This is a genomic window from Metabacillus bambusae (assembly GCF_017497975.1).
In the GTDB taxonomy this organism is placed as follows: Bacteria; Bacillota; Bacilli; order Bacillales; family Bacillaceae; genus Metabacillus; species Metabacillus bambusae.
Map to the genome: position 1 here is coordinate 173,014 of NZ_JAGDEL010000001.1, position 57,671 is coordinate 230,684.

50 protein-coding genes, 1 pseudogene and 1 riboswitch (2 of these 52 only partly in view) are annotated in these 57,671 nt (G+C 34.1%); of the genes and pseudogenes, 11 read left to right on the top strand and 40 right to left on the bottom strand.

Going from position 1 to position 57,671, the window contains the following annotated elements:
* Both I7822_RS00765 and I7822_RS00770 read right to left on the bottom strand, forming a co-directional pair.
* A protein-coding gene (locus I7822_RS00765) for an MFS transporter (RefSeq protein ID WP_207974898.1) crosses the window boundary here: on the bottom strand, positions 1 to 739 show its 5' portion. The gene continues 554 nt to the left of window position 1, outside the view; the window shows 739 of its 1,293 coding nt (coding positions 1-739); its start codon is at positions 737 to 739; the stop codon falls past the left edge of the window.
* 101 nt (positions 740 to 840) lie between these two features.
* Entirely contained in the window at positions 841 to 2,229 is a 1,389-nt protein-coding gene (locus I7822_RS00770) for an aminotransferase-like domain-containing protein (protein WP_207974899.1), read from the bottom strand.
* A gap of 247 nt (positions 2,230 to 2,476) precedes the next feature.
* Here I7822_RS00770 and I7822_RS00775 point away from each other — a divergent pair, with 247 nt between their 5' ends.
* Complete coding sequence (locus tag I7822_RS00775) at positions 2,477 to 3,160, top strand: DUF3298 and DUF4163 domain-containing protein (protein ID WP_243459183.1); 684 nt, start codon at positions 2,477 to 2,479, stop codon at positions 3,158 to 3,160.
* Between the two features lie 93 nt (positions 3,161 to 3,253).
* Here the strand turns inward: I7822_RS00775 and I7822_RS00780 are convergent.
* Both I7822_RS00780 and I7822_RS00785 read right to left on the bottom strand, forming a co-directional pair.
* A pseudogene (locus I7822_RS00780) lies at positions 3,254 to 4,610 on the bottom strand (IS3 family transposase).
* Between the two features lie 123 nt (positions 4,611 to 4,733).
* Positions 4,734 to 7,016, bottom strand: a complete 2,283-nt coding sequence (locus tag I7822_RS00785) for a beta-L-arabinofuranosidase domain-containing protein (protein WP_207974900.1) — start codon at positions 7,014 to 7,016, stop codon at positions 4,734 to 4,736.
* A 152-nt stretch (positions 7,017 to 7,168) separates the two neighbouring features.
* On the opposite strand from I7822_RS00785, the gene I7822_RS00790 reads away from it, so the two are divergent.
* On the top strand, positions 7,169 to 8,041 hold the full coding sequence (locus I7822_RS00790) for a helix-turn-helix domain-containing protein (RefSeq protein WP_207974901.1): 873 nt from the start codon (positions 7,169 to 7,171) through the stop codon (positions 8,039 to 8,041).
* Positions 8,042 to 8,127: 86 nt separating this feature from the next.
* Here the strand turns inward: I7822_RS00790 and I7822_RS00795 are convergent, their stop codons facing one another.
* On the bottom strand, positions 8,128 to 8,832 hold the full coding sequence (locus I7822_RS00795) for a methyl-accepting chemotaxis protein (RefSeq protein ID WP_207974902.1): 705 nt from the start codon (positions 8,830 to 8,832) through the stop codon (positions 8,128 to 8,130).
* A 134-nt stretch (positions 8,833 to 8,966) separates the two neighbouring features.
* Here I7822_RS00795 and I7822_RS00800 point away from each other — a divergent pair, with 134 nt between their 5' ends.
* On the top strand, positions 8,967 to 9,272 hold the full coding sequence (locus tag I7822_RS00800; protein ID WP_307847664.1) for a HAMP domain-containing protein: 306 nt from the start codon (positions 8,967 to 8,969) through the stop codon (positions 9,270 to 9,272).
* Positions 9,273 to 9,409: 137 nt separating this feature from the next.
* Here I7822_RS00800 and I7822_RS00805 read toward each other — a convergent pair whose 3' ends face one another.
* Positions 9,410 to 9,790 carry a YbaN family protein gene (locus I7822_RS00805; RefSeq protein WP_207974904.1) on the bottom strand — a complete coding sequence of 127 codons (381 nt, stop codon included), beginning with the start codon at positions 9,788 to 9,790 and terminating at the stop codon, positions 9,410 to 9,412.
* Between the two features lie 171 nt (positions 9,791 to 9,961).
* Here I7822_RS00805 and I7822_RS00810 point away from each other — a divergent pair, with 171 nt between their 5' ends.
* The 3 genes from I7822_RS00810 (at position 9,962) to brnQ (ending at position 12,413) form a co-directional block, all read left to right on the top strand.
* Complete coding sequence (locus tag I7822_RS00810; RefSeq protein ID WP_207974905.1) at positions 9,962 to 10,312, top strand: ASCH domain-containing protein; 351 nt, start codon at positions 9,962 to 9,964, stop codon at positions 10,310 to 10,312.
* Positions 10,313 to 10,333: 21 nt separating this feature from the next.
* A complete protein-coding gene (locus tag I7822_RS00815; protein WP_207975222.1) occupies positions 10,334 to 10,768 on the top strand; it encodes a hypothetical protein in 435 nt (144 codons plus the stop codon).
* A gap of 325 nt (positions 10,769 to 11,093) precedes the next feature.
* Positions 11,094 to 12,413, top strand: a complete 1,320-nt coding sequence (gene brnQ / locus I7822_RS00820) for a branched-chain amino acid transport system II carrier protein (protein WP_207974906.1) — start codon at positions 11,094 to 11,096, stop codon at positions 12,411 to 12,413.
* A gap of 122 nt (positions 12,414 to 12,535) precedes the next feature.
* On the opposite strand, the gene I7822_RS00825 is transcribed toward brnQ, so the two are convergent.
* From I7822_RS00825 to I7822_RS00915, 19 genes are all read right to left on the bottom strand, one after another.
* The gene (locus I7822_RS00825) at positions 12,536 to 13,450 is read right to left on the bottom strand and encodes an HD-GYP domain-containing protein (RefSeq protein WP_207974907.1); all 915 of its coding nucleotides are present in this window, start codon (positions 13,448 to 13,450) and stop codon (positions 12,536 to 12,538) included.
* 52 nt (positions 13,451 to 13,502) lie between these two features.
* Entirely contained in the window at positions 13,503 to 16,304 is a 2,802-nt protein-coding gene (locus I7822_RS00830) for a sensor domain-containing protein (RefSeq protein WP_243459213.1), read from the bottom strand.
* Positions 16,305 to 16,464: 160 nt separating this feature from the next.
* Positions 16,465 to 16,665 carry an aspartyl-phosphate phosphatase Spo0E family protein gene (locus tag I7822_RS00835; RefSeq protein ID WP_207974909.1) on the bottom strand — a complete coding sequence of 67 codons (201 nt, stop codon included), beginning with the start codon at positions 16,663 to 16,665 and terminating at the stop codon, positions 16,465 to 16,467.
* 298 nt (positions 16,666 to 16,963) lie between these two features.
* A complete protein-coding gene (locus I7822_RS00840) occupies positions 16,964 to 17,806 on the bottom strand; it encodes a CheR family methyltransferase (RefSeq protein ID WP_207974910.1) in 843 nt (280 codons plus the stop codon).
* 33 nt (positions 17,807 to 17,839) lie between these two features.
* Entirely contained in the window at positions 17,840 to 21,100 is a 3,261-nt protein-coding gene (locus I7822_RS00845) for a response regulator (protein ID WP_207974911.1), read from the bottom strand.
* A 68-nt stretch (positions 21,101 to 21,168) separates the two neighbouring features.
* Positions 21,169 to 23,712 carry an EAL domain-containing protein gene (locus tag I7822_RS00850; protein WP_207974912.1) on the bottom strand — a complete coding sequence of 848 codons (2,544 nt, stop codon included), beginning with the start codon at positions 23,710 to 23,712 and terminating at the stop codon, positions 21,169 to 21,171.
* A 153-nt stretch (positions 23,713 to 23,865) separates the two neighbouring features.
* Positions 23,866 to 23,952, bottom strand: a riboswitch (cyclic di-GMP riboswitch).
* 273 nt (positions 23,953 to 24,225) lie between these two features.
* The gene (locus tag I7822_RS00855; RefSeq protein WP_207974913.1) at positions 24,226 to 25,020 is read right to left on the bottom strand and encodes an endonuclease/exonuclease/phosphatase family protein; all 795 of its coding nucleotides are present in this window, start codon (positions 25,018 to 25,020) and stop codon (positions 24,226 to 24,228) included.
* A 3-nt stretch (positions 25,021 to 25,023) separates the two neighbouring features.
* Complete coding sequence (locus I7822_RS00860) at positions 25,024 to 26,676, bottom strand: PTS transporter subunit IIBC (protein WP_207974914.1); 1,653 nt, start codon at positions 26,674 to 26,676, stop codon at positions 25,024 to 25,026.
* A 171-nt stretch (positions 26,677 to 26,847) separates the two neighbouring features.
* The gene (locus I7822_RS00865) at positions 26,848 to 26,985 is read right to left on the bottom strand and encodes a hypothetical protein (protein WP_207974915.1); all 138 of its coding nucleotides are present in this window, start codon (positions 26,983 to 26,985) and stop codon (positions 26,848 to 26,850) included.
* A 129-nt stretch (positions 26,986 to 27,114) separates the two neighbouring features.
* Entirely contained in the window at positions 27,115 to 27,606 is a 492-nt protein-coding gene (locus I7822_RS00870) for a DUF3995 domain-containing protein (protein WP_207974916.1), read from the bottom strand.
* A gap of 58 nt (positions 27,607 to 27,664) precedes the next feature.
* Complete coding sequence (locus I7822_RS00875; RefSeq protein WP_207974917.1) at positions 27,665 to 29,005, bottom strand: HAMP domain-containing sensor histidine kinase; 1,341 nt, start codon at positions 29,003 to 29,005, stop codon at positions 27,665 to 27,667.
* Entirely contained in the window at positions 29,002 to 29,676 is a 675-nt protein-coding gene (locus I7822_RS00880) for a response regulator transcription factor (protein WP_207974918.1), read from the bottom strand. The genes I7822_RS00875 and I7822_RS00880 overlap by 4 nt, the downstream gene beginning before the upstream one ends.
* 364 nt (positions 29,677 to 30,040) lie before the next feature.
* Positions 30,041 to 31,339 (bottom strand): TRAP transporter large permease, encoded by a 1,299-nt coding sequence (locus tag I7822_RS00885; RefSeq protein ID WP_207974919.1) that lies wholly within the window; start codon positions 31,337 to 31,339, stop codon positions 30,041 to 30,043.
* Positions 31,340 to 31,387: 48 nt separating this feature from the next.
* Complete coding sequence (locus tag I7822_RS00890; RefSeq protein ID WP_207974920.1) at positions 31,388 to 31,894, bottom strand: TRAP transporter small permease; 507 nt, start codon at positions 31,892 to 31,894, stop codon at positions 31,388 to 31,390.
* Between the two features lie 14 nt (positions 31,895 to 31,908).
* Positions 31,909 to 32,904, bottom strand: coding sequence for a TRAP transporter substrate-binding protein (locus I7822_RS00895; RefSeq protein WP_207974921.1), 996 nt, complete (start codon positions 32,902 to 32,904; stop codon positions 31,909 to 31,911).
* Between the two features lie 130 nt (positions 32,905 to 33,034).
* Positions 33,035 to 34,138, bottom strand: a complete 1,104-nt coding sequence (gene bglB, locus I7822_RS00900; protein ID WP_207974922.1) for a beta-galactosidase BglB — start codon at positions 34,136 to 34,138, stop codon at positions 33,035 to 33,037.
* 410 nt (positions 34,139 to 34,548) lie between these two features.
* Complete coding sequence (locus I7822_RS00905; RefSeq protein ID WP_207974923.1) at positions 34,549 to 35,718, bottom strand: serine hydrolase domain-containing protein; 1,170 nt, start codon at positions 35,716 to 35,718, stop codon at positions 34,549 to 34,551.
* Positions 35,719 to 35,889: 171 nt separating this feature from the next.
* Positions 35,890 to 37,167, bottom strand: coding sequence for a glycoside hydrolase family 27 protein (locus tag I7822_RS00910; protein ID WP_207974924.1), 1,278 nt, complete (start codon positions 37,165 to 37,167; stop codon positions 35,890 to 35,892).
* 226 nt (positions 37,168 to 37,393) lie between these two features.
* Positions 37,394 to 38,278 (bottom strand): AraC family transcriptional regulator, encoded by an 885-nt coding sequence (locus I7822_RS00915; protein WP_207974925.1) that lies wholly within the window; start codon positions 38,276 to 38,278, stop codon positions 37,394 to 37,396.
* Positions 38,279 to 38,813: 535 nt separating this feature from the next.
* Between I7822_RS00915 and I7822_RS00920 the strand changes: the two genes are divergently transcribed.
* From I7822_RS00920 to I7822_RS00940, 5 genes are all read left to right on the top strand, one after another.
* Positions 38,814 to 40,130, top strand: a complete 1,317-nt coding sequence (locus I7822_RS00920) for an ABC transporter substrate-binding protein (protein WP_243459186.1) — start codon at positions 38,814 to 38,816, stop codon at positions 40,128 to 40,130.
* 73 nt (positions 40,131 to 40,203) lie between these two features.
* Positions 40,204 to 41,076: a carbohydrate ABC transporter permease gene (locus tag I7822_RS00925; RefSeq protein WP_207974926.1), complete on the top strand. Its 873-nt coding sequence runs from the start codon at positions 40,204 to 40,206 to the stop codon at positions 41,074 to 41,076.
* Entirely contained in the window at positions 41,066 to 41,962 is an 897-nt protein-coding gene (locus I7822_RS00930; RefSeq protein WP_207974927.1) for a carbohydrate ABC transporter permease, read from the top strand. Before I7822_RS00925 ends, I7822_RS00930 begins: the two co-directional genes overlap by 11 nt.
* A gap of 179 nt (positions 41,963 to 42,141) precedes the next feature.
* On the top strand, positions 42,142 to 42,315 hold the full coding sequence (locus I7822_RS00935; RefSeq protein WP_207974928.1) for a Fur-regulated basic protein FbpA: 174 nt from the start codon (positions 42,142 to 42,144) through the stop codon (positions 42,313 to 42,315).
* A 175-nt stretch (positions 42,316 to 42,490) separates the two neighbouring features.
* Positions 42,491 to 42,661 (top strand): hypothetical protein, encoded by a 171-nt coding sequence (locus I7822_RS00940; RefSeq protein ID WP_207974929.1) that lies wholly within the window; start codon positions 42,491 to 42,493, stop codon positions 42,659 to 42,661.
* A 108-nt stretch (positions 42,662 to 42,769) separates the two neighbouring features.
* Here the strand turns inward: I7822_RS00940 and I7822_RS00945 are convergent, their stop codons facing one another.
* From I7822_RS00945 to I7822_RS01010, 15 genes are all read right to left on the bottom strand, one after another.
* Complete coding sequence (locus I7822_RS00945) at positions 42,770 to 43,798, bottom strand: phosphotransferase (protein ID WP_207974930.1); 1,029 nt, start codon at positions 43,796 to 43,798, stop codon at positions 42,770 to 42,772.
* A gap of 25 nt (positions 43,799 to 43,823) precedes the next feature.
* Positions 43,824 to 44,801, bottom strand: a complete 978-nt coding sequence (locus I7822_RS00950) for an aldo/keto reductase (RefSeq protein ID WP_207975224.1) — start codon at positions 44,799 to 44,801, stop codon at positions 43,824 to 43,826.
* 163 nt (positions 44,802 to 44,964) lie between these two features.
* The gene (locus tag I7822_RS00955; protein ID WP_207974931.1) at positions 44,965 to 45,135 is read right to left on the bottom strand and encodes a hypothetical protein; all 171 of its coding nucleotides are present in this window, start codon (positions 45,133 to 45,135) and stop codon (positions 44,965 to 44,967) included.
* A 336-nt stretch (positions 45,136 to 45,471) separates the two neighbouring features.
* Positions 45,472 to 46,638 carry a glycosyl hydrolase family 18 protein gene (locus tag I7822_RS00960; RefSeq protein WP_207974932.1) on the bottom strand — a complete coding sequence of 389 codons (1,167 nt, stop codon included), beginning with the start codon at positions 46,636 to 46,638 and terminating at the stop codon, positions 45,472 to 45,474.
* A 413-nt stretch (positions 46,639 to 47,051) separates the two neighbouring features.
* Positions 47,052 to 48,200, bottom strand: a complete 1,149-nt coding sequence (locus tag I7822_RS00965; RefSeq protein ID WP_207974933.1) for a GGDEF domain-containing protein — start codon at positions 48,198 to 48,200, stop codon at positions 47,052 to 47,054.
* Between the two features lie 190 nt (positions 48,201 to 48,390).
* Positions 48,391 to 49,521, bottom strand: a complete 1,131-nt coding sequence (locus tag I7822_RS00970) for a hypothetical protein (RefSeq protein ID WP_207974934.1) — start codon at positions 49,519 to 49,521, stop codon at positions 48,391 to 48,393.
* Positions 49,505 to 50,848, bottom strand: coding sequence for a F390 synthetase-related protein (locus tag I7822_RS00975; protein WP_207974935.1), 1,344 nt, complete (start codon positions 50,846 to 50,848; stop codon positions 49,505 to 49,507). Before I7822_RS00975 ends, I7822_RS00970 begins: the two co-directional genes overlap by 17 nt.
* Positions 50,841 to 51,689, bottom strand: coding sequence for an MBL fold metallo-hydrolase (locus I7822_RS00980; protein WP_207974936.1), 849 nt, complete (start codon positions 51,687 to 51,689; stop codon positions 50,841 to 50,843). Before I7822_RS00980 ends, I7822_RS00975 begins: the two co-directional genes overlap by 8 nt.
* Entirely contained in the window at positions 51,679 to 52,671 is a 993-nt protein-coding gene (locus I7822_RS00985) for an NAD-dependent epimerase/dehydratase family protein (RefSeq protein WP_207974937.1), read from the bottom strand. The genes I7822_RS00980 and I7822_RS00985 overlap by 11 nt, the downstream gene beginning before the upstream one ends.
* Positions 52,668 to 53,492, bottom strand: a complete 825-nt coding sequence (locus tag I7822_RS00990; protein WP_243459214.1) for an ATP-grasp domain-containing protein — start codon at positions 53,490 to 53,492, stop codon at positions 52,668 to 52,670. Before I7822_RS00990 ends, I7822_RS00985 begins: the two co-directional genes overlap by 4 nt.
* On the bottom strand, positions 53,473 to 53,826 hold the full coding sequence (locus tag I7822_RS29685) for an ATP-grasp domain-containing protein (RefSeq protein ID WP_243459188.1): 354 nt from the start codon (positions 53,824 to 53,826) through the stop codon (positions 53,473 to 53,475). The genes I7822_RS00990 and I7822_RS29685 overlap by 20 nt, the downstream gene beginning before the upstream one ends.
* Positions 53,816 to 54,805 (bottom strand): beta-ketoacyl-ACP synthase III, encoded by a 990-nt coding sequence (locus I7822_RS00995; protein WP_207974938.1) that lies wholly within the window; start codon positions 54,803 to 54,805, stop codon positions 53,816 to 53,818. The genes I7822_RS29685 and I7822_RS00995 overlap by 11 nt, the downstream gene beginning before the upstream one ends.
* Positions 54,806 to 55,070: 265 nt before the next feature.
* Positions 55,071 to 56,447, bottom strand: a complete 1,377-nt coding sequence (locus I7822_RS01000; protein WP_207974939.1) for a Mur ligase family protein — start codon at positions 56,445 to 56,447, stop codon at positions 55,071 to 55,073.
* A 105-nt stretch (positions 56,448 to 56,552) separates the two neighbouring features.
* The gene (locus I7822_RS01005) at positions 56,553 to 57,011 is read right to left on the bottom strand and encodes a CotY/CotZ family spore coat protein (RefSeq protein ID WP_207974940.1); all 459 of its coding nucleotides are present in this window, start codon (positions 57,009 to 57,011) and stop codon (positions 56,553 to 56,555) included.
* 94 nt (positions 57,012 to 57,105) lie between these two features.
* Positions 57,106 to 57,671: the 3' portion of a YheC/YheD family protein gene (locus I7822_RS01010; RefSeq protein ID WP_207974941.1), read on the bottom strand. The gene runs 442 nt beyond the window's last position; only the last 566 of its 1,008 coding nucleotides appear in the window; its start codon lies beyond the right edge, outside the window; the stop codon is at positions 57,106 to 57,108.

Consider the following 57,671-nt stretch of genomic DNA (forward strand, 5'->3'; position numbering starts at 1 on the left):
GCTTGTTTATAGTATTTTCCTCTATAAATAATTTACTGCTGGTTGTTCTTTGAGTGTCTGATATTGCTTTTGCAACAATAAAGGGATCAGGACGTAATAAAATGAATAGAACTAAACCAGCCAGGATATACGCTACAGCAGCTAAGATAAAAGGACCAGCTAAAGCAGGAATTCCTATAGATTTAGCAACTTCCCCCATTACACCTACCAGATTCGGACCTGCAACAGCTCCAAATGTAGTAAAAACCATGGCCATACTAACAGCCTTTGCCCTTTGCGTTGAGTTCGCTAGGTCAGTTCCTGCGTAGCGTGCTTGTAAGTTTGTAGCCGTTCCAGCTCCGTAGATAAATAGTGAAATAAATAAAAGTAGAATGCTATTCATTAATGCTGAAATGACAACACCAATGGCACCGATACCCCCAGCCAAAAAACCGACCGCAAGTCCAGTACGACGGCCAAATCGCTGAGAAAGTCGTCCCACAAGTAGTGCAGCCCCTGCTGATCCTAAAGTAAATAACGCCGTCGGAATACCTGCTACACTATCTGTACCTAACATGTCTTGCGCTAGAAGTGCACCTACTGTTACTCCTGCTGCAAGTCCTGCCCCTCCAAAAATTTGTGATATCACAACAACAAATAAGGTCCTTTTATATAATTGTTGTTGTTTGTCTGAAGAACTAATATAGCTTTGTAACCAGTCTGATTGAGCATCTAACTCTTTTACACTATCTTGTAACATATATTTAACCTTCCTTTCTAAACTAGTCGACAAACTAGATTTGAATCATCGTAACACGCACAAAAAAACCATACAATATTAAAATTGTATGGCGAACAATGTTAGGTAAGATTGTCTAGTATTCGTTTAATGATCAGCAATCCTTTTTCAAGATCGTCGAGAGTTTCTGGTGCACAGACAGAAACCCTTACAGCTCGCTCAGGACAACTATTTCCAACTACAAAACGTTCAGCTGCATACACTTGTACCCCCTGCTGTGCAGCCAACTCTTCAAATTCAGCACCTGTAATCTTGCCTGGTAACTGCAACCAACGAAAGATACCTGTTACAGCACCTAAACATGTATAATCTGACAAATAACGATCTAGGACTTGGTTTCTCCGAATGGCTTGTTCCCGATGACCCTCTATTAAAATTTCAAATTGATTCGATACAATTGTACGTGCTGACAGTTCTGCTAATAACGGCGAAACCGATATATTTAAATTATAAAGCGCCTTTGAAATCGGCTCCTTGTATTCACTCGGAACGGCTACATAGGCTAGTCGTAACCCTGGTGCTATTGATTTCGATAAACTCGCAATATAGATAACCTGTTCTGGTGCAAATGATGCTATTGCTGGCAGTGGTTTTTCGTTAAGGAGATGGTACGACGCATCTTCAATAATAAACTGATTATACTTTTTGGCAATTGCTGCGATCATTTTTCGATTCTCGACAGACATAAAGCTAGCTGTCGGATTGTGGTAATCTGGGATCAAGTAAATTCCTTTAATATTCTCATTTTTACACGCATATTCAAGTGCAGTTGGACTCATTTCATAGTTCTCTGATTTTATTGGTACTAATTGAACACTAAGCATCTTTGCAACAGTTTTTAAACCAGGGTAAGTATGATGATCAACACCAATGCGATCTCCAGGCTGACAAAGACTCGCCAGTGTGGCAGCAATCGCATTTTGACCCCCATTAGCAAATAAAATGTGATCAACTGATGTTTCAAATCCACCTCTTTGGATTAGCTTGATAGCTGCATCTTTTTGCCACCGGCTTTCTCCAGCACGACCATAACCAAACCATTTTTCATAATCTGTGTCTTGCAGCATACTTTTCAGTTGAAGTAGAAGTGGCTCGTATGAAGCATTATCGGGTAGTGTTGCTCCCATTTCAATTAAATGCTTCGGCTTTGTATCTTCAAGTAAATACGCATTTGATAACGCATCATACGATACAAATGTCCCACTTCCAACAGATGCACTTATCAAGCCCTTTAACTCACAAAGTTTAAAGGCTTTAGAAATAGTACTCAAATTCAAATCTAAATAATCGGCCAGCTCTCGCTGCGGGGGAAGTTTTGTACCTGGTAAAAGTACTCCGTTTAAAATGTCCTGTTGTAACTGTCCTGCGAGTACTTGATAAATGGGCTTTTTGGTTTTATCAATGGATGGCTTCCAGCTCATCGGATAATTTTCAAAAGAATTAATCGGCATGTTACGCATCCTTTTTCATCCAATTATATTATTATACCGTTTATAAAACTATTATAATTACTCCTTAATATAATGTTCTTTCCACAGGTCCTTCTGTTACTTTAATATGTCATTCTAATCCAGAAGTTAAGGCTGGATTAGATAAGTTCGAAGAACCAATATACGCCGTACTAAAATCCGTTTCTCTTTTTTAATTACTATTTTATATTTTAACATGTATTGGTAACAGATTATATAAAGAGTCAATATGCAACAAATGCCTAAATTTGAATACGATAAACCATCATTCATGAAAAAGGATTTGATGACAATGCTACAATATCGTTTACCAATACCTATTCAAACATATGATGATTCAGCTCATAAGCTTTCCATTTATTATCCTCAACTTTTACTAGTAAACAAAGCCCATCAACAAACGATTAATCAAGCAATTTATCGAAAAGTATATACTTTGTTCTCTAATATAAATGAACAAGGTTACTATCAACCTGGTATAACCGAGATGATTGGTAATTATGAAGTTAAAAATAATCAACGCGGGATTGTCAGTATCACATTAAGTAATTTTGCCAATATGCCAACTCTTGCACATCCTGTCACCTATTTGGATTCTCTCACAACGGATGTTCGCACTGGGGAAATATATCAGTTAAAAGATCTGTTTAAAGAAAACAGTCCTTATAGAGAACGAATTAACAAATTGATCGACATACAAATAAAAGAACGTGACATCCCACTTTTAAACTCCTATACAGGCATTCGCCCTAATCAAAAATACTATATTGCTGACAAAGCCCTCATTATTTATTTTGATATGTATGAGATCACACCAGGTTATGTTGGATTTCCAATGTTTCCTATAGGGAGTTATCAACTACAAGATATCATTGAAGACACAAGTCCACTTGGTATATTGCTTCCCGATTGATCAATCGTCGTTACAAAAATGAAAATAATTCCAAACATAACAAATAAAAAACGCTGAAATTGTGAACTGAACCCAAAAAGTTAGACAAAAATTTCAAGCAGCTATCAAGGATTGGATCCTGTATTCTACAGGGCTCAATCCTTTTAGTTTTTCCTTAATTCGTTTATGATAGTAATACTCAATGTATTTTTCCAATTCCTGTATAAAATGTTCTATGCTTTCAAACTCTTGTAAATAAAGTAATTCAGACTTTAATAAGCCAAAGAAGTTTTCTATGACTGCGTTATCTAAACAATTTCCTTTACGAGACATACTCTGCGTAATTTGATGCTTCTTTAAGGCGTGCTGGTATTGTTTCATTTGATAATGCCAACCTTGATCTGAGTGGAGTATTGGTGTATCTCCTTCATTTAAAAGTATAAAGACCTTATCTAACATCTTTGTAACGAGAGGGAATACAGGACGTTTTTCAATTTGATAAGCTATGATTTCGTCGTTAAATAAATCGAGAATTGGAGAAAAATAGAGCTTTTCCCCGAATATATTAAATTCTGTTACATTCGTAACCCATTTCTCATTTGGCTTGGATTGGATGCCTTGAAATCACGTTGTAGGATATTTGGCGCAATCCTTCCGACTTTCCCACGGTACGAGCGAAATTTCTTTATACGTTCAAGGCATTTTAAACCTAATTCATTCATTAAACGGCGTACAGTTTTGTGATTAATTAAATAGCCTCGATTTCGTAACTCCAACGTAATTCGTCGAAAGCCATATCTTCCTCGATGCTCATTAAAAACCTGTTGGATAACTTCTTTTATTTCACTATATTTATCTAATCTATTCATTTTCTTTACCCAGTAATAATATGTACTTCGTGGTATCCCAGCTACTTTTACTAAGTTAATTACTTTAAATTCATGCCTTAATTCATAAATTATTTCCGCTTTGTCCTGTTCTGTGACTTTTCCTTTTCTTGAATTAAGGCCTGTAACTTTTTTAAATTAGCATTCTCCATTCGTAATCGCTCATTTTCAGCTTCTAACGCTTCTTTTGATCCTTTTATTAGTTCATTTTTCTTCGGTTCTTTTTTCATAGCTGGACGCCCCTTTTTCTTTGATTTAAGGGCGTCAATTCCTTTAGATTCGAATTGTATTCTCCATTTTCGAATTAAAGCAGGAGAAGAGATGTTAAAAATCACAGCTGTTTCATTAGGAGACGTCCCATTACCATTCATATAATTAAGTACGTCTAGTTTAAACTGTGCTGAGTAACTTGTATAGGATTTTCTTAATAACACTTCTGCACCATATTGCTCGTATTGCAATACCCAATTTCTTATAACACTGTCTGATGTCCCAATGGACCTCGCAACCGTACTATAACTCTCCACACTAGCTAAATAACGTTGAACAATCACTAGCTTATCTTCCCCAGTAAATTTAGCCATACAAAAACTGCACCTCCCATTGTTAGATTGTGTCCAACAATTTGGGTGCAGTTCAATTGTCTCAGCGTTTTTGTTATTTCAAAGAAACTTCACTTTTTAGAATTTTAATCTATACTAATAACTCTACCAACCTTTCTTGTCTTTAATAACCCTAACCCCATATACTCCTCCAGCAACTTTACCTTCCTCTGAAGCAAACTTCACTTCTACTTTTTCCTTCCCATTCGTAAGTGTTAATGGAATGTCATAACAAATTTCAAATAGTTTACCTGGATTGTTCGCATGTAGTGTTTGATGGGCTACCTGTGAACCATCTATTAAAATATCAAATTCACGTGGATGTGCTTTCCCATCTTCGTGTAGTGATGCATCGTTTCCACTGTACGTAACTAGTAGATACACCGGTTTGTCAGGTAATACCGCCATTTCATAACTAAAAAATCCCTCATTAATGCTGTCCCTCCATCCGCGATTGAAAAGGTTTAAGAAACCCGATCTTGAGTTTTTCTTTTTAATTGAGTGGTCTACCTCTGGTTGTTGTTCATTCGGATTTACGACATCAACAGTAATGGCTCTTAGTCGATCAGCATCTTCCTTTTCTTTGTCAACGAACGTTTGATACGCTATTTCATCCATTATGTTCCAATACAAAGTATACCGCTGATGATGTAGCTTATAAAATGGTATAAGTGTGACACTTCTATTTCCTGGTTGCCCAACAGCAGCTGTTTTAAATACTAACGGTTCTCCTTCAATAGGTTTAATCCACTTTGATAAATCCTTTTCTCCAGTAATAAGGTCTGGTACTTCTATTAATGGATGATTGTTCAGTTTTAGATGGTCAGCTAATATATCTGTTTCAGGAAAATTCTCTGTTCCTAATGCTCCTGCCAATACGATCGGCCCATATAGAATTGCAGCTTTCTTTGGATCATTTTTAATTTTTGATAGGTGTAAATCCATTGGTAGCTGAATATCGATCCGATCTCCTACATTCCATTGGCCCTTAATGGTTATATATCCATTTTTAGTGCAAGTGTAGCTCTCTTGTTCATTTACAGTAGCAATAACAGGACCTGATACCCAGTTTGGTACTCTTATATGAATGGTTAAGCTTTCATTTGTAGCACTTTCAAAAATAAGCTTCGTTTTATCTGACTCTGGAAAAGTCGTATCTTGTCTAAGTTTTACATTGTTATCTTCCAAGTGAATTTCTGAGGCAATAAATAAATTAATATATACTTCATCATGATCTTGATAATAAATATTCCTCGTATATCTTGCCGGGTTTTCCATTCCTGTGCCTGTACAGCACCAAAAGGATTCATCAGGTGTGCAGTAAACTTTAAAATGCCCTGGCTGTGTTGAGACAAAATACGTTTTCATCCCAGAATCAGGATCCTGTGATGCAAGAATATGGTTATAGAGAGCTTTTTCATAGTAATCGATATATTCGCTTCTTTGAGACCAATGAAATAGGTGTTCTGTAAGCTTTAGCATATTATAGGTATTACAAGTTTCTGTTGTTTGGATACCAAGCTCTTCCGTGTTTTCTGGACCAAAATGCTCATTTATACTATTTCCGCCAATGACATAGGAGCGATGATTAGTGACCTGTGTCCAGAAATACACAGCTATCCTTTTAAAGGCTTCGTCACCTGTAATATCATATAGCTTTGCCGCTCCGATTACTTTAGGTATTTGTGTATTGGCATGCTTTCCTTGTAGCTCATCGTTTCCTTGAGCAAGTGGATCAAGCACCGCTTTATGACAAAATCGAATCGCAAGATCCAAGTAATCTTGGTTGTGTGTAATGGTGTAGAGATCTGCCATCGCTTCATTCATTCCACCATGTTCACAAGTCAGCATTTTTTGAAACTGCTCATCACAAAGCTGATCTGTTCCCTTTTTTGCCCAGTCTGCAAGCTTAATTACGACTTCAAGTGCTTTTTTATTTCCAGTTAACTGATACGTATCGATTAATCCAGCATAAATTTTGTGAATACTATACCATGGTACCCAACCACCACCTAGACTGAAGTTATCTACTTCAAAATCGCCTGTGAAAACTTTATCAAAGCAGGTTCTTGGAAATCCGCTTACATATCCATCTTCATCAAATGATTGTATATACTCAAGCTCATCTACAGCGTATTCTAGCTTCTCTTTTAAGTTTGCATCATGTGTTAATGAATACATCGTTGAGGCTGCTGATAGCCAATGACCGATTGAATGCCCACTAATTCCAGTTTTTTCCCAACCACCATACCTAGGTTTTTTTGGAATTTTTGAAGCAGCTTCATAGCATGATGCAGCAAGGCGATCCACATCTAGATAGATGAGATACTCCTTACCCTTTTCCTGTGAATCTTTGAAAAAACCGTCTAACAATTTTACATTTTTCATATACATTTCCTCCTTGTTCTACACAAGTTGTGATAGTTCTATTATGAATAATGATAGATGTAAAACGGAATTCACAATACAGCATAATGCATATCTTTTTTTTGGATTTTCTGTGATAGAATAAAGAAAAAAGGACGAGGAGGGATAAAACGATGCATGAAGTTACTTTGTTTTCAAACAGCCTGCCTCTTATTAGAGAAATTGGTCATATGTGGGATGATGAGGGAACAAGCGGACATCCCGATCGACTTATGGAAAACATACATGTTTTTGTTTATGTTAAAAAGGGGACGATTCAAGTTATTGAAGATGAAGTTGAGTATCAATTAAATGGAGGTTCATATCTTTTTCTCAGAAAAAATGTACCACATTGGGGTAATACTTTATACTCTCCAGGTACGGAATGGTATTATATTCATTTTTATGATTCACTTCAACAGGAAAACATGGATGAAACCTCAGAATATTCACATTACCAGCAATCTTCATTGATCTTGGAGGCAACCTATCATTCTCATATAAAGCTGCCTAAGCAAGGTAAGGTTTTAAACCCAGAGTATACCGAACTACATCTGAAAAAGCTTAATGAAGATTACATGTCACCTCATCCGATTCGTCCACTTTATTTAAGTGTGATGACCTATCAATTCTTCATCGATTTATATGCAAATAGATTAGAAGAGTCCAAAAAGACAAAACAACATCGAATTGTCGGTAAAATGATTGAGCTTTTTAGTAACACAGCCTCAAAAAAATTGTCAAGTAAGGAGATTGCAAGCATGCTCGGAATGAACTATGCATACTTATCTACTTTGTTTAAAAAAGAAACTGGTAAAAGCATTACCCAATTCCAGGATGAGCTCTTAATCGAAAAAGCCATTACGAAGTTAAAAAAAGAATCTGTCAATATTTCCGAAGTGAGTAATGCCTTAGGCTTTTCTAATCCATTTTATTTTAGTAGAGTGTTTAAAAAAGTAACAGGAGTCTCTCCAACTATTTACTTAAATCAAACTTATCGGAACTAATGAAATAGACAAGTGACTAAAACTTTTCATTCCCATAAATAACAAAGCGAAGTAAGGATTCTCTCCATACTTCGCTTTCAAATCTCTTAAACTGTAAACTTTCGAATTAATAATTGAAGTTGTTCTGACATTTTTGCTAAATTTGTTGAAGATGTTTCAATCTCTTCCATGGATGCTAGCTGTTCCTCTGTTGCTGCTGAAACATTTTGGTTTCTTACTGCTGATTCTTCGGCAATCTCTTTCACAATTTTAATAGAAGTTGCAACTTGAGAGGTACCTGAAGATAATTGATTGATCGCTCCTGTTACATCATTAATTTGTAATACGACTTCTTTAATTGAGTCTTCTATTTTTTCGAAAGATTTACCTGCTTCTTCAACCACAGTAAGTCCTGCATCAACTTCCTTAGTTGTTGAATTCATAGAATGGATTGTTTGATTTGTATCGTTCTGTATGACAGCAATTAAATTAGTAATCTGTTTAGCTGAAGAAGCAGATTGTTCGGCTAGCTTTCGTACTTCATCAGCAACGACAGCAAATCCTTTCCCATGTTCGCCCGCCCTTGCAGCTTCAATTGCAGCATTTAAAGCCAATAGATTTGTTTGTGCAGCAATTGCAGTAATCACTTCATTGATTCTGCCAATTTCTATTGAACGTTCACTGAGTCCGTTAATTGCACTGCCAAGCCCTGTCACATTATCATTAATTAAATTCAGTTGACGCTTTACTTTATCTATTGATTTCTTACCATCTACTGACATTTCAGAAGTTTGGTTGGCGCTTATTGACATGTAATCAGCATTTTTTGTAATCTGCTCCGAATAACTTGTAATCTCATTTATAGCCTGATTGCTGTTTAATCCTCCTTACTGTCATCATATCTGGAATTGTTCTGTCTATTTTTATAGGACTATTTATAACAAGAATCATTGTGAAGCCAATGAAACAAATACAATTGCTAATGGAACAAGCGGAAAATGGTGACTTTACAATTAGTGGGAGCTATAATTCGAAAGATGAAATAGGTCAGCTTGTACGATCCTTTAATAATATGATCCAGGGATTAAAAGGTATTATAAAAACAGTGAGTGAAACATCTGAATTGGTTGCCGCTTCTTCTGAAGAATTGAGTGCTAGTGCAGAGCAAAACAGTCGTGCAAGTGAGCACATATCATCTACTATTCAAGAATTAGCTGAAGGGTCAGACCATCAAGTTCGAAGTGTTAAATGATAATTAATACTAATAATTTTGTGCTAATTTTCATGTTGTATAACATTTTCATCCAATAGATTCTCCTTTTCACTAATCTACAAGTTATATCGGATGTTTTTACCTTTTCTAAAGTTTTCATTCGAATATTTTAAATACTATGAAGTTTTTATCGTATTTATTTTACAGAAGAAATAATAATATTTATAACCAACGATTAAAATTAATAGCACCCTAATCAGAAAGTTATCTAATAAAATAAAAGGAATCGCAATCATACAATCAGCAAAAAACAAAATTGTCATTTTCTGTCTTTTTGTCATTGCCCTATTTTTAACAAACTCTTCCAAATGCTTCTTGTATAGATTCGTGCCTTTAAACCAAACTTCAAACTTTTTAGACCCTCTGACAAAACATACCGAGGCTAAAAGTAATAATGGAGTTGTTGGCAATAACGGTAAAATAATTCCAAACATCCCTAATCCCAAGAAAATAAAACCAAAGATGATATAGATATAATTTTTTATTCTTATGATCATTTTCACTTTCCTCTTTCTATCCAACGTATACTCTACCTTTTATCCTATCATATCACGTTTTTTATGAGCTTACGTAGGAGGCAAATTAATATTCTTCACGACCTAGTTACTTGTCCTGTTCGACATATGATATAGTAAAAAGGATCACAAGAATGAAGGGAGTTTTAATAAATGACTAATCATGATGTACATAATACATTACCACCAAAGACATGCTCGGTTGACCGACTTGTAACGATGGAGGAAGATGTAAACAAGGTACTTGAAGGCAAGAAAACAGCGACACGCCGTAATGGTAGATATGCGGACGTTGGAGAAATTATGGAGCTAAAGGATAAGAAATTCAAAGTAGATCGCGTGTATTCTCAATCTTTAGGCGAATTAACTGATGAGCATGCAAAACAGGAAGGCTTTGATACTGTAGAAGAATATAAGCAATCTATTTTATCTTATCATCCAGGTATGCCTTGGCTTCCGCAAATGAGAGTTTGGGTGCATGAGTTTAGCCCAGTTAGTGAGTAACACTCCGAAGGAATGAATTACATACTATATAAAATTGTCATTTATATTCATGTTATTAGTGTCATTGCTTCTATCGGTCCATTTTTTATTCTTTTGCCGCTTGTTAAAAAATTGAAGGCGGCAAGAGAATCTGAATTAACTATTTACCTGGATACATTTCGTTTTGTTGTCCGACTATCAAAGCATTCAGGTCATGTATTAGTTGGTTCAGGAGCTTTGCTTGTTTTGTCTGGTCCTTGGACTTGGGGAACACCATGGATCGTAATGACGCTAATTATCCTTTTTTGTTCACTATTCTTTCTAGCTCGTGCGTTTTCACCGACACTTCAAAGGTTTCATGAAGATGAGCAAAGTAAAGAAGAGCTCGCCTCTAAACTAAACCGCACGATTTGGACTTATATTATTCTCTTAATGGCGATGCTATGGTTTATGGTTGTGAAGCCTACTTTATGGTAATACGATTATTGGAAAAGAACGTAAGGAAAAACCTTGTTGAATCTGACAAGGTTTTTCCTTGTGGACATCTCATTGTTTATATATATGTTTTAACGTTTTTCCTTAATAATAGTCCCCATGATAGAGGAATAAAACATATTGTTAAGAAAATAACTCTTTCACATGCCAACTAGTAATTTTAGTAGTGTGAAAATATTTAAAATTAAGATTTTTTCGACTTTGGACAATATTATAATTTCTATGTTAGGATAATTATCTGTGATCTTTTATTTACATGACCGGTAGGAAATTGCTGGTAAGAAGTTTTGCTTTATAGGAGGATATTATGAATAAAAAAATGTCCGGTAAGGAGACAATCGTTATCGGCTTAATGCTTTTTGCACTATTTTTTGGAGCAGGTAATATGATTTTCCCACCTGCATTAGGTCAACAAGCAGGTGAACATGTATGGAGTGCTATCAGTGGATTTTTAATTACAGGTGTTGGTCTTCCTTTTCTAGGTATACTAGCAATTGCTTTAACAGGCAGTGATGTCCAAACATTAGGTGAAAAGGTACATCCAAAATTCGGTATCACCTTTGCAATTGTTTTATATTTAACAATTGGACCGTTATTTGGGATTCCTCGAACTGGAACAGTTGCCTATGAAATTGGAATTACACCATTTTTACCTAGTTCATTTAATAATAGTTGGGTTTCATTACTTGTTTATACGATTCTCTTTTTTGGAATCACATTTTGGTTAGCTTTAAACCCAAGCAAGCTTATTGATCGAATTGGAAAAATCCTCACTCCCGCTTTAATACTAATTCTAATCTTATTGTCTGGAAAAGCACTGCTTACACCAATGGGGGGTTTAGAAGCTCCTACAGGTGATTATTTGGAAGGAGCATTTTTCAAAGGATTTTTAGAAGGGTACTTAACGATGGATACGTTAAGTGCATTAGTATTTGGGATTGTCATTATTTCTGCAGTAAAAGAACGTGGTATCGTAACACGAAAAGAAATAACAAAAGTCTCATTAAAAGCAGGTATCATTGCAGCAATTGGTTTAATCTTTGTCTATATTTCACTCTCATATATCGGGGCAACAAGTGTCTCTTCTCTTGGCTACTCAGAAAATGGCGGTGTAATATTGTCTGGTGCTGCTAGTACTCTATTTGGTTCTTTAGGAAATGTTGTCCTAGGATTAGCAATAACTTTCGCATGCTTAACAACAAGCGTTGGTTTAGTTTCAGCATGCGGGAATTACTTATCAAAGGTTTTTCCTACCATTTCATATCAAAAAGTAATTTTGATTATTACCATTTTTAGCACTTGTATTGCAAATTTTGGCTTATCACAACTTATTTCATTTTCAGTTCCACTGTTAGTTACGATTTATCCCTTAGCGATCGTTCTAATACTATTGTCTTTCATTGACATTGCTTTTGGAATAAAATCAATTGTCTATATTATTAGTTTATCTGCTACAGTTATTTTTAGTATTGTCGATGGACTAAATGCAGCTAATCTAAATTTATCGGTAATGAATGACTGGCTTTCCTATATCCCTCTTTTCAACATAGGTATGGGATGGTTGGTTCCTGCGATTTTGGGAGCTATTATTGGATACATTATTTCTAATTTCCAGACAGAAAAATAAGTGGTGTTAAAAACCGGTTACTAGATATTAAAATATACACTTAAAGAAAACACTTGAAGTCAAGTGTTTTCTTTCTTATACAACAACAGTCTAATTTTAGAAGATAATATAAAATATTCTACTTATTTTATGTTAGCTTTTTCATGTTCAAATAGACCAAGAAAAACATCAACAATGTCGGGGTCGAATTGTGTCCCTTTATTTTTACGAATCTCATTAAGAGTATAATCTAAATCAAGCTCGTCTCTATAAACACGTTTTGAAGTCATCGCATCAAAAGTATCTGCAACAGCAATTATTCGCGCGACTAACGGTATTTGCTTTCCTTTCAATCCTTTTGGATAACCTTTACCATCAAATCTTTCATGATGATATAGAACAATATCTAAAACGCCATTTTCACTAAAGCTTGCAACATGCTTTATTATTTCATATCCAATGGTTGGGTGAGTTTTAATAAAATGATATTCATCATTTGTTAATTTCCCAGGCTTAGTCAATATATGTTCAGGAATACCAATTTTTCCAATATCGTGGAGTAACGCTCCTATATGAATAATATTGCAAAGGTTTTTAGACAACTTCTTTTTTTTTGCAATCTTCACAGCATATTTTGCTACGTTTTCAGAATGGTGTAATGTATATGAATCCCTGGAATCCAATGCATTAGCAAGTACTTTCGTTAATTCTATATTATCTTCTCTAACCTTTTGAACATTTTTCATTAACCACACTGAGATAATTGTGATGATAAAATATGTAAAAAAGTAAAATAAAAAAGTTACTCCAGTAGCTGTTGCATCAGGTATTAGAAAAAACCTACAAGCTACTACTAAAGCAGTAAAGAAAATTAGAAACCAAGCTGGCTGATTATAGAAACCAATACCTAAAAAGATGACAGAAACAATATATAAAATATAAACATTACTATCGTCTTGAAACATAAAATTTAATACTACACTAATAATCAAAAGAATAAAAAAGCAGTATTGAAAATAAGTATGATTAGTTAACAAACGATTATATTTATTAAACATAGTTCCTCCGATTAATTTGTAATCCCGAGATATCAAAATAACGTCAGATACTTCAAAATGAAAATGTATTACCTCCACCATCTTTTACTTTATAAAGTGCCTCATCGGCTTGTTTAAATAAGCTTTCAGTGTTGTTTCCTTGTGATGGGTAGAGTGACACTCCGATACTTGTAGTGATAGATAGCGAATGTCCTTTAATATCCATGGGTTCTCGAACTACCTTTAATATCCGTTTTGATACGTCAACTACTTCATTTTCATTCTTTAACTCCGGTAATACGATCGTAAACTCATCGCCTCCCACCCTTGACAAGGTGTCTGTTTTTCGAAGGGAAAGCTTAATTCTCCTTGAGAACTCCTTAATAACCTCATCCCCGATATCATGGCCAAAGGTATCATTAATTGCTTTAAATTTATCACAATCTAACACCATCAAAGCGGTTAGCTTACCTGTTCGATCTGTTGTATACATAGCTTGTTGGAGGCGATCTAAAAATAACCTTCTGTTTGGCAGTCCAGTTAAATGGTCATAAAACGCCATTTTAGCTAATTTCTCTTCTTTCCTTTTCTTTTCAGTAATATCTCCTGAAATCACAATAATTTTCTCGATTTCACCCTCTGGACTTATGACTGGTACAAAATCAGAATTTAGCCATATTGAATGTCCATCCAGGTGTATACTTCTAAAATCGATCTGATAAAACTCTTTCGTTTTAAATATGTTTTCAAAATTTCGTTTAGTATCATCTACATCATCAGGGTGAATCAAATCAAAGAACGATTTCCCAATCAGGCTACGAATCGGATAACCTAAAATATTTTCAACAGATGGAGAGCAATAAATCACTTTCCCATTAGGATTAAGTACTCTGATCATATCTAATGTGTGTTCTGCTATGATTCGGAATCGTTCTTCACTTTCCCTCATCGCTTTTTCCGCTCGTCTTTTTGTCGTAATATCTCTAAACATGACTAAAACTGATGTTTTACCATGATCTTGAATCGGCACAGACGCTGTTTCAGCATATATCATATCTCCATCAAGAGTAAGGAATCTTTCTTCCAGCGTTTCTCCTTTTTTTCCTTGGTTAATTGCTTGCTGTATTCTTTGGACAACTTGTTTTCGGTCACTCGGATGAACAAAATCCATTACTGGATTTCCGATTACCTGACTTGGGCTTTTTGCTTTTAAAAGATCCAAACCAGCTTGATTGATGTAGGTTATTCCCCCTTCAGAATGTACAACCAAGGCTTCTGGTGAAGCCTCCACTAAGTTTCGGTATCGTTCTTCACTCTCTTTTAGTTTGTTCATGATTTGTCTTGAATCGGTCACATCTTTATACGTTGCCATCGCTAAAATATTACCTTTATCAATTTTTCTATAAGTTGCCAATACATCTATGATTGTTCCATCTTTACGTTTTCGTTGAGTCTCGAAATTTACGAACTTTTCCCCTTCACGTAAACGTGTTAAGAAGCCTTCGAGTTGTTTGGTCTGAATTTCAAGGTTAATAGGTGGAGGGCTCATTTGTTTTATTTCCTCTACCTTCCAATCAAACATCTCTTCAAAAGTAGGGTTCGCTTGAACAATGGCTCCATAATGATCAATCATAAATATAACATCTGTCGTATTGTTCCAAACCAGTTCAAGTAATTCTTTTAGCCCTATCAATTCACGTTCACTCTTTTTCTTTTCGGTAATATCACGACCTATTCCTGATATTCCTATCACATGTCCAAATTCATCATAAAGAGGTGACAACGTTAAACTTATATCAAGTAATTCTCCAGATTTTTGCTGTCTTTTTACATCAATACCTTGAATTGTTTTTCCATTTAAAACTTCGTCATAAAGGTTATTAGTTTCGCTTTTCAACCAATCTGGCACAGTAGGAAAATCCCTTCCAATTACTTCTTCCCTAGTAAATCCAAATATCTCGGTAAATGCCTCATTAATGAATTGAACTTTACCCTCATTATCTATTATATGAATGGAATCCTTACTATCCCTAACAAATGATTCAAAGCGAGATTTCACAAGGTGGAATTCTTCTAATGCCTTTTTTTCAGAAGTAATTTCCTTCGCTATTCCATACACCCCTTTTATGGTTCCATCTACGATAATAGGGATGTTTTTAACACTTAAATACACTTCATGCCCATCTTTCTGATAAATTTTAGTTTCATACCGAGCCATATCTCCTTCAATCGTCTGTTGAAATCGACTATTTACAGTTTCAAGCTCTTTTTTGGACATGATCTCTGAAAAATTCATTCCAACAAGTTCACCATTTGAATAACCAGTTATTTGTTCAGCGGCATTGTTCACCTCTAAAAAATAGCCTTCCAAATCAAAGGTAAAAATGGCATCTTCGTTATAATCTACCAAGGACGATAATCTCTGTTCGTTTTCCTCTAATCGACTTTTAGAATACTGTAATTCGCTTATTTGTTTGCTTCTATTGGTTACATCACGTACAACTGCAATGATATATATATCTTCATTGTCAAAAATAGGAGTTAAAACTGTTTCACTGATCATCTTATTCCCTTTTGGTAATACCACTTCATCCTCAAATGTTACAATTCTTTTGGAATGGGCAGCTTTTAAATAATGTTGTTTAAAAAATGCTGCTCTCTCTGTTGAAAATACCTCATCAAACGTTTTTCCAATTAGGGTTTGGTCTTTACTAAGAACAGATAATCCTGATTGATTAGCATATAAATAACTTATTTTCTCATCTCGAACTTCCATAATATATATAAGATCAGTTAATGAATTAAATGCACTAGTAAATAATTTAAAAATTCGAGTTGGATCCATCAAAAGAAACTGATTCAAAATATTAGTCATTTTCACGTAACCTTCCTCTTTTTTTGTTATATAGAAGGGTAAAAACTATTTCCTTTTTACTATTTCCTATAATTTCAAAGAAAATTGGCTTTCACTTATAAATAAAAGAAGAATCAGGAAAACACTCCTATATTTTTTTCATTTAATTTAACTATTTAACTTAAACGATATATTGCTCTATTTCTCTATTATGAATTGAATGGCTTTCATACATTGTTAAATCATTCATTAACTTATCTAATTTAGTGCTCAAGAAAATTGTCGCTGGATGTGTTAACCCGTACTCCATTCCGACAAAGATCATATTCTGTCTAGTAAATTCAATCTCGTTTTCCAGCATTTGAAATGAAAATTCCCACATAATTTGATCACCCACTTAATGTTTGTATACTTATTTTCTAATAAAAAAGGTATATCCGTATATCACCTATAGTTCTTATTTTCCCTTAAAACTAGATGATTTTTGAGATATTACTCCTAATTATTAAACTTCCTACTAGGAAGTCATTACTATCTTTCTCCTTTATGTGCATGCAATAATCCTATATGTGCGTGCAACAATCTTAGCAAATTGTTAAAAACAAAAGGAAAAACCCAAGCTTTAGAAATCTAAAGCTTGGGTTTTTCCTACTTAATTATTAATAACCTAATTTGATTTGTTATTTAACTTTTCGATATAGCTTCTGCCCCACAGTTAAATCCTCATAACAATCAGCTTTATTTGTATAGACAATTGTTTCCTTGTCACCAAGACCAAGAATTCCAAACATTCCTAGACTTTCATAGAAAAGTTCATGGACTTTTTTTTGTAAGGGTTTATTAAAATAGATTAATACATTTCTGCATAATATGACATGAAATTCGTTAAATGATCGATCAGTTACTAAATTATGTTGCGCAAAAACGACATTTTTTGTTAATGAAGAATGAAACTTTACTTTATTATTTTTCACACTGTAATAATCCGAAAATGCTTTTTTACCACCCGAATGTATATAATTATTTGTATATTTCCGCATATTTTCTAGAGGATATAAACCAGATTTCGCTACTTTTAACACATCTGCGTTAATGTCTGTTGCGTAAATCTTCGTTTTCTCATATATACCTTCCTCTTGTAACAACATTGCCATCGAATAGACTTCTTCCCCTGTAGAACAACCAGCATGCCAAATTCGAATAGATGGATACGTACGTAGGATGGGTACAACCTTCTCACGAAAGGTTAAGAAAAATAAAGGATCCCTAAACATTTCGGTCACATTAATTGAGAAGTCTGATATGAGCCTTTTTAAACAAGCTGGATCATGTAAAATCTTTTCTAAAAGCCCTGAAATACTAGTTAACTTTTCGGCATGAACTCTATGCCATATACGCCTTTTTAATGAACTATATGCATAATTTCGATAGTCATATCCACACCAAGAAAATAACCCTTGTAAAAGTAAGTCAATTTCTAGTTTTTCTAGTTCCTCATTGATATTATTTTGAACATTATTCATAGTTTTCCCTCAAGTAATATTCTTATCATCAATCTAAGCTTTTTCTTCTTTTGGATATAACCATACCCTTATTAATGAAATAAGTTGATCAGGATTAACCGGCTTTACGATATAATCTGATGCACCGGCTTCCATACATTTTTCTTGATCTTCCTTCATTGCTTTAGCTGTTAAAGCGATGACTGGTAAATGAACGAATTTTGGGATGTCTCTCAATCTTCTAATCGCTTCATATCCATCCATCTCAGGCATCATAATATCCATTAAAACTAAGTCATAATCTGCATTTTTTTCTAATAACTCTAGTCCCTCTAATCCATTTTCAGCAAATGTGATTTTCATTCCGTAAAGTTCAAGTATACTGGATAAGGCATATACATTACGAACATCATCATCAACAAGAAGAATTTTTTTCCCTTCAAGACCTGCATCGCTTTTAACTTGATCTAATTCTCCTTTATGATTGACTGTTTCTTTATCAAAGTTTGATTTCAAATACAATTCAAGTTCATCTTTTAAACGTTGAGGTGAATGAGAATCTTTAATAATAATGGTATGTGCATATTTATTTAAATACATTTCCTCCTTGGAGGTTAAATCACGACCAGTATAGATAAACACTTTAATATTTTCATTTTCAACATTTGTTTTTATTTTTTCAAGTAAATCAAAGCCAGACGTATCTGCTAAACCTAAATCAAGTACAATACAATCAAATTGACCTACCTTTAACTCTTCTACAGCTTCAGTTCCAGATGAAACTGCCTTTATAATGACATTCATGTCTCCGATAAATTCCATTAAACTATTTCGTTGAGTTATATCATCATCAACAATTAAGAGCTTTTTTATATCATTATCTGCTTCAGATGAAGAGAGCCTCCTTGATTTATGTTGTGTTGATATAGGGTCAGTATGTTCATGCTTGATATTCAAAATCTCTTTTGATACTGCAACTTCTTCGAAAGATATAATTTTTTCTTTTATTATGTCTTTACCTTTATAATCACCAACAAATAAGGTAAATGTACTACCCTTTCCCTCTACACTTTTCACGACGATTTCGCCGCCTAAAAGTGTAGCAATTTCGCGACTTATCGATAATCCTAATCCTGTTCCTCCAAATTTTCGGCTTGTAGTACCATCTGCTTGTTGAAATGCTTGAAAAATAAGTTCTTGCTTATCTTTCGGAATTCCAACTCCAGTATCAATTATCGAAAACGAGAAGGTTGGTTGATTATTCTTTGAAACTACGTCAACCTCCAAATTAACCTCACCTTCATTAGTAAACTTAAAGGCATTGGATAATAGATTCTTTAAGACTTGTTGTAATCGTTGTTCATCACTATTTATAGAGAGTGGAAGGTTTTCTTTAAGCGTAATAGTAAATGATAAATTCTTTTCATTCGCTACAGGTCTAAAACTTAAATCCACAAATTCTGCTAAATCAGCAATTCGTACCTCACTTGGATTAACATCCATTTTTCCAGATTCAATTTTAGCTAAATCAAGAATTTCATTTATTAAAGCTAATAAATCATTGCCAGATGAATAGATCGTTTTTGAATATTCAACTTGTTTATCTGTTAGATTTCCACTATGATTATCGGATAATAGTTTTGATAAAATCAATAAACTATTTAAAGGTGTACGAAGCTCGTGTGACATATTTGCAAGAAACTCAGATTTGTATTTTGAACTTAATGCAAGCTGTTTTGCTTTCTCTTCTAACTCTGCCCTAGCTCTTTCTACTTCCCGATTTGTTATTTCAAACCTTTTATTTTGCTCTTCTAAATGATCCGCTTTTTCTTTTAGCTCAGTATTCGTTTGCTCCAATTCTTCTTGTTGAACTTGGAGCCTTTCTTCTGATTGACGAAGTGCCTGGGTTTGTTCCTCAAGCTCTTCATTGGTAACTCTAAGCTCCTCTTGCTGAGATTGCAATTCTTCAGACTGCGCCTGGATCTCCTCCATTAACGCCTGTGTTTCTTCCAATAAATTTGCCAATCTGATTTTACCCATCATACTCTCAAGGATAATCCCTAAACCACTAATCATTTCCTCGATAAATGTTTGTTGTGTCGAGCTAAATGGTTTGAATGAAGCTAGTTCTAATACTGCCTTTACATCACCCTCAAAACTGACTGGTAAAACATAAATAGTCAATGGCGGTGATTCGCCTAAACCGGACTTTACACGGATATAATCAGATGGAACATCAGTAAGAATAATTGGCGTTTTTTCTAGTACGGCTTGTCCAATTAGACCCTCACCACTAGCAAAGGTATTTGTTACATGTTTCCTTTCTTTAAATGCATAAGACGCAAGCAATCTATAGATAGGATTATTTCCATTTTCATCCCCATCCTTTACGTAAAATACCGCCTGACATGCATCCATTAAAGGTACTACTTTTGTCATAAATGTCTGAGCCAAGCTTTCTAAATCATTCATCCCACTTAAGCTCGTTGTAATATCAGCAATATTCGATTTTATCCAAGTAAGGCTTTGTTCCTTATTTGTTTGGGCCTCAAGTGACTCCACCATTTTATTGAATGAGATAGCAACATGATCAATTTCATCATCTGATTTCACTTCAACCTTTGTACTAAGATCAGCACTCCCATTTGCTACTTTATCCATTACTCCAGAAACATTATTTAACCGAGTAGTAATTGTCCACACGATACGAAAAACAATACTAGAAACAATGATAATTCCAACTAATGATATTAGACTTCCTAATATGATTTGCTTTTGAAAATCCCTAGAAAAATTTTGAAAGGAAGTATTCATATTGTTTTCAAATGCATCAGTAATATCTGTGATATCTTGGAGGAATTTCTCTTGAATGGTTGAACTATTACTGCTAATTAAACTTATTGCTTCTTCGCTTTTGCCCTCAGATATTAGTTTGATTACCTTTGCTTTATAAGCATTGAATTCTTGATTTGTCTTTATTAAATCCTCAACCATCTCACTTTGCTTTATTGTTTTAACTTTTGTTTCAATTAAAGCTATATCTTGAGTAACAGCTTCAGTTTCTTGTTGTAATAAATTGATTTCTTTATCGATAGACTCTTTGTCTTTATAAATAGCAATATTTCTTATACTAATGGCTTCATTTTTAACTTCACGATGAATTTTCCCAGCTAGATAAGATAATTCATAGTTGGATTGGAACGTGTCATTCATTTTATTAATGTTTGAAAGCTGGAACCAACTAATACCGATAAGAAGAAAAACTAGAATCGGTAAGGTACTAAGTGCCAGTAATAACTTAGTTCTGATTTTCATACATGGAGCTCCTCTTACAAAATTTTCAAGTTCCGTTTTTTAATTTATACACCGAACTTTTATCTTAATTACTTAACACGAAGGTTTTTTCCTTCCTCGATACATGTTTGGTACACTTTTGCCATCGCTTGAAGACGATCATTTACTGTTAATTTTTGGAATATATGAGTTATATGATTTTTCACGGTATGTTCACTAATAAATAATTGATCTGAAATTTCTTTATTACTTAGACCATTTACAATTAACCTAAAAACATCCATTTCCCTATTAGAAATTGAATATAATTCCTTTGTATGATTAAGTGCTGCATTTAAAATTTCTTTATTATGATCAATTCTCAATTCATCATTAAGTGGAATGGAACTCCTATCAAAGGTATTTATTTCCTGAACTTTATCTGTAAACATCATGTTATTAGCTTCATCAAAGGCGATTTTATCCTGACTTTGTATTAAAAAATCTTCGAATTCCTTTGGTAAGACTGGAGGACTAAAAAGGTAGCCTTGAATTTCTTCACAATTAAGCTTTCTTAGCGTATTTAATTGTTCCTCTGTTTCAACTCCCTCAGCAATTACAGACATATTCAAACTATGAGCTAACGAAATAATCGTTGATATAAGCAAGTTGCTGTTAGATGATGTTGTTGAAATATCTCTAATAAAAGATTTATCGATCTTGAGTGTGTTTAATGGAAAACGTCTTAGATAGCTAAGTGATGAATACCCAGTACCAAAGTCATCAATACTAATAAAGATACCAATTTTCCTTAATTGATTTAATGTATTTGAAATGGTCGTCTCATTACCCATTAGGACTGATTCAGTAATTTCTATTTCTAATAAATTAGGACTAACCGCTGTATCAATGAGAACATTTTTTATTGTGTCAATAAGATCTTTTTGTAAAAATTGTTGTGCCGAGAAGTTAACAGCTATTCGGATCGGAGCTAAGCCTTTATCTTGCCAAATTTTATTTTGTTTACAAGCTGACTTAAGGACCCACTCACCAATTTCAACAATTTGTCCAGTTTCTTCTGCTAATGGAATGAATTCTGACGGTAAAATTGTCCCCCAGCTTGGATGTTCCCATCTTATCAAAGCCTCTGCACTTTTGATCGTGCCCGTCTCTATATCAATACGAGGTTGATATACTAGTAAAAACTCCTCGCGTTCGATTGCTTTTCGTAATTCATTCTGCATAATAAAAGTCCTATAGGATTGAATATTCATTCCAGAATGGAAAACTTTATAATTATTTTTCCCTTGTTCTTTCGCTCGATATAATGCAGCATCAGCATTCTTCACTAGCACTAGAGGGTCATCACCATCAAAAGGAAATACACTTACACCAATACAGGTTGTAATAAATAATTCGTAGTTTCCAAAGTAAAATGGACTTTTGAAGGCTTCAATAATATTCTCTGCAATATCTAAAGCATTCTCTCTATTGGTGTCAGGTAAAAGAATATTAAATTCATCTCCACCAACCCTAGCAACAAAATCCGATTCTCGTACAGACTTTGTTAATCTATTAGCAATCTCCTGAAGAACTTTATCCCCTATATTATGACCGAGTGAATCATTAATATATTTAAACCGATCCATGTCTAAATACATTAGAGCAAACGATTGGTTTGTTTGCTTTGCATGATTTAGCTTTTGATTCAATTGATCATTAAAGTATCTTCTATTAGGTAAATCGGTTAATCCATCATGATAGGCCATATGAGAAATCATTTCCTGATATTGTTTCTTTTTTGTTATATCTCTTATTGTACAAGCAACGATACATCGATCTTGTACATACCTTTTTCCTATTTGGATTTCAGCTGGAAATGAAGTTCCATCTTTCCGAGTAACATTTACCTCGTTTAAATTCTCGTAACCTATAATTTGATCTAAGTTATTAATAGCCTCTAATATATGATTAATCTGATTCTTAGCTATTTCATTCGAAAACAACACAGATATGTTTTTACCGATAATTGTTTTTTCATCATATAGAAACATTTTTTCAACTGCAGGATTTACTTTTAAAATAAGTCCAGAATTATCAATAATAATCATTGAATCAATAGATGTTTCACTAATAACATTTGCTAATGCTTCTGAAACTCTTAATTCAGAAGTCGTCTTAGACAATTCCGTATAGGCATTTTCTAATTCTCTTTTCTTTTCGGTTAGGATTTCAGCCTGTTGAAAAAGTGTTTGATTCATTTTATACAATTCGACAAAACCTTCTACTTTTGCCTTTAATATTATTGGATCGAATGGTTTAAGAATATAGTCTATAGCCCCAATTGAATATCCTGTGAAAATATGCTCAGAATCCATATTATTTGCTGTGATAAAAAGGATTGGAATATTTTTCGTTTTTTCACGCGCCTTAATTATCTTTGCGGTTCCAAAACCATCGATTCCTGGCATTTGAACGTCTAATAAAATCGCAGCAAAATCGTATTTAAGTAGGTACTTTAATGCTTCTTCACCTGAAAATGCCTTTATTAAGTTGCGATCATCACTTTCAATGATAGCTTCTAAGGCTAGTAGATTTTCAGGCCTGTCATCGACTAATAGAATATTTATTTTCTCATCACAACTCATATTCATGTCCACACTCCTTTGGCCCAATGTGCTATTGGTACACTTACTTTCTTATTTGAGTCGCTTCTTTTATTGTAAAAGTTCATTAAAAACACAAAATAAAAAGACTACCTAAATAAATGGGTAGCCTTAAATAAACAGATTAAAATGTTTAATCAAATTGGCAACCCGACTATCATTGTCCGTTAAGACTTTAGACTCGTAGCTTTGCGTCCTTATCTTTCAATAAGTTTGCCTTTTACAATGTATTATTAAATTATTAATATAAAGACTATTTTACCATTAAAATCTTGTAAGGTATCGCGAATTATGTCGAACATTTTCTTAATAAGTAGATTTTATCAAAGTAAAATACTATTGAAAAAATTTTTTAGTATATTGTTTTGGAGTGTAATTGGAGAAGTCTGTATAAATCACACATTTACTACTTATTTCGAGGAGGAAGAAGAAGGTGATAAGAAGGAATTACCCCTTCGAAATTAAACGAAGGGGGTAACTGGATCAAAGTAAATTTTTACTTCATTCATTAGAAATCTCAATTTCTAAGCCAAAATGATCAGATATAATCGGCTTATTAACATTGTTAAAAATAACATTAGATTTATCCACTAAAATTTGTTTATTTGTAAAAATATAATCAATTCGTAAATCATGTTTATTTGTATCCCAACCAGTAATTTTGCCTTCAACAGTTATTCCACAATCCTTTTCTATTGCTAATTCATACGTGTCATAAAGCCCTTTACTAAGCAGATAGTCATAACCTTCCCCTTTAACTGAGGCACTATTATTAAAATCGCCCATTAAATAGAACGTTTCATCCTTTTTGACACAAAATAGTAGATTATCGACTTGTTTTCTAAAGGGTTCTTCCTTATCGCCCCACCAACCTAGATGACAGGAATAAAAAGAAATGTACTCATTGTTATAACGAATTTTTACTCCAACAATTTTCCTCGTTTTCCAATTATCTGGTTCATCTGTAAGAGAGATAAAGAAGGAAGATTTTTCTTCTATTTGGTGCTTTGTTAACATGGCTAGACCTTCTTCATATCTATCAAATCCAATATGTGAAAAGTCCCATATATAATTGTAATTTGTAACACCAAGTTCTTTTAGTTCATTCAATAAAATGGTTAAATAATTGTCTTTATTTATTGTCCCAGCTATCTTATCACCTGCAATAAGCTGACTCACTTCTTGCAGGGCAATTACATCATAGGACTTTTCCTTTATCGTTTTTGCTAGACATTTAATCTTATCTAGCTGATTCTCTTCCTGCCATGAATGACAATTTAACGTTAATAGCTTCATCTTCTAAGCTCCTAAACGATCTTGGATGTCTGATTTTAACACATCAGCTTTTGGTCCATAGATAGCTTGTACACCTTTATCTTTAATAATTAAACCTAAAGCACCGTTTTTCTTCCATTGTTGTTCAGAAGCTACAGAATCTACATTTTTAATCGTAACACGAAGACGAGTCATACATGCATCGACATCCTCAATGTTTTCTTTTCCACCTAATAAACCAATGATTGTAGTTGCAAGAGAATCATCATTTTGATTTTTTTCATTACTTTGATTATCTTGTGAATTTTCTCCGTTTTCTTCATCAATATAATTCCCTAAACGACCTGGTGTAGGTAACTTGAATTTTTTTATCATAAAATTTGCTACAGTGAAGTTTAAGCCGAAAAATACGAGACAAGCAATAATGAAATTAACTAGATCAAGCCATAAACCGGCTTTAATAATCATCGGAGTTCTTGTGAATAGTTCAATAATTCCAAAGGAATGAACACGAATGTCGATAAGGTCAACTATTGCAAACGCCATTCCAGTCATAATCGCGTAGGCAACGTATAGAACTGGAGCAGCAAACATGAACATAAATTCAATTGGTTCAGTTACACCTGTTAAAAATACTGCTAACCCAGCTGACAAAAACATAGATTTATATTTCGTACGTTTTTCTTTATCAACATTTCGGTACATTGCTAATGCAATCCCTATTAAGGCTGCACAAGAAAGAATCATCTGACCTACCTTAAATCGTGCAGGTGTAACATCATTTAATAATGCCTTATAGCTATCTGTATCACCTGCAGCAAGGAAGTTATTTAAGTCAGCAATCCACGCTAGCCATAAAGGATCTTGTCCTGCTACGGTCTGTCCAGCACTTGAACCTGTTAAGTTCGTATAAGTTCCACCAAGCTCCGTGTAGTTCATTGGAACCGTTAGCATATGATGTAAGCCAAACGGAAGTAATAGACGCTCTAAAGCTCCAAAGATAAATGGCGCAATAATTGGAGCAGTATCTCGGGATGTAGCAATCCATTTTCCAAAATCGTTTAAAAGTCCTTGAACAAATGGCCAAACAATAGCCAATATTAAGGCTGTGATTATCGACCCGCCAATCACAACGAATGGTACGAAGCGTTTCCCATTAAAAAATGCTAGTGATTGTGGTAGTTTACTATAGTTATAGTATTTATTGAATATATTAGCACCTAAGAACCCAGAAATAATTCCTACAAATACACCCATATTTAAAGCTGGTGCACCTAAAATAGATGTAAAATAATCTTTAACAATTAGCTCACTTCCAAATAACGAATTGACAGTAGCTGAAGGATCACTTAACATTTCGTTATTTATACCAAATAAAGCACCAGTGATTCGATTGATTAAAACAAAAGCAATTAACGCTGCAAATGCACCTCCAGCACGTTCCTTTGCCCATGAGCCACCAATAGCAACTGCAAACAATACATGAAGATTACCGATTATAGCCCAACCGATTTCTTCCATTACTAATGCAACCGTTTGCACTGAATTTATATCTACTCCCATCATACCGACTAACTTACCTAGAGAAATCATAATTCCAGCTGCAGGCATAACTGCAACGACTACTAATAATGCCTTTCCAAACTTTTGCCAAAAATCAAATGACGTTAATTTCATAGTTGACCTCCAATATAATATAATTTTCTAATCATTTGAGCAAACGATTGCATAAACGGATATAAAGAATAAAATGATTCTTTTTCTTTTATCTTAAATTAAAATATCATATTTTCTTAAACAGTGCAATCGTTTGCATCAATTTTATTTTAAATTTTTAGTAATTATTAATTAATTGAATAGTGGAGATAATATCCCTCTTGGTAAATCGTAGCCAAAAACAAGTGTACAAATAATATATATAATTATGACAGCAAGAAAGATCGCAACAATATGGTTTTCAATTTTTTCAATAGCTTCTTTTCTCAACTCCATTACCTCCTTTATACTATTAAATAGTTTGTATCAAACCTTAAAAATTAACCAAAACTTTAAAATAAAAAACCGTAATTATCAATACGGTTTTTTAACTTGTATTTGTGGTTAATCCTATTCATTTTAACAAGAATGTGTTCGACCATTTAATAGCTTCTGGGCATAAAATGCAGCAACCCCAAGCGATAAGCCCCATATAAGAAACAATAAATACCAAAAGTACCCCCATTGGGCCATCGGACTTGCGTCTTGAACAGCAAATTGTGGAGTCGATTGGACACGTCCAATTGCAAATTGGAATTGCAGGACAAAATAACTGAATCCCCAAATGGAAAGGATAATTGAGCCAATCCAAGCTGGAATTGTAATTACTACTTTCGGTAAACGACTTCTCCAAGAACTTGTAAAGACTAATGCATAAATTGCAGCTAGAATAGCTAACCCTCCAAAACCCCATAAACCGATTAGTTGACTCCAAAAGTTATCAGGTATAGCTTGTAAGTCACCTGGAAAAGCAAATGGGAGCCCTAACCCCCACCAAAAATGCGGCAGTGCATATAATAGTGCGCAAACAAAAGCAACTTTCCCAGCCAATTTCATACGTTTTTCCATCATTTCTCATCACCTCAATTTCATTTTACAGATGAAAATAAAAACTAAGATGACCTTAAGTTTAAGTTTTGTTTAAATTCTCCCCTAAAAGATGACAAGTTCCTCTCGAAGAACTTGAAACGTTCCAATGTAAATTCATTTCCCCTGTTACCACTGCTACAATCCCTAGGCCAATTCCCGCTCCTTTTTGCGGTGACTTAGTATCCATGCCCATTCCCTTATCCTTTATAATAAGAAAAGTGTCCCCATTCCTTTCAACTATTTCAACCCCTACATATTTTCCGACATGAGCATGCCTTAAAATGTTTTGAAAGAGGTTATCAAAAATACTCCTTAACCAAATCGAATCGACTTTCCAAATTAAGGAATCATCGGGTAAATTTATGTCTATTTCAAAATCCTTCTCTTCAAAAACAGAATACCATTCGGCTATCGCTTTTCTCATTTCTTCGACTACATCTATGCTTTTGATTTCCATTTGTACTTTACCAGCCATTAATAAATTATAAGAAAGAAGGTTCTCTATTAACCTTCCCACATCATCCAATTTAGTGATCATCACTTGTATTGATAAAACTGCCTTTTCTGATGCGGGTTCTTTTTGAATGGTGTAAGCATGCTGCCGAATGATGGTTAGTGGTGTACGCAAATCATGTGAAATATTAGCAATTAGTTGTCTCCTTAGAATTTCTTCCTTTCTTTCTCGATTTCTTGATGCTTTTAATTGAGTAATCATTTTATTAAAAGCATGTTCAAGCTTGCCTATTTCATCTTCATTTTGAACAATGACTTCATTAGGAATTTCATTATCACTTGTTACTGTCATGGCAGATTGAAGCTGGACTAGCCTTTTCCGTATACGTAAAAAAAATAGGAGCGAGATAAGGGTCAACGATGTGCATGCCAAAATAATGACCAAGCTGAGCAGATAATCCGTTTTGTACGGGCCACTATACTGGATTAAGTTCGTTTTAGGAATTTGTATAGCCATAAAACCTTGATTAGGATCATTACCTATCAAAGAAATTAATTTTAAAGAATCATCTTGATGACTATTCTCCATAAATAACACAATTTCAGTGTATGTCCATTGTTCAGGGATATTTGGAATTCTGGATTGAACAAATCTAGTTTCCCCAGAAGAATTAACCCAAAACAGCTCTGCTGAAGGATAGAGCTTATTAATTGCTTGTAATCGCTGATTGATCATTCGTTCTGTCGCACCATTCAAGTTTGTAGCTTCTTCCTTCCATTTATCTTCTAATTCCTTTGTATCGTATAAAGTCTTGTGATGAGTAAACTTGGTAGGGAAATAATAAAGTGCCGGGATGAGAGGCCATACTAGAAGGGCACAGAGAATTAATATAATATATTTAGTTAATAATGAAGATGGTAGCTTCATAGTTTCATCCTATATCCCACACCACGAATCGTTTCAATTATTTGCGGTCTACTTGAATCAAGTTCAATTTTCTCACGTAAATGACGGATGTGGACCATAAGCGTTTTGTCCCCTTGCATATACGGCTCACCCCATACTGATTCAAATAATTGCTTATGTGTTAAGATTTGGTTTGTATGATCTATGAAAAAGTAAAAAATGTGGAATTGCTTTCCTGTTAGTATAATTTCTTGATTCGATTTTGTATTGTATATCCGATTCATGTTAGTATCGATTTTCAAGTGCATAACATGTAGTAAATCTGGAGAAGCATTCGTGGTCCGCCTTAATAGAATTTTAATACGAGCTATTAGTTCATCAGGATGGTATGGCTTTGTAATATAATCATCCGCAAAATTGAGGCCATGTAATTTATCTTCCATAGCTGTTCGTGCTGTCAGCAAAAGCAAAGGGGTTTGCGGATATTTGTGTTTTAATCGTTGACCAATCGTATAACCATCCAGTCCTGGAAGCATGATGTCCAATATGGTCAGGTCTATTTCCTCCATATATTTTAATGCATCATAGCCTGATGTGAGCCAAATCACTTTATAACCCTTTTCGGTTAAAAATTCGCTTACCCATGAGCCGATTTCTTGATCATCCTCTATATGTAAAATCGTTTGAATCATAATCAAATTTCCTCCCAACCCATTGTTTTCCCCTCCTTATTTTACCATGTATTTCACAATCAAATTACCATATCCTCCCTAAAAAACAATAGATAGTTTTAATCGGCTCTGATAAAGCTCACTGTTGATTTTGGCACTTTGTTGATTGGACTAGCACTCCTTCGGGAGTGCTAGTCCAAGGGAGACCCCACAGGTGCAAAGCACCGAGGAGGCTCACCGCCCGCCCCGCGGAAAGCGAGCAACTCTCGCTGCAATCAACCACACCGCACTTCTTGGTAAATAGCAACAAAGTTTGCTAAAACAGCCTAAAAATAAAACAACCTCCCCGCATTCACATCACGAGGAGGTAACCCTATCATAAAGCTTATAAACCAAATGCATTTGGCAGGAATAAACTTATTTGTGGTATGTAAGTAACTAACAGTAAAACAACAATGATCGCTACATAAAACGGAATAAGTGGCTTAAGTACTTTCTCTATCTTCACTTTCCCTATGCTAGCTCCAACAAATAAGCCTGTACCAACTGGAGGTGTTATTGTTCCGATACATAAATTAAAGATAAAAAATATTCCGAAATGTACTGGGTCAATTCCTAAGCTAGTTGCGATAGGTAAAAAGATTGGTGTAAAGATTAAGATAGCTGGTGCGATATCCATAAACGTACCAATAATTAACAAAATTATCGTAATACATGCAAGGATAACGAATTTATTGTCTGAAATGCCCAAAATGAGATTACTTAGTGCTTCTGGTATACCTGTTAGCGCCATTACAAAAGCCATGCCAGATGAAGCTGCAATTAAAAACATAATAACACCAGTCATTTCAACCGCTTGCACCAAAACACTTGGTAATTGTTTAATTGATAATGATCTATAAAAAACAAGAGCTAAGAATAATGAATAGACCACACAAACTGCAGATGCCTCAATTGCTGTAAAGACACCAGTAAGAATTCCTCCTATGATGATAATAATCAATAACAAACTTGGAATAGCTTCGATGATGATTTTTTTTGCTTCGTTAAACGAAACCTTTGATGTAATTGGATACTTTTTCTTTCTAGCAATAATATATGCGACAACCATTACAGATAATCCCCATAATATTCCAACAACATACCCCCCCATAAACAAAGCGGCAATAGAAGTTCCTCCACTTATTAATGAGAAGATGATAAATGCTGAACTTGGGGGTATTAACATCCCTGTTGGAGCTGAAGCAATATTTACAGCTGCAGAGAATGTCTTACTATACCCTTCTTTTTCTTGTAGTGGGCTCAATGTACCGCCAATAGCTGTTGATGCTGCAATCGCAGAACCAGAGATAGATCCAAAAAACATATTTCCTATAATATTTGTATGGGCCAATGAACCTGGAATTCTTCCACCTATTAATTTTGCTAAATTCACTAGTTTGATAGCGATTCCACCATTGTTCATAATAATTCCTGATAATATGAAAAATGGTACTGCTAAAAGTGAAAAACTATCTAAACTTGTTATCATCTTTTGGGCTGATGTAAATACAGATACATCAAAAGGTAAAACGATTAATACAGTTGCCAAGGACGCTGTTGCGATACTAATAGCAATAGGTATTCCTATTACCATTAATAGTGCAAATACAATAATTAAAATTAAACTAGCTTGTAACACCATTGGATTCACCTGCTCTGAATTTTTTATCTCGCTTCTTGTATGAATGATTTAACTTGCTTTTTTTTCCTCATTAATATAGGGGATTTTTTTCTTCTTGTGCATTAACTCAATAATATTGGTGGTACTATAAAAAAGAATAAATACACCAGATAACGGTAATGCCAAATAAACTAATCCCATTGGTAAATGTAAAGCTGGAGAAATTTGTCCCATTGTTAGAGAAACCGCTCTACCACCACCATAGACCATAATAACTGCAGCGAATATTAGGAAAATCGATTGAATTATAATATCTAAGGTGATTTTAGAATTTTCAACCAAACGGTCTCTTAAAAAGGTAATCGCAATATGCTGATTTTTCCCGACAACATAGGCAGCAGCTAACATGGCAAGCCAGATCAAACTATACCTTAATAGCTCTTCTGTAAATGTACTTGGACTTTTTAAGATAAAGCGACTCAAGACTTGCCAACTTGCAACCGCTACCATAACAACGAATAAAGTACAAGTAAGAAATTCAATTATTCTATCAACACTTTTCTTTAAATTTCTCATCGTATCAACCTCTGTCATTTATTTTCTTTCAAATTAATGATATCTTCATATAATTGTTTGAAACCATCTTTATTTGCAAACTCATCATGCAACGGCTGTACTGCTTCTTGGAACGGCTTTTTATCTACTTCATTAAAAATAACACCAAATTCATTTTCAGCTCTTTCTTTTGCTTGTTCAACCGCTTCTTTCCAAACAACTTTTTCAAATGCAGTGGATTCTTTAGCCGCTTCATATACTGCTTGTCTTTGTGATTCAGTTAACTTGTCTAATGTTTCTTTATTCATAACCAAGATATCAGGCACTCTTGTATGTTCATCATAAGAATAATATTTTGCTACCTCACCATGTCCGGCTTCCGTTATAGCAAATTCATTATTTTCTGCACCATCAAGGATCCCTTGTTGTAACGAAGTATATACTTCACCACTATCCATAGGTGTTGGTGAACCACCTAATAATTGGACCATTTTTATCGCTGTTTGGCTTTGCATAACCCTTATTTTTTTTCCATTTAAATCACTCGGTTTTTCAATTGGCTTTTCAGTCATATAAAAGCTTCTTTGCCCTGAGTCATAATAGGTTAGGCCTACAAAGCCTAACGATTCTGTTGATTCATAAATTGATTTTACAAGTTCACTGTCCATTACTTTATAAAAATGTGTTTCATCTTCGAATAAATATGGAAGACCGAAGATTGAATATTTCTCTGAAAAACTTTCAAGTGCAGATCCACTTACTTTTGTGATATCCACAGCACCTGTTTGTGTTAATTCGATTAACTCTCTTTCTCCACCTAATTGATTATCTGGAAAATATTCAACTGTAACCTCACCATTTGTTTTTTCGGTTAGTAATTTGCCAAACTCAGCCATTGCATCTTTTACTGGTTGACTATTACTTGCATAAGCAAATCGCAAAACTATGGAATCGTTCTCATTTTTGCTATAGCCAGTAAACAAAATAACAGATAACAAGCCTATAAGTATGATAGGTATGATCTTTTTCATCTCATTTTCCCCCTGCGAATAATTTCGGGCACCTTTCTTTTTAGACTTGGTATAATGCAAAACTAACTTTAGATTGCATCATATCCAAGTCTACTTTTCTTATAAAATCATTTTCTAAAGTAGAATAATTTTAGATATAATAGTGTAGAAATTCCGACAAGCAAAGAACGGCCAATGATTGCCCGTATGGCATCGTCGTAATTTTAATTTCTTTATAAAAGTCTAAGCTGTCACCCATACCTGTTCCCACTGACACTTTTTGCAGGGCGCCCTCATCGTTAATTTCTTTTAAAATCCCTTGAATCGCTTTGTATGCAACATCCTTGTATTCTTGACTAATATAACGTTTATGAACAGATTTTAAGATCCCATAAGCAAAACCTGCAGTTGCTGATGCTTCAAGGTAAGAAGTTTTGTCATTAATCAAAGTATGCCATAAACCGCTCTCATCTTGGGAGCTAGCCAATGCTTCAATCTGTCTATTTAATGTATCAAGTAGGAAGTCCCTTAAGAAATCTCCTTCTTTTAAATCTAAAATTTCAATAATTTCTGGAATAGCAATTGTGATCCAACAATTACCTCTTCCCCATAATGCCTCAGCATAATTGTGATTTTCTTCAAATGTCCAACCATGGAACCATAATCCTGTCTTTCGATCACTTAAATACTTTACATGAATTAAAAATTGCTTTTTTGCTTCTTCAATATATTCAGGTTTATTAAAAAGCCTACCAATCTTAGCTAATGGCAAAACAGTCATCATTAATGTGTCGTCCCAAAGCTGATTTTTGTTTTCTGGACCATATGTCATATGCTGAAGTCCATCTTCCTTCGTACGCGGCATATCATACATTACCCACTCTGCCCAATCTTCTAAGTAAGGTACGAATGTTTGATCCTTTGTTTCTTCATATAAAAAGGCTAATGTTAAAAGCGGAGCCATTGTATTTACATTTTTAGGTGGTACACCTTCTTCAAATCTAGCCTTAAACCAATCTGTTATTATCGCTAAAGCCTTTTGACTATTAGTTAGTTTCCAATATTTAAAGATTCCATATAACCCAACACCTTGCGGCCAATTCCAAACATTCCAGCTCTTATCATCCACAACTAAGCCATCGAAGTTTAATAAAAATTCACCCGTATTATCTTTTATTTGTGAAAGATTATCCATTAACTTATCAATTTGATGAATCACTTCTCTTCTCTCGATAAAAACTTCATTTTGGACCATTACTATTCCCTCCATATGTACATAAGTTCTAAACATTTCAGCTTTTAAAAAAGTTTTCGAGTTCGAGAGAGATTAAAACGGTTACAAATAACCTTTCAATTTCGTATGCTTTTCATCTCTCTACTTATTTCCTTCCTTTTTAAGCTTCTGTTTTGTTTACTTTTTCCCTTTAAGGTGTTTTAAATCCTCTTTTTGTTTTACTTTCTTTGATGATCTGTTTTTTTAATATCTTTTTTGTTTGATTATTTCCTTTTCTTTTTGATTATAGTTAACTCATTTGATTTGGTCAATGAAATTTTTAGAAAAATTTTAATGAAAATAAGCAGAGGTAATGACTATACCTCTACTTATTATTTAGTGAAAAAAATTTTTACCTTCACACTTTAACAGAGCCAAACAAAAAAATCTCCTCAAATTCCCCCATAAATCACTGATCGCAGTCTTGGTTGGTGATAAGCCTCAAAATTAGGCATCATTTGCTGCATATAAACTGCAGATAGTTTTTCTTTTGGATCAATTAACACCCATGTTCCTAATAAGCCTGACCAACCAAATTCTCCTATTGAGCTATTGCTTCCACCTAACGCTGGATCCAGCATGACTCTTACTCCTAGTCCATAACCGTAGCCTTTTAGATAGTCCCAGTTATAATAGGATGAATTTTCTGTTGTTAATTGATTAGTTGCCATAAGATTAATTGTCTTTTGTCCTAAAATGCGTGCACCATCTAATTCCCCTCCATTTGCGAGCATATGTGCAAAACGACTATAATCAGTTAGTGTTGAAAGTAGACCACCTCCACCACTTTCAAATGTTGCATCTGGTTGAATATGTGCATCCATCTCTATATTTTTCGATAAATTCCCATTTTCATCACGATTGTACAGGCTACAAAGTCTGGTTTTCTTATCATCGGGAATTCTAAAGAATGTATCGTTCATTGTTAATGGATCAAAAATTTCATCTTTTAAAAATTGTCCAAACGTTTTGCCAGATACTACTTCAATTAATGCTCCTAAAACATCATGACTAAAACTGTAATGCCATTTAGTCCCTGGATCGAATGCTAAAGGTATGGATGCTAATTTTTTTGATATAGTCCGTACATTCACTTTTTCGCCAAGATTCTCTTGCTGTTCTAAAACTTGCATGGCCTTTGTAAGTTGGCGCTCTGTTTCATTTGCATTTCCTGGATAAGTTAACCCTGATGTCATCGTGAATAGATCTTTAACTGCAATCGACCTTGTCGCAGGAGAAGTGTACAGCTCCCCTTTATCATTTTCCCGGTAAACTTGGGGATTTTTAAATTCGGGTAAATAATCTTCTAGAGGATCATTAAGTAAAAAAAGTCCTCTCTCATATAACATAAGGGCTGCAGTACAAGTAACGACTTTTGTCATTGAATAAATACGATAGATTGTATCAGATGTTATTGGTTTTTGCGATTCGATGTCTGCCACTCCAACATAGTCTTCAAATACCGTTTTTCCTTGATGGGTGACTGAACAAGCACAGCCCGCAGGACCTTTTTCTACAAAACTTCTTAACAATAGTTTTAATTTCTTTTGGATCGAATTCATTATCTCCAACTCCTTTGTTAACGCTACCATTTAATAGAAATGCATACAATCTATTTCTTTTTCAGAGATTAAGAATCCTTTATTTAGAAAAAAATAGTATTATCAAAGTCGTTGCTCCCATTACATTGAAAAGAGCAACAATTGAGTGTCCCTATCTCACAACCACCATTCTTAACAAAGCTTTAATAACTTTGCACCATGGGCAGGAATTGTTGCTTCGATTACCTTTTCAATTGTTTTTGATTCATTAGACTCCCAAAGATCTATGGCAATTTTGGATGATGTTATACCTAATTGCTTGAGTGTCACGCTAACAGTTGTTGTTTCATCTGTTGCATTAAATAGTGCGACATAGGTATTAGCCTCATCTTTAGACGCCCAGACAATTTTGTCATTTTCTCTGTATACGAGTTTGCTATTGTAGCAGTTTTTATGCATTTTGAGTACTTCTTTATTGGTTAATAAAGAAAGTGTCCAATCATCATTATCACGAAGTTCTCCTCCGAACATTAATGGCGACCTAAATATACTCCATAACGTCATCATAGTAATTTGTTCATCCTTAGTAAAGCGTGTCCAACGGTCACTTCCTCCGCCATCAACTGATCGAATGCCGATATGTCCTAAAGGGAGCATATCACAATCTGGCCAATTACCAACTCCTACATATTCACTCCATTTTTCGCATCTTTCAAACATTGCATATAAAAGGTCCCACTGATCCCAAAAATCATCCGTCATTCGCCACATATTCGCATTTTTCTTTAACACTTCAGCATGCTCTAACGGTGCTGGACCTGGTGAAAGGCTTAATACGATATCCCTGCCACAATTATCTATGGCATTGCGAATCAGTTCAATTTCTGGAATATGAGCGGTATATATACGAGATGCAGCTATATCGTCGACTTTAATAAAGTCTACTCCCCATTCCGCATATAATTCAAAAAGTGAGTTGTAGTATTCCTGAGCTCCAACCTTGGAAGCATCAACACCATACATATCCGTATTCCATGGACAAATAGAATTTGGATGAGCTATACTTCTGGCTCCTACACTTGTTCCAAGGATTGGTGTATTTGCATGGACAGCCTGACGAGGAATCCCACGCATAATATGAATACCAAACTTTAATCCTAGTCTATGGATATATTCACCTAAATTTTCGAAACCCCTTCCATTTTTCGCTGAAGGAAATCGATTACTAGCTGGAATTAAACGAGAATACTCATCCATCTCTAATGGGACAAATGGTCGATATTCAGAAGACACTGCACCTGGTTCATACCATTGAATATCAACGACCACGTATTCCCAACCAAATGGTTTCAAGTATTTTGCGATATAATCTGCGTTCCCTTTTACTTCTTCCTCTGTAACGGTTGCACCATAACAATCCCAACTATTCCAACCCATTGGAGGTGTTTTTGCTATTTTAAGGTGATTCATTCTTCTCATTCCCCTTTATATTTTATTGCTTATTCATCTATATAATAAAAGGGATGATTTATCATAATCCACAATAAAGTTTTGCCTCTATATGTATTATATTGCTGTTTTTTCTTGAAAGGAAAAATCCCGTGGAACAATCTTTATCAAAAGTTATGTCAATTAGCTCTAGAATGAGGTTGGTAAAATCTATCATCACTGAAGTGAGTAGTAGCAGATATGTGTATTAATCGAATTTCAATTGATTAACAGAAGCAAGATCTCTACCTAACCTAAATTCTCCAGGTGGAAAACCAAGCCACTGACGAAAAACTTTAATGAAATAACTTCCATTCGAGTACCCTATTTCTCTAGCAATTTCGTCTATTGTTAATTCTGTATGCCGAAGTAATTTTATAGCTCTCTCCATTCGGATTTTTGTTAAGTATTCTATTGGAGTATAACCAGTTGTTTTTTTAAATGTCCGTGTGAAATGATATTTTGATAACTCGACAGCATCTGCAATATCTTCTAAACTTTGTAAACATGCATAGTTCATTTCCATATTTTCTACTGCAGCCTTGATTTTTTGAGGCCAAGTATTCTTTTCTTTTTTATGAGCATTACTAAATCTATACAATTCCATAATAAACTGGTAAACGATAGTTGAGGCACGAAAACCATCCGAAATATGATTTTTGCTAGCTGCATGAAACACATTCTGTAAAAATAGAATGGCAGAATGATCTTCTGGTATTTTAGGAATAGGTCCAAACTCTTTTACAAGATCCTTCCACTGATCCTCAATCATATTAGGGCGAATTAAAATAAAATAAAACTCCCACAAATCACTTGTTTCAGGTAGGTAATATCTATGGTCACTAGGTATTTCCACCATAAAAGCATAACCTGGATTTACCTTATAGGCTTCCCTATTAATTTCCACACATCCAAACCCTGAAACAGTGTATTGAAACAATAATAGCGGACCATCAATGCGCTTTAGACCATCCCAATGATAATCTTTATCTGTAATATAATCATGACCTATTGCAAACAGTTGACAAAATGATCCATTCAATGTGTCTAAAAAGCGAAAACCGTATGTTTCGTTGTGTGTACTCTTACTCACGACCATGAACCTCCTACATTCTTTTTTTATAGCTCTGTTAAACTTGTTTGTTGATTTCCGCTGCAGGTGTTCGCTCCAATCAACAAAGAGACAAAATCAACAGAGAGCTACAACAGAGCTTTTTTCTAAAAGAATACTATACTCCTTTTTAATAATACAGGCCATTATCACCAAAAATTCAATTCAAATTCTTTTAAATATATTCAAACTTATTACAAGAAATTTGATGATAACCTCTGTCTTTTAGGAAGCAATATATTACATATTGAAGCAAAACTTTGTTATGGATATATATTCTAAAACCATTTAGCATGTTTTTTAAGAGGCAAAATATTCTTTTTCCTTTCAACATCTAGAAAGATTTCCTATGTATAAAGAGATTGACTATTCATTACTAGGAGGGATAATCGTCACGTATTGTTTTTAATTATTGTTTATTTTGTTCTATTATATTTTGTAAACGCTTTCGACATCTTTCGCTAATCTATTTTGGGAAGAAACATTCATTCAAACTTTTCATGGGGGGTATTACAAGATGCAATGGAGAAATAATTTACTAAAACAGAGTATTATTATGCTTTTATTATTATCACTGATTGTTGGCTGCAGTAGTCAAGGTTCTAATGTGGATAATAGTGGAGATAGTAGTGATAATGGAAAAGTTTCACTTACGATGAATGCTTGGGGGAATCCTGCAGAAATTAAAGTATATCAAAGGGCATTAGATGGGTTTATGAAAGAAAACCCAGACATTAATGTGAAATTAGTCCCTGTTCCTGGTGATCAATACGAACAGAAATTATTAACTCAAATTCAAGGAAGCAAAGGTCCTGATATTTTCTATTCATATGAACCAACAATTGCAAAACTGATTGAAACTGATCAGGTACAACCATTAAATGACTATTTAAGTAGTGAAGAAAGTTATACAAAGGCTGAGGATTTCCCTGAAGGTTTATGGGGCCCAGCAAAAGAAGATGGTGAAGTTTATGGGATAACTACTGATGCAAACCCAATGGTGATGTACTATAACAAAAATGTCTTTAAAGAAGCAGGTATTAAAACTCCTCAAGAATATTATGATGAGGGAAATTGGAATTGGAATACGTTTAAAGAGGTTACAGAACAGTTGCGTGCTGCTGGTAAATCAGGCTTTATTATGGAAAACTGGTGGGCACATTGGTATAGCTGGGTATGGTCAAATGGAGGAAGAATTTTTGATGAGGAAGGAAACTTTGTTTTAGATAAAGATGAAAAAGCACAGGAAGCGATTAAATTTATGGCAGATCTTGTGAAAGAAGAAAATGCTGTCTATGCTGGTTCCCTCCCACAAGGTCAAGGCTCTGATGCGATGTTCATGTCTAATCAAGTAGGAATGCTTGCTGCAGGTCGTTGGTTTGAACCTTCCTTTAACCAAAACAAAAGCTTGGACTATGACTATATTTATTGGCCATCCAACACTGGAAAAAATGAGCCAGTTGGGGTACCAGTTGCCTATATGACAGTTAACAAAAAGAGTAAAAATGTTGAGGAAGCAATGAAATTCCTATCCTATTACACCGGTGCACCAGGACAAAGGGATCGATTAGCTGAGGGTGGAAGTGCTTTAGCATCACATCCAGAGGCAGATGCTGATGTTAAAACAACTATTGAACATTCTAACTATTTAACAGAAGCTCGAGATAATGGGTTTACTCATGGTTCTCCATTGGCCTATGATGCACAAATCCCTGGTCTTAGTACTGAGATGGAAGATACATTTGATTTAATGTTCCTTGGTAAACAAGACGCTGATAAGACAATCGATAAATTAGTAGAAACGATTACAAAGTATTTAAATGAAGCTAAGTAATCGGGGTGTTTTTTCCGAGAAGAGAATGAAAGTGTTCTCTTCTTGGGCAACCATTATAAAGGAAGTGAACAATATGCTCCAAAAAAGGAATACTCTATGGGGTCTATTTTTTATTGGCCCACAAGTGATAGGTCTTATCGTTTTTGCCCTAATCCCTCTACTTTATGCTTTGGTTTTAAGTTTCATGAAATGGGATGGATTTGGTGAAAGAACATTTGTAGGCTTTTCCAATTTTACAAGTCAATTCTACAATCCAGATTTTTGGAAAGCACTTGTTAATACTGTTTATTATATGATTCTGACCATACCTATTGGAATAGCCATTGCTCTGATTCTTGCAACTGCATTAAATAAAGTCGCAGGAAAAGAATTTTATCGTATCTTCTTTTTCATGCCTGTTGTAACAAGCTCGGTATCTGTGGGTGTCATTTGGATGTGGATTTTAAATGGAGACTTTGGGATCTTAAATCAGTTATTAAGTTACATTGGGATTACTGGTCCACATTGGTTAACTGATACAAAGTGGGTAATGCCCTCAATAGCTCTTTTAAGTATTTGGTGGGGGTTAGGATACAATATGGTTATTTTTCTAGCAGGCCTTCAAGGTATTTCCAAAAGTTATTATGAAGCAGCAGAAATTGATGGAGCTTCCGTGCTTCAGAAGTTTAGATATATTACTTTACCATTATTAACTCCCACGACATTTTTTGTTACAATCATGTCTGTAATTAGCTCATTCCAGGTATTTGACCAGGCATTTGTTATGACTAATGGTGGTCCTGCCAAAGCAAGTTACACACTTGTTTTCCATATCTATGATCAGGCCTTTATTGATTTTACCTTTGGAAAAAGCTCTGCTGCAGCCATGATTTTATTTGTCATGATTCTAGTCTTTACTCTTCTCCAATTTAGATTCCAAAAGAGGTGGGTGCATTATGGCGACTAATGATTTAGAAATAGATACAAGGAATAAAAACATTCCAACCGTTGTAAATTCTTCATTGCCTAGAAAGCGAAAAAGAGCAAATATTCTCCTTCACGTTTTGCTAACGCTCGGCGCCATAACTATGGTGTTCCCTTTTTTATGGACTGTTTTAAGCTCATTAAAAGACATTTCGCAAATTTTTTTAGTACCACCAAAATGGATTCCAAACCCGCTTGCATGGAATAATTACCCTGATTCACTTCAAGCAATGCCATTTGGAAAAGCATATTTTAATAGCTTCTACATCACCTTTATCGTTGTTGCTGCAACACTTATTACGGCATCGATGGCTGCATATGCATTTGCCAAAATACGATTCAAAGGTGCAAATATTATTTTCATTCTTTTTTTATCCACAATGATGATTCCTAAACAAGTAACAATGATCCCCTTATATTTAATTATGGATAATATAGGCTGGATTGATAACCATCTATCCATAATCGTACCTGGTGCTCTTTTTAATGCTTTTGCAGTCTTTTTGTTAAGACAATTTGTTATGGGAATTCCTCGCGAACTAGAGGAAGCAGCAATTATGGATGGTGCGGGATATTTACGCATATATTGGAATGTTATCTTACCATTAATTCGACCAGCTCTAGCCGCAATTGGAATATTTACCTTTATGGGAGCTTGGAACAGTTTTATTGATCCTCTCATCTATTTAAATACACCAGAATTGTTTACTGTACCGCTACTATTAAACACTTTCAAAGGTCTTTATACCGCTGAGTGGGGTCTGATGATGGCTGGGACAACAATTTCGGTTATTCCTGTTTTAATTATTTACATTATTGCACAGAAACAAATAATTGAAGGGGTAACATTGACCGGTATTAAAGGGTAAATAAAATTCATTTTTAGTATATTACTCTGAAATAGTTTTATTAAAAGGATTGGATAGTAGCTCTAAAAAACACAGCTATCCAATTTTTTTAATATTAAGTAAATTTATCAATTGACATTTATATCATAATTGTTTAAAATATAAATTGTAAACGCTTACAAATAAGGAGTGTTTTTTTCATGTCTGAACACACAAAACAATCGATAAATAACAAGGGTGAAATCATTGATGCCCTACTACATAGAAATCTATATAAAATGCCCGATGGTCGTCAATTTTATGAAGCATCAGAAAAAGAATTAGAACATGTTCTATATTCTCAGACAGGAACAGAAAATCTATGTTCTGTATAAACTTTTTATTAAACACTAAACTTTAATAAGCAAATATCATGATTTTAACATCCTGATATTTGCTTATTTGCTTTATTGTATATAAAAGTAGCTTCGATGTAAATATAAAAACATAGCGAGACTTCCATTAACAATAGGTAAACATCATGAAACACTTAAGGAGAGATTTTTAGATATGAAAGAAAAAAATGACATCATTTGTGAAGAAACAGACTATTTACACCATATGCTAAATGAACAAATAACTCGAATTTGTGTGAAGGAAGAAGAAGAACGGATGAAAGAAGAATTGGAAGGTAATGATAGATATTCCATTGATATGTTAAACAACACTGTTGATAAATAAGAGAGCAAGATTTACCTTCCCTGATATAAAAAACAACAATTAGATTTAACAGAGCCTAAAACTAAAAAGATAAAGAGCGTCGTTTTCTTTATCTTTTTAGTTTAGTTATTAGGGGTTACCACTCCATAACTTAGCAAGCTTTTCCCCGCCATCACTTAACCAATTTTTATTTGTAACCGATTTAATAATTTGCTCTTTCAGAACATCCTGTTTGTCGATCCCATCTAAATAACGCCCTAAAAAATGAACAAATACGTCTAACCTTCTTAACTGAACCAAGATTGGTAAAGCATCAATTTCAGGTTTTGTTAAAGTCATAACAGACGAAAATCCTCTGTAATACATTGCGAGCTTTTCCCACAATATTGATTCATTTGGTTCTTTTACAATTATTTCAGATATACAAACAGCCACTTCCATTACGCGAAGATCATATGTTACAAATTCAAAGTCTAATATTGCCTCTATCGTTCCATTTTGACCACCTAAGACATTTGATTCGTTTAGATCACCATGAATTACTTGATGTGGTAGAGTCTTAAGATGTGGAACGAACGTTTGAAAATGTAGCATTTGTTTTGCAATCCACGATAACTTTGACTTAAATTCTGTAAACTCCTCCGGAGGCTTTGTACACCATTGTACGACCCGATCAATCCCACAATTAGGGTGAGTATGTTCAATTTCATAATAGGGTCGATAAATAAATGGCTGATGAACATGAAGCCATTGTAAAGCATGTAATACATTTCCGGTGCTTTTGCCAAAAGAATACAATAGTCTCGAATGATCAAAAACAGGATTCTCTCCTTCTATATATGTATAGATACAAGCGAGCTTGTTTGACCCATCATGTAGTCGAAGGTATGTTTTTCCTTCATTTGTATAAATCGGAACAGGAACTTTAAAAGGTAAATCCTCAATTTCATTAAGCTTCACTAAAACCTCATGCTCTAGCTTTACTTTTGCTTTGTCTTTATGTGTTTCATAAATACGAAGGATAAATTTTTTATTATCAATTACAATATATCGGGTTGTATTGTTATACCCACTTTTCCCCTGATAAACTATCCATGTTTTATCAGCGGAAAAGTATTGTTCTAATATCTGATCAATCGTCTCTGAAGTTACACTCATTCTGTCTCTTTCCTATCTCATTAGATTAAGGCATTTTTTTCCCACGTGACGCTGTGTACAATGAATACCACTCTTCACGAGTCATCATTTCAGATTGCCGTACTGAATCTTGACAGTTTTTGATTCGTTCTGGATTTGTTGAGCCAATCACTGGCTGAATTAGAGCGGGGTGGCGCATTAACCAACCTAGAACAATTGCTTCTGTTGAAGTCCCCTTCTCGTTTGCCATTTTTTGAACGAGATCTTTAGTTTGCAAGTCAGTTTCTGATACATTTTCCATTTCACGCCCTGAATACATACCATAAGCCAAAGGAGCCCATGCTTGAATCTGGATATCCTCTAATCGGCAATGCTCAATAATTCCATCAGCAAAATTAATATCCGTGCCCGCCTTTTGATTTACCAATACACCCTGCTCCAACCAATCAATACGTTTTAGGCTTAATTCTAGCTGATTTACGATAAGTGGATCTGAACAATATGCACTTAGCAATTTGATTTGTGCTGCACTCATGTTAGATACACCAAAATTTTTCACTTTACCAGATGCTTTTAACGCATCAAATGCCTCAGCAACCTCCTCAGGTTCAACTAAAGGATCTGGACGGTGTAATAATAAAATATCAATGTATTCGGTATTCAGCCTCTTCAATATACCATCTACAGAAGATAAAATATGACTTTTTGAAAAATCAAATCGATGTGGTAAATTGCCTTCTGGAAAACGAATTCCACATTTTGATTGAATAACAATGTTTTCTCTTAATTCTGGTCGACTTTTTAAAATGCCTCCAAAAATCGTCTCCGCTTTTCCCATCTTATAAATATCTGCATGATCGAACATCGTAATCCCACTTGATAACGCGGCATCAACAGCTTTTTCTGCTATAAGATTGTCTTCTTTCGTAATTGAATTATGATCCCAACCACCGCCAAACCCCATACAACCTAATACAAGGCGACTTGTTGTGATCTCACGTTTGTGTAATGGCATTTTTCTTATCATTATTTATCCTCCTTGACTAATTGCTGTACCCTTTAGTAAATTGTTTTAGTCCAATACAACTCTTTTATATTAATTCTTAATAAAGTTAAGAAATCCTGCAAAAAAAACAAGCTGCTAAAAAACATCAACAGCTTGTTTATATATTTTAGTTTTTTTGTCATTAGGAAATTGATTTTTTAACTATTCTACTGTTGTATAATTCCAAGAGTGTATGATCATCTAAACTTAATACTTCATCTACATTTACTGATAAGTGCTGAAACAATGCCTCTTCCATTTTGATTCTCTCGGTTACTTCTAAAAAGTAATGTTTTAAAGTCAAGTTTGACATGATATCTTCTCCTTTATCTTTTATTTAAGTCACATTGAATAGTAAGATTCTGCCCTGTAAAATGATTTCTCTTTTTAAAATTACCCAAATTAAGAAGAATAAAAACATACCCATATTGTCCAATAATCCATGTCATCTTTTATAACATAATCAAGAACAAGCTTAATATATGATAAGGTCATTATAACTACATGTCGAAAAAGGGTTTTAACTAATGACAATTATATGACTTAGTTGTGAATTATGTATATACAATACATACAAAGTAATTCTACATAACAATAAACGCAACAAAAAAACTGTTGAGATCTCCTCAACAGTTTTTCATTTACTTTTCTAATCGTCGTTTGAATTAATGGTCACTTGTTTTTGTTCTGCATTTTCCTTGTCGAATACTTGTGAAATAACATTTGTCAAACTATGTGACCCTTCAGCATCATGTCCTAGTTCCCACAACATCATTCCGCCAAAGCCGTTATCTAGAGCCAGATTTGTTTTCTTTTGAATCGTTGTCACCCCATTGTAATGATAGGTCGTGCCGTTCATCTTAACGGTATCACGCTTTGCATTTTCGGGATTGCTATTAATAATTGCTGCATATGAAACCTGTTTAATTGATACATCTTCTGGCTGCGCATAAAATGGAACACCTAAAACAAGTTTTTCTTTTTTAATACCGTGTTTAGCAAAAAGGGTTGACCAGTAGCTTACGATATTTTCTACAAAAGGATATGGCGATAAATTAGCTGCATTGTATTCACCATCCCATTGACCATCATATGCCATGATATTGACATGATCAACATAGTTAAACATGGTTGGTTCATAGATAACGGAAGCAATTTCTGTACCTGTCACACTATGAATCTTTGAATAAACCGCAATTGATAATTCCTTATTTTTCGAATGAAGATTGTCACTTAACGTTTTCATAAAGGTATCTAGATTTTTGGCATCCTCTTTAGAGCGAGGGTGTTCAAAATCAATGTCAATCCCATCCAAATTTTCTCGTTCGGTAAACCCAACAAGCTCATTAATTAGCTTAGTACGAGATGTAGGATTGGAGATCGCAGCTTTAAAATACTCGTATGACTCTCCACCATTAATATGGTACCAGCCACCAACTGCAAGCATTACATTTGTATCTCGTTTGTGTGCTTCTTGAACCATTGCGCGCAAATTTGACATAGCGCTATCGCCATTCATTAAAAGACTTCCATCTTTTGCAGGATGAGCAAACGAAAAAATAATATGTGTTAATTTAGAATAATTGATTGTATTAGGATCGCGAAAATCTTGAACATAGCCAATCAATACATTAGAATTTTTTTGTTTTATTTTTGGTATTTGTTTTTGGTGTAATTTTTTTGCAGAATTAGGGGCCATTTGTGTAGTTTTCTTCGCTTGATCTGTACTCTTACTAGAATATAACATTCCTGAAAAGAATCCACCTGTGAAAATTAGGATTGATACTAGTGCAAGTAGTAAGTAGCTTTTTTTCATATTCTACATCCCTTTCACATTCCTATAGTCTTTTAAAATAGTAACAAAAAAGACTGAAGAATAGGGATGGTAATATAACCCTTAAGATTAATCATTTAACTTTAATCATCCCCTGTATAACTTAATTATTCTTAATTAGATTATTTCACTATAAATAAAAGCGAAATTATATGAACCTTGTTTGGAAATATAACCACAAAAGTTAATTCTAATTATTTTAGGCTGACTCTTTAACATCATTGTCAGCCTTCTTTTCAATTAAATTAAATGGTGACATGAATACTCTATATGAGGCTAGATTCATCTGTATTCCAAAATGCGTCAAAGGGTTACTTAGGGTAATTCAACTGATTATTTCACAAAAATCCTTTAGTTTAAATTACTAAAAGTTTAATCGAGTGCTATGAATTTTTTTATAAAGTGCTGCCCAGCTTTTTATAGCGATCCTTAGTAGAATGACTATTTCGGTTCGGAGAATCTCGTTCTTCAGCTTGACTCCAACAAACTTGATTTCTTCCTTTTGATTTCGCCCTATATAATGCATCATCCGCTCGTTTCACTATATTTTGTGGAGTTTCCCCAACTGATTGACTAGTAGTGACACCTATTGAAAAAGTAATGTGTATATTCAAGTTATTAGGTAAAAGGAATGGATGTCTTTCAATTTTAGTGCGGATATGTTCTGCTATTTCTATCGATTTTTCAAGATTCTTATCGAGAAGTAATACCGAAAATTCCTCTCCTCCATTTCGAAATACAGTATCATGTTCACTTATCGAAGCAATTAAAATTGATCCCACTTCATGTAAGATAGAATCACCTGCTTGGTGTCCGTAGCGATCATTTATTTGTTTAAAATAATCAATATCTATATAAAGTAGCCCTATGTTTTTACGTTGAATTTTTGCATCTGCCATCAAATTAGATAAGATCAAATCAAATTGTCGAGCATTTTTTAAACCTGTTAAGAAGTCAACAGTAGCTTGTTTTTTGTATTCATAATTCAAATAATTTGATCGACTTATATAGTTTACAAGAATATAGGTAATAATCCCACCAAAAATGGACAAACACCAATAATTAAATAATATAATATTAAAATGGTCTAAATGTCTGACACGAATATATAAGATGATTGAAAAGATAAATGTACTAGTAACAACCATAAAAATCCATTGTTTACTTTTTGAAATCTTTAGGCTACTAATTACGCCCATTATTGCTCCGACAAAAACAATTGCAATAGACACGATTACTACCCCAGTACTAATATCTAAAAATAATAACCTACTTATTGCAATAAGAGTGGACGTGATGAAACTGGATACGAATCCACCAAAGATAGCAGAAACAATCATTACGATATGACGTAAATCAATGATCGTCTCCGTCTCTACCTGAATACTAAAAATCATTAATAGAGAGCCTAGAATTCCAGTAAAAACACCAAATATCATTTTATTTCTCAGATTAATCTCATAAGGATTATTTTTAAAAATAGCCCCACCAACGAACAAAAAAGCGATCATTATACACAAATGAACAAATAAATCTTTTAGCAATTCTAGTATCCTCCAGCCGAAAATATAACAATTTCACAAAAAAACGACGAGAAAAAAGCAACATTAAAATGGATGCTGCTTTTAATTAGATCATTATCATAATATATAATTTCAATATATAATTATACACTATGAAATGAAATAAAATAACATTATACAAAACACTTTGATTAATTATTCTTACATCAGCTTAGAATCTCATTTTCCTAGCAAGTGGCTCAATAACAATATCCATTATCATTTTTAGACAATTCCATGCAAGCGATGATTTTAATGATAAATGTTTATTGTAATAGTATGTATACTCTATCTCTTGTACTGACCCTCGCTTCCTCTTAAATGAACCTGCTCCTGCACTCCGATGTCCCATATAGTTTTTATCGATTATTTCCTTCGTAATAAGCATTGACAATACTCGATAAAGCCCTGCCTCTTTTTCCCTCTCAATCTCATACCCTAATACTGGTGTTGTTAAAACTCCATCTCTCACAAAATAACCAATCACACCAATTACTTTTGCATCTTTCAATACAAGTTTAAATTGTAATGTATTATTTATCGCAGTATTCTTAAAATAGTGCTCTGTAAATTGAGGGTTGTTTATGGAATATTTATCAATATATAACTGATTATATAATTCCTTAACATTCTGATAATCGCCAGTGTGTATATCTCTTATTTGGTAATCAAATTTCTGCAAAAGCTTATTATCTTGATTAAGCGCTTTTCTTTGGTTTTTTGTCAGTGGTATCTTGGGATCAAAAAGATATATCGAACGGGACATAATTCGTTTGTAGCCTTCACTATTAAAACTACTAATCATTTGGTTATGAAGAGTTTCATTTATCGAACGCATGAGGATAGTATACTGTGGAAATTGATTGGTAAGAAACTCTGTCATTTTTTTAATCTGATCACTTGTTAAACTAGGATACAGATTTGTAGACAATAGCCAATTATTTACAACAACAACTTTATTTATATTGCTTTTACGAAGTAAAAATCCAATACCTTCAATAACATACGAAAGAAAAGACTCCAAGCGTTTATTTCCTAATTCCCATAGCTCTTCCTTTGCATAGCTAATATAATGAGTATAAGGAGAAACGACATACGAATTATTGAATTCTTTTTGATTTAGTGAAATTGGTAGAAGGATATCATCAACCTCCAATAAATATATTTCAGTTTCAATGTTCTTAATATATTTCTCTACACCATCTTTCATTAATGTCTCAAAATAATTCCTTATCAAATGACCATCTTTTTTTGTTGACCACTCAATGGAATCGATGTTTTTTGCATCATACAATTTTACCATCGAAGTTTCCTCTCATCGCGTTTTCGATCCGCTTCCTTTTTTTATCAGATGGAATTAAATCGTAAGGTGAAAAGTGGATATCTGGAACGACTAATCGATTTTGTTTCCATAGCTTTGTTATCTCAGATATGACCACTTCTTTCACTGATTCTGAGCTTGCATTTACCTTTAGTTTTACTTCAATTGTTGTCAGATCCATTTGAGTTACCTTGTATTCAAGAATATGATCTGATGCTAGCATAATGGCTCTTCTAATAAAATCGGGAAACAGAACACCTACATCTCCTCCATCCGTTTTGTAGCCATAAAATAAATCATCACAACGTCCATCAATGCGTTCTAATGCTAAAAAGTGTGATCCACAAGGACAATGTGCTTTCCGTTCGATTAGAATGTCATTTAGTCTATAACGAATAATTGGCTGGGTAGTTCTTGTGAAATCAGTTAATATCGGCACAAAAATACCTTTTTCTTTATCTAAATATTCCTTTTGAATTGCTACTAAATCTTCATTCATGTGAAGCGTTCCATGTGAGCATGTAACTGCTAAAAATCCTTCTGTACACTGATAAACTTGGTGAAGTGTTTGCTGAAAGACTTCTTCAATAAACCTTTTATCAAGGTCCTCTAACACTTCAGCTACTGAGACGATCTTTATTGGTCGTATCAGTATTTTATCTTCAATCTGCCATTCTGCGAGTTTTCTTAACATAGACGGCGGAGCTATTATGATGGTCGGCATTAATTCATTTAAGCGGTGAATATGTGTTGGAAAATCATCCAAAAGGTCAAAGAATTGGAAGGTTATTCGGCCATTTTCGGTTGTGCTATACAAATTGTTGTTTGCTCTAAGGAAAAAAGCAATTTTTTGCTTTTCAATTAGGCTTCCAGGTAATAATTTAGCTAAAACAGCTCCAGCCCATTTTGCTGCCTCCTTATCACTCACTAAAAATACCCCTCGGTTTCCGCTTGTACCTGACGATAGGCCTATTGAAATATCAGCTATTTTCGCTGTAAAATCTCTCGTTCTCTCTGCTTCAAACGCTATCTCAAGGGCTCTTTTCTTCTTGATTCCAACGGTATTAAAGTCATCGAAATGGTTCATCATAATTGATTTATCAATAATTGGAAGCGATTCCCAATTATGTTCTTGTATTTCATTTTGATAATCTTTATAGAATTCTCGGTAAAAAGCTGAATGCCTTAACACAAATAATAATTGTTTTTTAATTTCCCGCTGCTGAAAGCGTTGCAATTCCTCCTTGGATAAAAATCTTCTACCATACTTAGTTAACACATATTGTTTCACTAAATTCAGCTTATTCATAAACAAACCCCTTTTTCACAAGCTCCCACGTTTTTTGACAATGTGTTGGTAAAATATCTATTTCAGAATTTGTTCTTGATAAGCGATGAAGTTTTATTACATTTTTCTTATACGCTTTGATATCTTCTATTAATAAATTTGCAACTTTATGAGGGAAAATGAGTTTTTCATAGGCTTGGCTTAACCATACCGCATCAGCACATAATAAAACCCTTTTTCCACTTTGAAGATTGACAAAAATACCAAATTGTCCAATCGCATGTCCAGTTAAATCTACTGCTGTTATCGAATTGTCTCCGAGCACATCAAATCCAGTTGTAAATTCCCCATAGCGATTGTCTAGCTTAATTTCAGCTTGATCAATGAAAGTAATACGCGTATCAATGTCTTCTGGAATCAAATCTAATAAACATCCTTTTGTTAAAGCGCGCAATTTATTCATTGATTTAATAGGTTCATAGCCTTTTCTAAACGTGAGAATTTTCGCATCTGGAAAATCCTTCAATCCACCAGTATGGTCGCCATGAAAATGAGAAAGGATGATCATATTTATATCCTCAGCCTTAATCCCGTCTTTTTCCAATTGTTTTTTTATCGACTTTTCTTCTGAAAAGAAAACCGGTGTTAACTTTGCATATAGTGAATAGGGGAATTTTTTTGTTGCTTCTATAAAATGTGTTGCATAGCCCGTATCAAAAAGGATGTATCCCTTTGTTGGATGCTTTATTAAAGCAACTGTTGCAGGGAACTCTATTGACTTTAATGTTCCATTTGGTAAAACTATCTTTTCGGGGTGTGTACAATAACCACATTCGTAAAGCTTTATCGAATTAATTTTCATGTTTTTTCCACCATTCTACGAATTCCTTTGTCCCCTGTTCTATTGAAACAGCAGGAATATAGCCCAATTCTTGTTGAGCCTTTTCCAGTGACAATGTTTGTGATTGTGAAAGTACACTTACGGTATACCGAGTTAGCAAAGGTTCTCTTCCACCTAAAAAAATTGTTGAGATGTACTCAAGTGTCCTAGCAATAAAAAAAGCCTTGTTATAAGAGATTTCCTTATAAGATACAGTTTTTCCTAATTGGGCCATCACTTCTTCAAGCATTTCATATAGATTTACTCGTACGCCATTTGTAATATTGTATTTTCTGCCTAGTGTTCCTTCCCCTGATGTTAGACAAAGCAATAATGCATCAACAACATTTTCTACATATGTAATATCGACTTCAACATAGCCCTTTCCGATCTTTGGGAACATGCCCTTTTCACATACTTTAATCAACCTAGGGAGAATTGCATTGTCACCAGGGCCAAAAATAGCTCTTGGTCTGATAGTAATTGTTGGCAGACCTTCATGAAATGCTTTATCAATCTCTAATTCTGCTATATATTTCGTTTTTGCATAATGGTTAACGAACTTATTAGGTAATGGATCAGATTCTTTTACATTTCTACGCTCATCAAAGTAAAAATAGAGGCTTGGTGTCGATACATGGATAAGTCGTTTCACACACCATTTCTTACTACCTTCAATGATGTTTTTAGTACCAAGAACATTTGCTGCATAAAAATCCTGATATTTTCCCCAGGGAGAAGAAAGAGCACCACAATGAAACACATAATCTTTATCTTTACAAAGTTCAATGATTCTCTCAGTGTCCTCTAAGGTCGCTTCTTCAAAGCAAATCCCGATCTTTTTTAACGTCTCCCCTACCTCTTTATTTCGTCCAATGCCAGTAACATTGTAACCAAGTGAAGCAAGTCTAAATGCTAATTTCTTTCCTAAAAATCCTGTTGCACCCGTTACTAATATGTTCAAGAATGTTCACCATCCCAGCTAATGTCATACGTTGACTGCTCTAGCATAGTCAGTTTATTAATACGACTTTCCCTCCTCAAAAAGTACATACTCACAAATTGATAGAAAAAAGGCTTTATATCATTTTTTCTAAATGTAATATCTTTATATGTTGCAAGTATTTGAAACCACCGTTTTACTTGTTTCATTGATTTAAAATTGTTTCGTCCATAAAGAAGAACACCTAACTTAATAGCTTCTTTTGTTTCATTTTTAGGGTAAAGTAGATCGGTTTGTTCTCCTTTTATTACTTTGGCCATTTCTTTCCCAAATAAATGCAATCCACTTGTTGCCCGTGGATTGCATTCTATTGGGATGGCAACACCAGCATGATTGACGATAAAATCAAAAGATATTTGTCCTGTAAATGATAGCTTCGCAACGATTGTTTTAACAAATTGCTCGATTTCTGGTTTTTCTGTATATTGATAGGAGAGTGTTGCACCTAAGCCAGCTGTGAATTCGGATTTATATACAGAATGTGCTTGTAATTTCCCATTTCTTGCAAATCCATAGGAACAGTATTGTTTTCCAAAGATCCGCTCCTGCACTATCCAAAGTGAATCTTCAAATACTTGTATTGGAAACTCTTCTCCTCGTTTTAGAAATATTACCGAATCAGAAAACCTAGAATAGACTTTTTTCAATACTAGATCACTATGAAATTCCTTTATAAAATCTGTTTGATTTACTTGTGGTTGTAGGAATTGTGTTTTTGGTGTTTCATAGCCTAGTTCCTCGACAAATCGGATGAACCTTTCTTTATGATGGAGTAATTTCATTTTTTTCAAGATCATCGACTACTACATCACAATAAGCTGATAATTGATCCTTATACATTGAGACAAAGAAGATCTCTTCACAAGTAGGCATTAATATATCTACGCGCTTATTTTTAATTATCTGTATTAAACAGTTAATAAATTCTTGCGTTTCATATTTTGGAGAAGGGTATAAAAAGAATTCTTTTATCCGATTTGTGGTTTTTGCAAGCGCATATGGGACACTATCAGCAGTATAAACATCCATTCCTCCATCTTCTAAAACTCTGCATAAGTGAAGTGTAACTGGTGCTCTAGCTCCTAATATCAAAACTCGCTTTCTCTTAATATTCAAGTACGATGCCTCCAATGGATAATCCTGCTGAAGTTCCTAATAGTAAAACTTTGTCTCCTCTTTTCACTCTTCCTTGTTGAACAGCTTCAAATAACGCCATTGGAATAGATGCTGCAATCATATTTCCATAGTTTTCAATAATATTCATAAACCTCGACTCATCTACTCCTAGCTTTTTACGGATTATCTTCATCGCAGATGCGCTTGCTTGGTGAGGGATCACCATATCGATATCTTCCATTGTAAGATTTGTAGTTGAAAAGAGTGTTTCGATAAATCGTGGTAGAAGTTTAAAGGATAATTTAAAGATGGCCCTTCCATCCATATCAAAAAGAAAATCACCTTTTGTTTGTTCGTTATATTCTCTAGGATGGATTTTGGTTCCTCCACCTCTTATTTCAGATAAATGAGCACCCGCACTATATGTTTCCATATGTGAGCATAGTATCCCTGAACCATCAGTTGATTTGGATAAAACAACCGCAACAGCACCATCCCCAAACAAAATTGAGCTCTCGTCTTGATCCCAGTTTAGTCCTACTGAGGAAATCTCAGAGGATATTACTAATACATTCTTATACCTACCACAATCAATTGCATATGAGATCATATCTAGAGCTGTAACAAAGCTTAAACAAGTAGAGTTTAGATCAAATGCAGGAATGCCAGAAGTCTGAAGACCTAATTGTTCATGAAGCAATGCGGCATTACAGGGGATTGCTTGCTCCATCGTACCACTTCCACTAATTAAACAATCAATATCAGTTAAAGTTAAACCGGCATCTTGAACTGCTTTTTTAGAAGCCTCTGCACCCATATAAGAAGCTGTTTCATCTCCAACAAAATACCGTTCCTTCACCCCTGATTTGCTTTCAGACCACCCACTTTTTGTTGAAAGTATTTGATCGATTTCTTCCGCTTTCACCAATCGTTTCGGTAAATATGTGCCGATACCTTTTATTTTTATACTACGTTTCATTTATGTGCACCTCAATGTTTATGTCAGTTGTACTTAATCTATGAAGGTATATCAAACAAATAGTAGAAAAGTAACTATTTATTAGCGAAACTTCTCCATACATCTTACCTTTTATAATTCTATTGGAAAATATCTGTATTTCAATTTATCGTTTTTTCTTGATATTATTTCATTCATCCTTTCTAAATTCCAAACACTAAAAAAGGGTCAGACCCACCTAAAACTAAAGGGTCTGACATTTTTTAGCATCATCTATATATCATGTTTAGAATTGTGTTAATCTTTTTATTAGCCCACTGTATGAGAGATTCATAGACGTTTTTACTAGTATACATGTATCACGATCAGAAGTTGCTTGTAATATATCAAATGCTGCTTGTTGATCATACGCATGGAAAACTTTATTTGTATCCATTCCAAGTTCAATTGCTCGATCACTCATTACCTTTGATTTTTCTCCGATTGTAACAAAAAAATCTACTTTACTGTTTATAACAAGATCCGCTACTTTTATATATTCATTTACATAAGATTGTCCTAGTTCCTCAATATCACCTAGAACAACAATTTTTTTATTCGCTTTACTAGCGTGTTGTAGTACATCAAAAGCAGCTTTTATTGATGTAGGATTTGTACTCCATGTATCATCGATAATTACACTTTCGTTTATCCCTTTTTTAAATTGGGTATGGCGTCTAACGTGCTTAAATGATTTTAATCGTTCAATTGCTTCGATTATACTGATATTTAATTCCATACATACAGCAATTGCGTACATTGCGTTATATACATTATGTTCCCCAAAACCTGGTACAAAACATGGATAGACCGTGCCATTATATTTTAGATTAAATCGCATTCCCTTTTTCCCATATCTAATATTGCTAGCTGTAAACATCGTATCCTTCTTTAAACTTACATAAACAATTTTCCCTTTAAAATCATTTAGATTTATTCTTTTTGTATATTCATCATCTGCATTTAATACTAGTACACCCTTATTTTGTAAGGCTATTAGCATTTTCGCTTTTTCCTCGATGTATTTATCATGCTCGTGAAATCCTTCAAGATGATCCACACCAATGTTTGTAATAACTCCAATCTCTGGCATAAAGTAATGTGCTGTGTAAAGCATATTATCAGGGCTGTCTACTCCCATTTCAATGACAGCTACGTCTGTCTTATTATCAATTTGCATGAGATATTTAAGATTACGTGATAATCCATTTTCACTCAACCTCGTTTTGACAACATTTAAGTCTTTTGATAAAATGCATGCAATCATTTCTTTTGTTGTGGTTTTTCCGCAAGTTCCTGTAACTCCAATAATTGGAAGCGAGAACAAACTTCGATAATAGCTTATAAATTTATAATAGGCAGTTTTTACATTCTGAACATAGACAATAGTAATGCCCTCATCCTTAATACTTTTAACAAATGATAAGTTACTTACTACAAGTACACATCCATCTACATCACTAGGAATTTGAATCTTTTCCTTTTTCATATGAAAATAAATTGAATGATTTGTGATTGGGTATCTCTTCCCTTTTGCTACACTTTTTATTAAGGGGTTTTCTTGCCCATTTATGATTTCTCCATTTAATATTGGAAGAATACTTACAAGTCTGAGATGTTTCATAACTCACCTCACTTTCTGTTAGAATATGTTGATTGGATATATACTAAAAACCTGAAAGATTATTCTCCAGGTTTTTACTCCACACATTTTCTAATGAATTTTCACTCATCTTGGCTCGATAATAATTTTTCTATTTAGTAACTCAACATTTAGGTAGTGAATTGCACAAAAACTAGATAGGTCAACGTCGACACAAATCGGAGTTCTTTCTAATCTTACAATTTCACATATCTCTTTTGACAAACGTCCATCAATGTCCAATGGTTTTAACAAAGAAAGAGTTGCACACTTTTGCTTTTCATCTATATTTTCGATTCGAAAAAAACTAGTACAAAATGAGTCCGATTTTTCATCTTCCAAATGATTAGAAATATATCCTGTTAACTCGAACAATCCACAATCATTCCATAATATAAAAGGAATCGTATCCACTATTTTCACATGTTTACATCGATATTTAGAACTACTTAATGATGGATCTATTATGAATTCTTGATGGAATTTAATTGTTTTCAATGTCTCTAAAATGCATAAGTTTCTCATTTCCTTATGTGAATCAATCATCCACCCTCCTACCCCATTCTCCGTTTTCTCCCTATATAGTATAAGTTTGTTAACCAAATTGTGAATGTACCCTGTAAATAGGGTTGCCTAGAAATTAGTTTGCATGTAGACTCATAGCATAAGGAATCATTTGTTTAGCAACTTCAAATTCCCTATGTTTAGAACCAGGTCTCCAGTTAACTTCATAGATCCATAGCTTTCTATTTGCATCGATTCCTACATCAATTCCAAGTTCATCAAAGGAACAGTTGTAAATTTGATCGAGATGTTCAGAAAACGATATGGCAAAGGTTTGTAATATTTGATCTACCTGTGAACTCTCTTGACCAAATTCCTGTTCTAAGAAAGAAGTTAATTCCCCTCTAAATCCTCCACTGCTGATATTACTTATTAATTTTCCATCTCCATTAATTCTCGGATAGATAAGAGCAATCACCCACTTCTTATTTTCATTTTTTAGAACATGTAAACGAAAGTCATACGCTAATCCTGATTTAGTCTTACACTCAATAAAAGGCTGCATGATATATTTATTCTTTATTTTTCCAGTCAAATCATCCACTAACTCTTGAATTGTTATTCGTTTCAGTTCTTTACCATGTAGAATTGAAATAAGATCCTCTTCTATTTCTTCAATAAAATAGATATCTTTGCCCTTAT

Bases quoted from the DNA above. Each gene is read 5' to 3' on its own strand.
- I7822_RS00770 (WP_207974899.1), bottom strand. From the start codon at position 2,229: ATGCCGATTAATTCTTTTGAAAATTATCCGATGAGCTGGAAGCCATCC.
- I7822_RS00775 (WP_243459183.1), top strand. From the start codon at position 2,477: ATGCAACAAATGCCTAAATTTGAATACGATAAACCATCATTCATGAAA.
- I7822_RS00785 (WP_207974900.1), bottom strand. From the start codon at position 7,016: ATGAAAAATGTAAAATTGTTAGACGGTTTTTTCAAAGATTCACAGGAA.
- I7822_RS00790 (WP_207974901.1), top strand. From the start codon at position 7,169: ATGCATGAAGTTACTTTGTTTTCAAACAGCCTGCCTCTTATTAGAGAA.
- I7822_RS00795 (WP_207974902.1), bottom strand. From the start codon at position 8,832: ATGTCAATAAGCGCCAACCAAACTTCTGAAATGTCAGTAGATGGTAAG.
- I7822_RS00805 (WP_207974904.1), bottom strand. From the start codon at position 9,790: ATGATCATAAGAATAAAAAATTATATCTATATCATCTTTGGTTTTATT.
- I7822_RS00810 (WP_207974905.1), top strand. From the start codon at position 9,962: ATGACTAATCATGATGTACATAATACATTACCACCAAAGACATGCTCG.
- brnQ (WP_207974906.1), top strand. From the start codon at position 11,094: ATGAATAAAAAAATGTCCGGTAAGGAGACAATCGTTATCGGCTTAATG.
- I7822_RS00825 (WP_207974907.1), bottom strand. From the start codon at position 13,450: ATGTTTAATAAATATAATCGTTTGTTAACTAATCATACTTATTTTCAA.
- I7822_RS00830 (WP_243459213.1), bottom strand. From the start codon at position 16,304: ATGACTAATATTTTGAATCAGTTTCTTTTGATGGATCCAACTCGAATT.
- I7822_RS00835 (WP_207974909.1), bottom strand. From the start codon at position 16,665: ATGTGGGAATTTTCATTTCAAATGCTGGAAAACGAGATTGAATTTACT.
- I7822_RS00840 (WP_207974910.1), bottom strand. From the start codon at position 17,806: ATGAATAATGTTCAAAATAATATCAATGAGGAACTAGAAAAACTAGAA.
- I7822_RS00845 (WP_207974911.1), bottom strand. From the start codon at position 21,100: ATGAAAATCAGAACTAAGTTATTACTGGCACTTAGTACCTTACCGATT.
- I7822_RS00850 (WP_207974912.1), bottom strand. From the start codon at position 23,712: ATGAATATGAGTTGTGATGAGAAAATAAATATTCTATTAGTCGATGAC.
- I7822_RS00855 (WP_207974913.1), bottom strand. From the start codon at position 25,020: ATGAAGCTATTAACGTTAAATTGTCATTCATGGCAGGAAGAGAATCAG.
- I7822_RS00860 (WP_207974914.1), bottom strand. From the start codon at position 26,676: ATGAAATTAACGTCATTTGATTTTTGGCAAAAGTTTGGAAAGGCATTA.
- I7822_RS00870 (WP_207974916.1), bottom strand. From the start codon at position 27,606: ATGATGGAAAAACGTATGAAATTGGCTGGGAAAGTTGCTTTTGTTTGC.
- I7822_RS00875 (WP_207974917.1), bottom strand. From the start codon at position 29,005: ATGAAGCTACCATCTTCATTATTAACTAAATATATTATATTAATTCTC.
- I7822_RS00880 (WP_207974918.1), bottom strand. From the start codon at position 29,676: ATGATTCAAACGATTTTACATATAGAGGATGATCAAGAAATCGGCTCA.
- I7822_RS00885 (WP_207974919.1), bottom strand. From the start codon at position 31,339: ATGGTGTTACAAGCTAGTTTAATTTTAATTATTGTATTTGCACTATTA.
- I7822_RS00890 (WP_207974920.1), bottom strand. From the start codon at position 31,894: ATGAGAAATTTAAAGAAAAGTGTTGATAGAATAATTGAATTTCTTACT.
- I7822_RS00895 (WP_207974921.1), bottom strand. From the start codon at position 32,904: ATGAAAAAGATCATACCTATCATACTTATAGGCTTGTTATCTGTTATT.
- bglB (WP_207974922.1), bottom strand. From the start codon at position 34,138: ATGGTCCAAAATGAAGTTTTTATCGAGAGAAGAGAAGTGATTCATCAA.
- I7822_RS00905 (WP_207974923.1), bottom strand. From the start codon at position 35,718: ATGAATTCGATCCAAAAGAAATTAAAACTATTGTTAAGAAGTTTTGTA.
- I7822_RS00910 (WP_207974924.1), bottom strand. From the start codon at position 37,167: ATGAATCACCTTAAAATAGCAAAAACACCTCCAATGGGTTGGAATAGT.
- I7822_RS00920 (WP_243459186.1), top strand. From the start codon at position 38,814: ATGCAATGGAGAAATAATTTACTAAAACAGAGTATTATTATGCTTTTA.
- I7822_RS00925 (WP_207974926.1), top strand. From the start codon at position 40,204: ATGCTCCAAAAAAGGAATACTCTATGGGGTCTATTTTTTATTGGCCCA.
- I7822_RS00930 (WP_207974927.1), top strand. From the start codon at position 41,066: ATGGCGACTAATGATTTAGAAATAGATACAAGGAATAAAAACATTCCA.
- I7822_RS00935 (WP_207974928.1), top strand. From the start codon at position 42,142: ATGTCTGAACACACAAAACAATCGATAAATAACAAGGGTGAAATCATT.
- I7822_RS00940 (WP_207974929.1), top strand. From the start codon at position 42,491: ATGAAAGAAAAAAATGACATCATTTGTGAAGAAACAGACTATTTACAC.
- I7822_RS00945 (WP_207974930.1), bottom strand. From the start codon at position 43,798: ATGAGTGTAACTTCAGAGACGATTGATCAGATATTAGAACAATACTTT.
- I7822_RS00955 (WP_207974931.1), bottom strand. From the start codon at position 45,135: ATGTCAAACTTGACTTTAAAACATTACTTTTTAGAAGTAACCGAGAGA.
- I7822_RS00960 (WP_207974932.1), bottom strand. From the start codon at position 46,638: ATGAAAAAAAGCTACTTACTACTTGCACTAGTATCAATCCTAATTTTC.
- I7822_RS00970 (WP_207974934.1), bottom strand. From the start codon at position 49,521: ATGGTAAAATTGTATGATGCAAAAAACATCGATTCCATTGAGTGGTCA.
- I7822_RS00975 (WP_207974935.1), bottom strand. From the start codon at position 50,848: ATGAATAAGCTGAATTTAGTGAAACAATATGTGTTAACTAAGTATGGT.
- I7822_RS00980 (WP_207974936.1), bottom strand. From the start codon at position 51,689: ATGAAAATTAATTCGATAAAGCTTTACGAATGTGGTTATTGTACACAC.
- I7822_RS00990 (WP_243459214.1), bottom strand. From the start codon at position 53,492: ATGAAATTACTCCATCATAAAGAAAGGTTCATCCGATTTGTCGAGGAA.
- I7822_RS00995 (WP_207974938.1), bottom strand. From the start codon at position 54,805: ATGAAACGTAGTATAAAAATAAAAGGTATCGGCACATATTTACCGAAA.
- I7822_RS01000 (WP_207974939.1), bottom strand. From the start codon at position 56,447: ATGAAACATCTCAGACTTGTAAGTATTCTTCCAATATTAAATGGAGAA.
- I7822_RS01005 (WP_207974940.1), bottom strand. From the start codon at position 57,011: ATGATTGATTCACATAAGGAAATGAGAAACTTATGCATTTTAGAGACA.